Here is a 41,325-nt window from a genome sequence, read left to right as displayed (position 1 = left end):
ATTCGGGGTGGAGTCACGCTCACCCAGGCCGATGAAGACCGGGCAGCGGACCCGTCCGGCATGGTCCGAGGTGATGAACGGGACGATCGACAGCGGCCCGGTCACGCCCGGAAGATGGGTACTCGTGAGGTCGTCGGCGGCGATGACGTCCGCGGGGACGTCCTCCCAGTAGAAATGGCGGCGGATGACCGGATTGGCCCGGTCGGACTTGAACGGCTCGTCGTAGGCGCCGGCCCGAGCCGGGACCATGATGGACTCGAGGCTGGGTATGCGGGTGCGGTCGTCTCCGGCGAGATAGGTGGCGAAGGGCGCGACCGTGCCGTAGCCGAGTGGGGCGATGGCGTCGAAGCTGCCGTGCAGCGACTGCTGGAAGACGGCGAGCATAGCCCCCATCGAGTGACCAACACCGATGACCGGTCCGACGTCGACCGGCCCCAGGCCGGGCAGGAGCGAGCCCTTCTCCGCGCGTTCCACCAGGTCGGAGAGCGCCGCGTTGTTCGCCGCGGCGACGACGTCGGGAGTGAGCTCGGCGGCCCGCGGATGCCGGGAACTCTCGCCGGTGGCGAGGTGGTCGACAGCGATGACGAGCATGCCCTGGGCCGCCAGATGCTCGGCGAAGCTGTAGCCGGTGCGGCCGGGGACGTCCAGATGCCAGTACGCCTTCGTGTAGCTACCACCCGGGAGGCAGAACAGCAGCGGCACCGGGCCCGCCGGCCGCGTCGGGGGCGGGAAGACCCACGTCGCGATGTGGTGCGGGCCGTCGATCGGCACACGGCCGGTCACGTCGACGATGACGGTGGGCGGGGCGGTGGCGACCGGCGTGCTCATCGGGCGCACCCCGCGTTCCCGACTCCCGTGTGTTCGTTTCCTAACATCAGCGAACCTCCTCAAGAACTGCCGCCCTTACTCGATAACGGACCCTGATCCGCGTGTGAGGACATCCGCGCCGATGCCACCCACCGGCTGCTGCGACACGCTGATCTCAGCGACCGAAGAGTTCCGCCACGCGTTCCTGCCCCCCGTCGAACTGATGGAGCTGGATCAGCGTCCCGTCCGGATCGAGAACGAAGAAAAGTCTTGATTTCCCCGTGTCGGTCACCGGCCCGATGACGGGAACGGACAGCTTGACCAGCTCGTCGTAGGCGGCGTCGATGTCGGCCACCGTCAGAGCTATCTTCGGGCGACCATAGGGCGCGGGGTAGAGCATGTCGGCCGGTTCCAGGGCCTGCCCGGTCGGATGGGGGCCGCCGGTCGGATGGGGACTGAACAGCTCGAGCATCATCGCGTCGATCCCGATGCCGACGCGTCCCCAGGCCTTTCCCCGTACTTCGAAAAGGACCTGGAATCCAAGCACACCGGTGTAGAAAGCCACTGAACAGTCGAGGTCTGCCACCGTCATCCCGACGTGCGAGAAACATCGGATCTCCGGCATTCTTTCCTCCCCATCGGCGGTTTCCGGGACGGCGGTGTTCAGCACAGGCGCAGGGCGACCCGGATCGAATCGTGGCCCGGTGTCCTTCGTGACAGGAGGGCGAACGCCTCCTCGAAACGTTCGAGGGGGAAGGTGTCGCCGAGCAGGTCGGCGGTCGGCACCCGGCCGGCGTTGATGAGCTCGACCGCCCCTTCCGTGTCGAGGCCCGCGCCGGGGTGGAGGGTGATCCGTCGGGTGGGGATCCAGTCGCTGTGGAAGCCCTTGAGCGGGCCGTCCTTCATCCCGGCGACGACGACATGCCCACCCTTGTGCACAAGATCCATGGCCAGGTTCACCGTCACCGGGTTTCCCGCCGCGGCGTCGATCACCACGTCCGCCATCCGGCCGTCGGTGATCTCGCGTACCCGTTCGACCGGGTCCTCGTTGTCGACGTCGACGGTGTGGTCGGCACCGACACGCAGCGCCCAGTCGAGGCGGAATCTGTCCCTCGCCGTCCCGGTCACGATCACCGTGGCGGCTCCGGCCGCGCGGGCAGCGACGATGGTGGCCATGCCCATGTGGCCGGGACCTTCGATGATCACGACATCGTCCGGCCGCACCGGCGCCACCCAGGTCACCGCGCAGCTCAGTGGCTCGAAGACCGTGAGCTCCTCGGCCGGGAGATCGTCACGCAGGCGATACACCTGGGAACCGGGCAGCAGTTCGAGGTGCTCCGCGAATCCGCCGTGCAGGCCGGAGCCCTCGTCCACGGAGAAGTCGTGCCCGTAGATGCGGTAACCGGCGGGGGTCACCACGATGTCACGGACGGCGACCCGGTCACCTTCCCCGACGCCCCACGCGGCGGCCGCCGCGGCGTCGATCTTCTCCACCCGGCCCACGATCTCGTGACCGGCGATGGACGGGAACGCACCGCCCCAGGACGTGTGCACATGACCCCGGAAATGATCGATATCGCTGTGGCAGAGGCCGGTCGCCTCCACCCGAAGGACAGCTCCGCCCGGCCGGGGATCGGGCACCGGCAGATCACGTTCCTCCCAGGTCTCGTCGCCGTTGAAAACGATGGCCCGGCTCATGGGAGAACCTCCACGCCCTCTGATGCGTACGCCGTTCGCCTTTCAGTCGATGAAGTATGCGAACAGTGCACGCATTCTGTCAAGGTGGTGTTGGATGGCCTGGTGAAGCGGCGATCATCTGTGGAGACCACCCTGCGGTCCGACTCGCCTGGGTCCAGGGCCGTACTTCCGGCGGATCCGCCGGATCCGCCGGATCCCGCGTCCTCGGGCGAACCGGTCGCGCCCGGATCGGTGCGCTGGTGGGTGGATCGCGCGGCGGTCGAGGCCCGGCGCAAGCCCCGCGCCGGGGGCCTGTCCACCGCGCGCATCATCGACACCGCGCTGGAGATCCTCCGGGAGGGCGGACTGGACGCGCTCTCCGTGCGGGCCGTCGCCGTGCGGCTCGGCACCAGCGCCGGATCCCTCTACCGGCACATCGCCAGCCGCGAGGAACTCGTCGCGCTGATCGCCGACCACGTCATGGGCGACATCCGCCTCGACCGCACCGGCCGGGGATGGCGCGCCGACGTCGAGGCGCTCCTGCGCGAGATGCGACGGGTCTTCCTCGAACAACCCCTCCCCCCGTCCGCGACCAGAGGGGAGGCGTACGGGCCGAACATGCTCCGCGTGGTCGACGCCGCCCTCGGACTCTTCCTGGAGGCCGGACTGACCAACGAGCAGGCCGCCTACGCCACCTCGACCACACTGAAATTCGTCGCCGCCGCCACCAGCATCCAGCGCAGTGCCGCCAGCCAGGCAACGGGCCGAAAAGCCGGAGGCGCCGACTTCGGCCAGCTTCTCGACGCGCTGCCCGCCAGCCAGTTCACCGCCCTACGCGTGGCCGGACCGATCTACGCGGACATCTCCGCCGACGATGTCTTCACCCAAGGCATGGCGATCCTCCTCGACGGCGTGGCCAGCCGACGCCCCGACAGGTGGTGAGCGTCGCGTCGGTCATCGCGAACGGCCGCCGGTCAACGTCCAGGACGGTGCCCGAGACCATCGTCGCGGCCAGCAGCGTCGGGTGCACCGGTCCGACGCCCACGACGCCCACGCGATCATCAACGCCGCGAGGCCCCCGCGTAACATCGGCACCGACAGCTTCCCCGCCCATCAGGCCGGCTGGCTGACCAACCAGTCCGAAACGGAAGCTGTCGCATTGCCGCGCGAGAGGGCGAGCAGCTGCGCCGAATGTGCTCGACAACGCCTGTCGACCTGTTGTAGATGGGATACGGATCGTCACAGCTGGTTTTCCGCAATGCCGTCGCCGTCAGACGGTGTCTGAACCCCTTCAGTACCGCCCCGACCTGCTACGGGGCTTCCTGGCCGGAACCGGCCTACAACTCGAACCACCATAGCCGGTCACCTCACGAGTACAACATCAGTAAAGCCACCCATCGAGTGGCCGACCAGCACGTCACCGGGTTCGCTCACTTCAACGACCGCGTCGCGGTAGCGGGCGAGAGTGGCGTCCTCGTCGACGCGCTTACCGTGGCCGGGAAGATCGATAGCTAGTGCGGTGTGACCGCGCTTCTCGAGAGCTGCACCGGCTGAACCGTGCGATCGCCCTCGACCACACCGCCACCGCCGACCGGCCCGCCATCCTCGAGCAGGCGGCGGGCATCCTCGCCAGCGGCGACGAATTCGCCCACGGCGCCCGGCCCGGCCCGGCGCCGACGCGAGTGGCAATCCGCAGCTGCGGATTGCGGACCCAGCTGAGCGGGACGGGCGAGTGTGGCGTCATCATCGGTCTGCTCGGGTTGTTCACGCCGCCTCCCCTGCCGCCGCCCGGCACCACCGTGGCCGTCTGTGGCGTGGGGAATAGACCGCGACGGTGGGGCCGAAATGGTCACCCAGTCGCCAATGCGACGCACCCAGCTGGCGATGATTTGCCGCATCCCACCGGCGGTCATTGGTCCGGATGAAGGGCGTGAAGCCGGTCACTGGCGGTGGACGTCAAGGCCGTTGGACACCGGCGAGCCCATCGACCGGGCGGCGTGGATCGTTCGACAGGACGGCACTCGGTCGCGCCGATCGGCCGGATCCTCAAGGAAGTCGATCTCGAACGGCGGCGGTCCACGACTGTCGCGACCCTCCCGCTGACCAGGGCTTTGCCGCCAAGGTTCGCGCCCTCTACCTGCTCCCAGCCGCGGGCGCGACGCCGCTCAACCTGATCGCCGCGGCGGATGTCGTGCCCGGCCATGTTTTCTTGCAAAATCATCTTAGGGAGCTACGCGGCACTACTATCCGCCCATGGCGGTCCCCGCGGGTTCTTCCCCGACCTCGCCCATCGCGGCCAGTCTGCGGCACCAGGGTGTCGACGTATCGGTGGTGCGAGCCGGCACGTACGCCCTGGGGGTCGGCCGCGAAGTGGTCAGCGGTTGGCATTCGCACGAGGTTCACCAGCTGGAGTGCGCGTTCGAAGGCATCGTCCACGTCGAGACGGCGACGACGCGCTATCTCCTCCCGCCCCAGCAGGCCGTCTGGATCCCAGCCGGGATGGTTCACTCCAGCACGATGACCAACGTCAAGGCCGTCGGGGTCTTCTTCGACCCTGCGATGGGCCTGCCGGCGGGCGACCGGGTCCGCATCCTCGCCGCCGCACCGGTGATCCGGGAGATGATCTTGCACGCCAAGCGGTGGCCGATCAGCCGGACAGTGCAGGACCCGATGGCCGACACCTTCTTCGAAGCCCTCGCCCACCTCGTCGTCGAATGGCTCGACCGCGAGACCCCGCTGTGCCTGCCAACCAGCCGCGACCCGCTCGTGGCCGCGGCCATGGATTACACCAACGAGCACCTGGCCGAGGTGTCCCTGCCCAAGGTGTGCGCGGCTATCGGGGCGTCGGAGCGCTCGCTGCGCCGGGCGTTCGCCGCCGCGACCGGCATGTCCTGGCGCCGGTACCACCTCGAGAGCCGCCTACTGAAAGCCATGGTCCTGCTCGCGCAGGACGGCCAGAACCAGAACGTCACCGCTATCGCCATTGCCGTCGGCTTCCAGAGCGTGAGCGCCTTCACGCGGGCGTTCGGCCAGTACGCGGGAGAGACGCCAACCGCCTACCGCCAGCGCGTCTGCGCCGAATGAGGCCGTTCGCCGGTGGGTTACGCCGGGCGGTGCACCGCGAACAATGCGGCGCTCGGGACGCTGCCGACTACGTATCCGGCATGGCGACGAGCTTCCTGGTGAGCATCCCGCGGTGTCCGATACGGCACTTCTCCTTCTTCTCGACTGCCCGGTTGGAAAGGTCGTTCACGCCATCCGCCGCCAGCACTGTGCCGCCGGGTCCGGGCGTTGCCGGGCAGGATGGGCTGGCCGGTGTCCAACGGCCTTGACATCCACCGCCAGCGACCGGCTTCATGCCCTTCATCCGGACCAATGACCGCCGGTGGGATACGGCAAATCATCGCCAGCCGAGTGCATCGGATTGGCTACTAGGGAATTAGACCGCGACGGTGGGGCCGGAATAGTCAACGACTTGGCCGAACGCGCAAAGACGGCCAGGGTCGGGCCGTCGATGATGAGCCCACAGGACGCTGCCGACGGTCCCAGACGGGCAAGGATGGCGCTCGCACCGGAGCTGATGACTACCGGTGTGGACCATCGAGCCGTCTGAGCTGAACGTCGGGATCATCATGGCGGCGGCGGTAGCGGAGGCGGCGTGAACAAGGACGACTTAATCCTGATCAGCGTGGACGACCATGTGATCGAGCCACCTGACATGTTCGACGGCTTCATCCCGGCCAAGTACGCCGATCGGGCCCCCCGGCTCGTCTCGGACGAGCTGAGCGACAAGTGGGTGTTCGGCGAAGGCGAGGCCCGCAGCTCGGAGCTGAACGCGGTGGCCGGCCGCCCGCCTGAGGAGTATGGCGTGGAGCCGACGCGGCTCGAGGAACTGCGGCGGGGCTGCTACGATGTGCATGAACGAGTCAAAGATATGAGCGTCAACGGCGTGCTCGCCTCGCTGAACTTCCCGTCGATGGCCCGCTTCTGCGGCCCGTTCTTCGCCAGCCGAGTCGACCAGGACCCCGGCCTTGCCCTCGCCGTCCTGAAGGCCTACAACGACTGGCACCTCGACGCCTGGTGCGGCTCCTACCGCGACCGGTTCATCCCCTACTCGATCCCGCCCATCTGGGCCCCCCAGCTGATGGCCGCCGAGATCCGCCGGACCGCGGCCAAGGGCTCGCACGCGGTCAGATTCTCGATGAACCCCTACGCTCTCGGCCTGCCGTCACTGCACAGCGACCACTGGGACCCGTTCTGGGCGGCGTGTCAGGAGACCGAGACGGTCGTGTGCGTGCACATCGGGTCGGGCGGTATCGGTGTGGTCACCGCACCCGACGCCCCGATGAACGTCGAGATCACCTGCGCGGCCATCAAGACCTTCCCGACGGCGACCGATCTCGTGTGGTCACCGATCTTCCAGAAGTTCAAGAATCTGAAGGTGGCATTGTCGGAGGGCGGCATCGGCTGGATCCCGTACTTCCTCGATCGGGTGGATTACACCTACAAGCAGCACAAGGCATGGACCCGCCCCAACCTCGGCGGCCGGCTACCGAGCGAAGTCTTCCTCGACCACGTCGTCACCTGCTTCATCGTCGACGACTTCGGCCTGGCCAACCTCGACCGGATGAACGAGGACATGATCACCTGGGAATGCGACTACCCCCACTCCGACAGCACCTGGCCGCGCTCCCCCGAGGTGGTGGCGGAGGCTGTGGCCGGGCTGACCGACACGCAGGTCGACAAAGTCACCCACCTGAATGCCATGCGGGTGTTCTCGTTCGACCCGTTCGCCCTCCGGCCGCGCGAGCAGTGCACGACTGGCGCGTTGCGGCGGGAAGTTGCAGGCCACGACATCTCGATCCTCTCCCGCGGCACTCGGAACTGGAAGGCGGTCACAGTGGGGCAGTTCGCCCACTCGCACCAGCCGACCAGCACGGCGTGAGCGCGGCGCCACTCGCCGGGGTGCGGGTGCTCGAGGTGGCCTCGCACGTTTTCGTCCCGTTGTCGGGGGCCGTGCTCGCTGAGTGGGGAACCCTTGATACTCCCGTATCGCACCGCCGACCATGGCGACCGACCCCCGCTTCCTCGACATCGACGCCCGCCGCCGCAACGCCCAGGCATGCAAAGTTCGAGGGTGAGTGGGCACCGAGCCGCAACGGCCACTCCCTCTCGCTGGCGACCGCACCCGTGCAGTTCGACCAGCAGCCCAGCCAGCCAGCCGGCCCGCACCCCCGAGCACGGCGAACACACCGAGACCGTGCTCCTCGAACTCGGCCTCACCTGGGACGAAATCGACGAACTCAAAGCCAGCAAGGCCATCCTGTAAACGGGCGCGGCAGTCACATCTAAAGGCAGTTGGGATTTGCCGGGCGAGGCAAGGAATTGGCCGAATACGCAAAGATCGCGCTAAGCTCAACCGGAAGGATTCGTTGATGCTGGGTGCTGTAAGGATATCGGGCGATGGCGTCGAACCGCCCCGGCGAGTGGGGATTGAGATGAGCGACACCTGGACGGTCACCGTAGATCGGGAGCGGTGTATGGGTAGCGGTATCTGCCTCGTCTATGCGGCCGGCACGTTTGGCCATGACGAGGAAGCCAAGGCGATCGTGATCGACTCGGCCGCCGATCCGATTGACGTGATTCGCGTTGCGGCAGAAGGGTGCCCGACCGCCGCAATCCAGCTCGCGCCAAACGATGGGATGTGACGGTGTTACTCGAAAGGAAGAGCGCGGTGATCACTGGCGCCGGGTCGGGCGTCGGCCGCGCCTCAGCCCTGCGGTTCGCCAAAGAGGGTGCGCTCGTCGTCTGCACTGACATTCGGCTCCAGTGGGCGAAGGAGACCGTGCGCCAGATCGAGGCTGCTGGCGGCGTCGCCATCCCGCAGGAATGCGACGTGGCATCTGAACAGGACGTCGCCGCGACGGTCGCCGCGGCCGTCGAGCGGTTCGGCCGGCTCGACATCATGTTCAACAATGCCGGCATTCCAGCGCCCCGCCGCGGCAAGACGATCGAGGACCACACTATCGAGGAGTTCGAGCGCATCACGTCGGTCAACCTCCGCGGGGTGTTCCTCGGCTGCAAGTACGCGGTGGCGCAGTTCAAGAAGCAAGGCGACGGCGGCGTCATTCTCAACACCGGGTCGGTAGCCGGGTTGGTCGGCCTGGGCGACACGATATACGGAGCGACGAAGGGTGGCGTGCACCAGCTGACCCGCGGCGTCGCCATCGAATGCGCACCCTTCGGCATCCGAGTCAACGCGATCTGCCCCTCCGGCATGCCGTACACCACCAATTTCACGGCGGCAGGCGGAACAGAGGTTCCGCCCGACGCCCTTGAGCAGTACGCCGAGCGGGTCGGGTCAATCCATCCGCTGGGCAAGCCGATCAGGGCGGAGGACTGCGCCGAGGCGGCGGTGTACCTGGTGTCGGACCGGGCGGCGAATATCACAGGTGTGTTGTTACCGGTCGACGGAGGTTACGTAGCGAGATGACCAGACCAGATAGCATTGGGTTGCTTGACCGGGCGCGTTTGCGCGAGGTTTTCGATCTCCGCAATGAGGCGAACCTCGGCACGGTCGCGGGCTATGAGGAAGACCCGTACCCGAGGTGGCACGAGCTTCGGGAGCTGGCAGCGGTACATCCTGGAACGTTGCACGAGTTGACGGGTTTCAGCGGCCCGGTGTTGTTTCAAGGATTGCCGTTCGAGGACCGGCCGCACTTCACCGCGTTCACGTTCGCGGCGTGTGACGAGGCGTTGAAGAACCAGGATGTTTTTGCTTCGTCGTCGGTAGCGGTCGATCTCGAGGGCGGACGGCTCGCTCCACTGAACAGCATATTCTCCATGGCCGGTGCCCAGCACCGCCGTTACCGGAGGCTGGTGCAGTCGTCGTTCGTGCCACCGCGGATGGCCTGGTGGACCGAGAAGTGGATCGAAACGACGGTACACGCATTGATCGACTGGTTCGCCGGCGACGGCTCTGCGGACCTGAACGTCGATTTCTCGGCAGCGGTCCCGGTACTGACGATCACGGGCAGCTTCGGGGTGGCGGTCGAGCAGGCGATCGCGATCCGGGAGGCTTTGAGCAGCCCGGAGCGGCTCGTACCGCTGCTGGCGCCGATCATCGCCGCCCGCCGCGAGACTCGCGAGGACGATCTCATCAGCGTCCTGGTCGACGCCGAGGTGCAGGACGACGACGGGAACCCTCACCGCCTGTCGGATGCCGAGATCTATTCGTTCGCGGTGTTGCTCCTCATGGCGGGATCGGGCACGACATGGCGACAGATGGGGATTGTACTGACCGCGTTGTTACAGCGCCCGGAAATCCTCGACGCGGTACGCCGGGACCGGCAGCTGCTGCATAACGCGATCGACGAGTCGTTGCGGTGGATGCCAACCAATCCCATGTTCTCCCGGTTCCTGACCAAGGATGTTGAATTCCACGGCGCGCATCTCCCGAAGGGCGCGGTGTTGCACCTCGCGCTGGGTGCCGGTAGCCGGGATCCCCGCCGCTGGGAACGGCCCGACGAGTTCGACGTGACCCGCCCACCGAAGCCGTCGCTGGGGTTCGGCGGGGGACCCCACGTGTGCCTGGGGATGCATGTCGCCCGGGCCGAGATGTACACGGGCATCGGCGCCCTGCTCGACCGGCTGCCGAACCTTCGGCTCGATCCCGACGCCGACCCTCCCCGCATCATCGGCATGTACCACCGCGGCCCGACAGCGATCCCCGTGCTGTTCGGTTGAGAGGAGCGACCCGTGACTGAGAGCGACTTCCAACTACCTGACCGGACCCTGCTCGGCGCGGAACACGTCCGCCGTTACCGGGAGACCGACGGCGAGGTCGGCTACCTCTGGAACACCGTCCCGATATTGCTGCTCACCACGACCGGCCGGCGCACCGGCGAGGCACGTACCACGCCGCTCATCTTCGGGCGCGACGGCGACGACTACCTCGTCATCGCCTCCACCGGCGGCTCACCCCGGCGCCCAGCCTGGTACCTGAACCTCACCGCAAATCCTCGAGCCGAGATCCAGGTCCGAGCCGACCACATCGTGGTGACCACCCGCACCGCAACCGAGCAGGAAAAGCCATGGTCATGGAGGATCATGGCCGACATCTGGCCCAACTACAACGTCTACCAGCGACGTACCGAGCGAGTGATCCCCGTCGTCGTACTCACCCCTGCCTAGATGGGCACGGCGGGCAAACCCGCCGGACGGAAGGAGCAGGCAGCAGTGGCTGACAGACCTCAGTTCGAGTCGAGGATGTTCATCGACGGCAAGCTCGTCGAGGCCGCGACCGGCAAGACGTTCGACAACGTCAACCCGGCGACCGAGGAGGTGCTCGGCCAGGTCACCGATGCCTCCGCCACTGACATGCACCGCGCCATCGACGCCGCCCGCCGGGCCTTCGACGAGACCGACTGGCCGACGAACCGCGCGTTGCGCAAGCTCTGCCTCTCCCAGCTACAGAAGGCGCTCGAGTCGGAACGCGAGCAGTTCCGCGAGGAGCTGCTCGCAGAGGTCGGCTGCCCGCGGACGATCACCAACGGCGAACAGCTCGACGCGCCGCTGGCGAACGCGCTGCGCCACCCGACCAAGCTCATCGACACCTACCCCTGGGAGACCGACCTCGGTAACACGGTCGACGAGCGAAGCGGAAGGCTGACATCGCGGAGGATCTGGCGCGAGCCGACCGGCGTCGTCGGGGCCATCGTGCCCTGGAACTTCCCGCTCCAGATCGCACTGCACGCACTCGGCCAGGCGCTGGCCACCGGCAACACGGTCGTGCTCAAGCCTGCGCCGGACACCCCGTTCCACGCCACCCGCCTCGGCCGCCTCATCGCCGAACACACCGACTTCCCGCCTGGAGTCGTCAACGTCGTCACGGCGTCGGACCACCTCGTCGGCGAGGAACTGACCCTCTCCCCCAAAGTCGACCTGATCGCCTTCACCGGGTCGACCGCCGTCGGAAAACGGATCATGGAGAAGGGTGCGGCCACCCTCAAACGACTGTTCCTGGAGCTGGGCGGCAAATCGGCGACGATCGTGCTCGACGACGCCGACCTGCAGACCGCCACGAGGATGGGCATCGCCGCATGCGTCCACGCCGGCCAAGGCTGTGCCATCCCGACCCGGATGCTGCTCCCCCGCTCCCGCTACGACGAGGGCGTAGCCCTGCTCGAGGCCATGTACGCGGGCGTCAAGGTCGGTGATCCCCAGCAGGGGGATACCGTCACCGGCCCGGTCATCTCGACAAAACAGCGTGAGCGGGTGCTCGGCTACATCCGCAAGGGCATCGATGAGGGAGCCAAACTTCTCGTCGGCGGCACCGAGCGGCCCGAAGGGCTCGACAAGGGGTACTTCGTCAAACCGACGCTGTTCGTCGACGTCGACAACTCCATGACCATCGCCCAGGAAGAAATCTTCGGGCCCGTCCTGGCGGTGATCCCGTTCGAGGACGACGAGGACGCGATCAGGATCGCCAACGACAGCTCCTACGGCTTGTCCGGCGCGGTGATGTCGGGATCGCTGGAACGGGCGCTGGCGGTGACCCGACGTATCCGGACGGGCACCGTCCACGTCAATGGCGGCCTGGCGTCCGGCCCGGACATGCCCTTCGGCGGCTACAAGGCCAGCGGCATCGGCAGGCACAAAGGACATGCGGGCTTCGACCAGTACCTCGAGACCAAGTCCACAGCTTGGCCGGCGAGCTGACGCGCTCATCGCTTGGCAGACCTACATCTCAGGCAAGGGCACAACCACCTGACCTTCCCGGGACGCGCCGCACCTGGACCTGGGACTTTCGTCGACGCAGCGCACGACCGCCTTCTCCGGCGGGTCGAGGTAGACCCCGACCACGTCACGAACCTTGTCCACGAACAGCGGGTCCGTCGAGAGCTTCCACGTCTCGACCAGATGCGGTTTCAGGCCGAATGCCCGTCACATCCGCGACACCGTCGACTGCGACAACCCCGACGCCCTGGCCAGCTCACCGCCAGTCCCGCGGGTTGGCGTGGGAGAACGGTGTCGCGCGGAACGCCGAGTCGTCGCCCCTGTGGATGAACAGGTGCCCGGTGAGCACGTCGCCGTCGCCCAGCACGGCCCAGCCGCGCCCACTGATCTCATCGCCTTCGTCGTCGCCGTCCCAGCTGAACTCGACGAGGGGCCGGCCGTCGCGCGTGCCCCAACGACAGTCCATCCAGCCGCGAACGGCGATGAACCCGAACTCGCCGCTCCCGTCCCGGTCGAACTCGATGAACCCGGGGCCGACGAGGTCGATGGCATCCTGGTCCCACAGGTCCATCTCCACGATCCGCCACCGCCCGGTCAGACGCTTCATCCGATCCTCCGCCCTCGCCGTGGTCGCTCCGTCGGACTGGTCCGGCAGCCGCTCGCTGTTCTGCAAGCACTCGGGTGGAAGGCCGGGCACGCATGAGTGCCGTGGCATGAGGAACGAACATGGAACAGCCGCAGGAACATCATCGCGATTACATCGACCCGCGAAGATCTACCAGCAGGCCGCGGGCCACAGCATAGACAATGATCGTCGGCGGAGAGAGTTCGGCGTCCCGAGCACAGCGCTCCCACAGATCCGTCACACAGGGCGACCACCGTGCACCAGGTCCCACCATGGGCGCGACCGCAGGCGCCACTCAGATCGGGGCACCGGTCGATGCCTGGGCGCAAGGACGTTGCCAAGCTCGAACAGGGACGTCAGCCCGGCCACGATTCCCGTGCGGGCCGTTCAAGACCGTCGACCCGTATCGACCGCAGTCGACTCGGCCCACCACCAGAGTCCCGAGCTGCCGTCTGACCGTGTCTCGGACGCCAGTTTGTGTTACCGGTGTAGTCGGCTCGGCGAATCTTCGCGTGCGCCGCGCCCGCAGCGACCGTCGGGCCCGTGACCTGCAAGTTCAGGTTCGCATTAATACTGGTTGGATGCTCCCGGTCAGGATCGAACCTTCGGAATCTGCCAGGCGCCCCTGCGGGAAGAAGGCTCACCTGCCACGACTGTCCGGTTACGCCCGGACTCCTTTGCTCGGTAGAGGGCGGCATCCGCACGAAGCAGCAGGTCATCCAGGCAACGGTCGCCAGCGGTCAGCATCGCGACACCCACGCTCACCGTAATTGCGAGAGAGCCACCGGGGATGCAGACCGGGCTCGTCGATACGTTGTTTCGAAGCCGTTCAGCGAGGACGACCGCGGCATCCTCGTGGCAGTCGAGCACTGCCGCGAACTCCTCTCCGCCGACCCGCCCCGTCACGCCGTGCGGGCGGAGCACATTCTGGATGAATTCGCCGATCCTGGCGAGAACGAGGTCCCCCACGGCGTGACCATGGCGGTCGTTCACGCCTTTGAAGCCATCGATGTCAGTCATCAGAGCAGCGAGCGGTTGGCCGGCAGTAATGTGTTTCTCGACCAGAGTGCCGGCCTGCCCGAAGAAGGCGCGCCGGTTGGCGAGTCCGGTCAGCGGATCGGTGCAGGCGAGACTTCTGGTCTCCCTGAAGATCAGCGCCTGCTCGAATATGGTGGCTGCCTGACCGAGAATCTTCTGGGCAATGGCCGCGCGTTTCGGGCCGTAGCGGCCGGGGGCGCGGGATGTCACCACGACTATCACGCGCGGGTACGTGCCGCGGGCGGCCGGCACGGCGATCCAGCTTCCGGCATAGCTCTGGTGGCCCGGCATCTGTTCCAGCGCGGGGAAGTGCGAACTGGCTCGCATGGTGCCGCAGAAGGCAAGGTGGAGCACCGAATCGGACGGCGCAACGAAGTCCATACCGACTACCCGCTGGTCCACGTCGCCCTGCACCGCGATGACCTTCAGGGCCTGATCCGGTTCTCGGGCGAGCACCCAGGCCGCGTGCCAGGGAAGCAGCGGCGCGGCTGCCGTCATGATTCGTGCGAGGACATCCTGGCCATCAAGTGTGGACATGTCCTGAGCCGCGATTCCGCTCAGCGTCTCCGCCACTTCCCGATTTCTGCGCTCCGTCTCGTACAACCTCTTCAGCCGGGCTGTGTCATAGTCCCTGACCCATATTCGTCGCCGGTCCGAGTCGCTCTTCGTCGAGGACAGGACGTTCTGGATCTTGTCCGCCGCAAGATCAGCTACGGCAGCCATCATGGGTCCTGAGTCCACCGCCGGGCAGCAAAGGTCCAGCAGGCCGAGAACCTGGCCCGTGACGGGGTCACCGAGAGGCACACCGACACAGGAAAGATCCCGGAGCTCGTTGACGTAGTGCTCGCCGCCGGCCACCAGGGTCGGAGCACCACGATGCAGTGCCGTGCCGACGGCGTTGGTACCGGCAGACTGTTCGGACCAGCTGTAGCCCAATACCAGGAACTTAGGGTCTGATCGTGTAGGTTCTGGCTGTGCCGAGGCGTGGTCAGGTCAAGGAGAAGGCCGGGGACCGGTTGGTGGACCGGGTCGGGCTGGGGGTGCTGGCCGCGCAGTTCCCGGACGTGCTGGTCGACCGGGTGGTCGCGGAGGCGGGCCGGCGTGAGCGGCGGACGCGGGATCTGCCGGCGGCGTTGATGGTCCGCTATGTGGTCGCGTTGGCGTTGTTCCCCTCGGACGGCTACGACGAGGTGATGCGGCAGGTCAAGCTCGCCGACGACTGGCTGTCCGGCAGCGCGGGGCCGGTGAAGGTACCGGCGACGACGGCGATCACGAAGGCGCGGGACCGGCTCGGGCCGGAGCCGGTGAAGCTGCTTTTCGAACAGGCCGCGGTGCCGATGGCCCTGCCCCGCAGGACAGTGGGGGCGTTCTACCGCCGGTGGCGGGTGTGCGCGGTCGACGGGACGACGCTGCTGGTCCCGGACACCGACGAGAACGCGGCGGCGTTCGGGAAGCCCGGCAACGACCAGGGAGAAGGCGCGTTGCCGCAGGTCCGGCTGCTGGGACTGGTCGAGTGCGGCACCCGGGCGCTGCTGGCAGCCGGGTTCGGCGGGACCGGCGGGTCCAAGGCCGCCAGCGAGCAGGCCCTCGCCCCCGGGCTGCTCCCGGCGTTGCGACCGGGCATGCTGCTGTTGGCCGACCGGAACTTCCTCGGCTTCGAGTTGTTCGAGAAGGCCGCCGCGACCGGCGCGGACCTGCTGTGGCGGGCCAAGAAGGACCGTCGCCTCCCCACCGACACCGAGCTCGCCGACGGCTCGTACCTGTCCCACCTGGCAGAACCCGGCACCAGGGGTAAAGGCCGAAAGATCACAGTTCGGGTCGTCGAGTACACCCTGGACCGCGACCCAGACACCGCCGAGCCCCTGCCCGCGAGCAGGAAGGAGACCTACCGGCTCGTCACCACCATCCTCGATCCCGCCGCCGCACCCGCCGCCGAACTCGCCGCGTTGTACAGCGACAGGTGGGAGGTCGAGACCCTACTCGACGAGGTCAAGGTCCACCAGCAGGACGGACGGCTGGTGCTACGGTCCCGCACACCCGACCGGGTCGAACAGGAGGTCTGGGGCGTCCTGACGCTGCACCGGGCGTTACGGAAACTCATCCACGACACCGCCCTGGTCGAGGGGATCGACCCCGACCGGCTCTCCTTCACCCACACGGTCACCATCGTCCGGCGCCAGGTAGTACGCCGGGCGCTTTCCCCCCCTCCGGCGGATGGCCCGTGTCCTGGCCGCGGTGACCGCTGAGATCGCCGAACACGTCCTACCGGAACGTCACCGCTCCAACCCCCGCGTCGTCCGCCGGGCCAACCGCACCCCGTTCCCCGCCAAGAAACCGATCGACAGACACCTCACAGGGCCACCACCCTCGGTCGTCACAGTACTGACCCGAACCTAAAGTTCCTGGTATTGAGCTGTAGCCGGGAAGCGAAGCGGCCCGGTCGAGTCGGCGTCTGAACGTGGGATCTTTGGCGAAACGGAGCAACAGCACGGCGTCCGCATCGGTGAGAAGCAGGCCGATCTGCTGGCCGGCCAGCCGGCCGGCCAGCCGTTGCAGGATCGGTCTCGCGATATCCACTATCGGCGGGTCCAGATCCCGGTTCACCGGGTGCGGCACGAGTCGATCCGCCGCAACGGCCCAGCGCCGCGACCGCAGCCATGATTCCCCGATGAGATCTCTGACCCCGACTGGCTTGTTGCTCCTCGTGGCCAGGAACTGGTCGCGCGCCTCCAGGACCGATGCCCGATGCCCGCTGTCATCAGTCCCTGCGCCTGGGAGGTCGTTCTCATGCGCCGCAGGGGTCCGCCGTCCCGGCATCGTATGCACCTCCTCGGCGTACCCCTTGGCCAGCGCCGTGCCCAGGAAAGCCCGGCCTAGCCAGCCTATGCCGTACGACCTCCCGCTTCTTCGCCCGAGCACTTTTTCTACTCACCGCGACTTATAGACGTGCTCGCACTTTCTTGTCAGTTCTGGGGCTTTTTCGGGTCTCGCCGTCAGCCAGGACAGGTGCCCGCCTCTCCGCGGAATGCCGGTGATCACCGGGCCGGCGGGGCGGCGGACGGGTACGGGAAGCCGTCGGGCACCAGGATGTCGTCCGGAGTGAGGTCGTGGATGGATGAGTGGCCGAACGCGAGCAGGGTGGAGTCGATCCCGCCCCGCAGGATGTCCAGGACGTTCTCCACCCCGGCCTGCCCGGCAGCGGCCAGCCCCCACAGGTATGCACGGCCGATCATGACCGCCCGAGCGCCGAGCGCCAGTGCCTTCACCACGTCGCCGCCACGGCGGATGCCGCCGTCCATCAGCACCTCGACGTCCTCGCCGACCGCCTCGACCACTGCACGTAGCGCCCGGATCGGGGCGGGGGTGCTGTCGAGGTTGTTGCCGCCGTGGTTGGACACCGAAATCGCGCTCGCCCCGACATCCACGGCACGCCGGGCGTCGTCGACCCGGCTGATGCCCTTGAGCATGAACGGCCCGTCCCACTGCTGGCGCAGCCAGGCGATGTCGTCCCAGCTGGGTGGGGGTGTCTGCAGCCAGGTGCCGTAGGCGCCGAAGAACGTGGGGGCGGGCTCACCCGGCTCGGCCAGATTCGGCGCGGTGAGGTCGGGGAGCCGGCCGGCGCGCAGGTGGGCCGCCAGCCAGCGGGGCCGTGCGAGCCCCTGCGGTGCCAGCCTTGCCATGGCCCTGAGGCCGAGCCGCTCGGGGATCCAGGGGCTTCCCCAGTCCCGGCTGTGCGAGAACGACCAGTCCAGGGTGACGATCAGGCCGACCGCGCCGGCATCCCGGGCGTGCTCGAGGCGCCGCACCATCCAGTCCCTGGTGCCCATCCAGTACGTCTGGTAAAAGACCTGCGGGTTCGCGGCGATGACCTGCTCGATCGGCTTGCTCGCGAACGAGCTCAGGCCCATGGCGGTGCCGCGGGCCGCCGCCGCCCGGGCGACGGCCACCTCCCCGTCGGGATGGACGGCCTGCACCCCGGTGGGGGAGATGACGACCGGCAGTGCCAGCGGCTGGCCCAGGACGGTTGTGCTCAGGTCACGCTTCTCCTTCAGCCCCGCCACGTGCGGGGCGAAGCCGAGCTCGTCGAAGGCGGCGGTGTTGTCCCGGTATGACACTCCCGCCTCCGAGCCGGCGAGCAGTGCGCTGTAGACCGACGACGGCAGCCGGCGGCGCGCGCGCCGCTGTGCTTCGGCGACCGATTCAAACCATGTCTTGTCCATACGTCACCTCTCGACGGCCTGCCGGACCGCTCGTGGTTGTCGGGTCGCAGAGATCAGCCCCACGGGGAGACCCGGCAGCGGCACTGCCGTCTCAGGAGAAGCGGCGTACCGCCACCGGCCCCCGGTCCGGGACGTCAGGAGGTGACGACTCCGGTAAAGGTCCGCGAAGGTCGGAGTTACGCCCGGGTCGTGATATCGGGGCGTCCCAGATTAATGACGATGTTGTCCGGATGGCGCGCTGTCAGCCAGACCAGCTCGTCGACGTCGGAGGCGTTTCCCTCGATGTGCGGCAGGCTCGGCGGAACGAAGATGAAGTCGCCTTCCTCCAGATCCACCCGCTCCCGGTAGTCCTCACCGAAGAGTATGTAGGCGCGGCCCTTGAGGACGTAGCCAGCCGTCTCGGCCCTGCCGTGGTGGTGGGCCTCCGACGCGTAGCCGGCCGGGGTGTGCACCTTTCCCAGCCAGACTCCGGTCGCGTCGCTGTTCTCCTTGCTCACCCCGGATCGGCGCAGCGCGCCCTCGGTTTGGGCCGTGAGCTCACCGAGGTCCGCCGATCGAATGACCTTCAGCTGTTGTTTCGCGACATGGAGAGCCACACCGACTCACCCACCCTTCTTGATTGTCCGAACGAAGAATCGTAGGCGGACGTTTGTTAGCGTATAATGGCAAACGACTGCCGCGTGGAGCCGAAAGACGCGTCGACAACAGCCGGGGAGAGCAGATGCAGAACCGACCACGAGATGGAGCGCGAACTCGCGCCGAGATCAGGGCCGCAGCGGTCGCACTTTTTTTCCAGCATGGCTATGAATCGACGTCACAGCGGATGCTCGCCGACCGGGCCGGTATCAAGGCCGGGAGTCTGTACAACCACATCGGCAGCAAGGACGAGCTGCTCGCCGACATCATGACGTCGATAATGGATCGACTTATCAGCTCCTCGCGGGAGGCACTTGAGAACGCGGGCCCCGATCCGGTCAGACAACTCGGCGCACTCATCGACAACCACCTGCGTTTTCATGCGAAAAACGCGAAGGAGACCTTAATCGGCAACTCCGAGCTGCGTTCGCTTTCCCCCGACCAGCGGCAGCTCATTCTGGGCCGCCGCAGGGAGTACGAGTTCCTGCTGAGAGGGGCCATCGAGACCGCGGCGCAGTTCGCGCGGCTGCCTCTTCTCGACTCTCGACTGCAGACAGGCCCCGGTCTACCCGCGGGTCCTGGACGACTTGGTGCCCGAGGCCTGTCACGTCGACGCGGCCCGGGAGAACAACCGGATCGAAGCCGATCATGGCCGGCTCAAAGCCCGACTCCAGCCGATGCGCGGCCTGAAACGGCTCCCCTGCGGTTCGCCCTGTCGTACCGGGACGCGGAGGAGCTGCTTGCCGAACGCGGCATCGAGGTCGATCACGTCACCGTCTACCGGTGGGTGCAACAGTCCTGCGAACTACACTTTTTATATGGCAAAGCTGAACGGTCTGCGACTTGGTCTGTACACCTCGACGCATGCCCCGATCATGACAGGCCAGGCATCCAGACAGTCAGACCTCGCCCGTGCAACAGAGCCTGCCGGGGCGGGTGTGCGGTAGACGACCAGGATGCAGTCGCGGTCGTCCATGTGGGCGGGCCAGGTGGCGGTACATCGCCGGGCAAGGGATACCGAAGGCGCCGGTGATCTCATCGATGGTGTTCTCGGCCCGGTAGCCGTTTCATCGGCAGATTAGTAGGGAACGGCAGTACTGGCGGCAATGTGCGGAACCGTGTATATCCGACAGTGCCCGCCGGTCCGGCGGGCCAATGAACGAAGTGCGAAATGGGCAAAGAGGACCCACAGGGCGGCGCCAGAGTCTTCCCGGAGCCTCGCGATACCTGGCGGGCCGAGGCAGACCCCGGGCATGGTGCGCGTGGGATGGCTCAGGTTTTCGCCTCTGGCGGCGAGGTGGGCCAACTGATGTCGGCCATGGACTGGTCCGCCACGCCGCTCGGACCGCTGCGCAGCTGGTGCACCGAGCTGCGGATGGCAGTGAGTATCTGCCTTGAGTCCCGTTTTCCGATGCAGGTCCTATGGGGGTCAGACCTCATTCTTATCCAAAATGATGGGCTTGCTCAACATATAGGGGATAAATACCCAGAATGCATCGGTCGACCCTTTCGCGAGGTCTTTCCTGAAGTCATGCCCAGCGTCGGGCCGCTACTCAATCAGGTGATGTCCGGCGGTGGGGCCACCTGGTCGCAGGATATGTCGGTCCTGCTCGACCGGCACGGGTATCTTGAGGAGTGCTATTTCACCTTCTCCTTCAGCCCCATTCGGAGAATCCCGACCGCCGAAGTATTGGGGGTACTCACGGCATCACACGAAACGACACGGCACGTGGTGGGCCTGCGGCGACTCTCCTGCCTGCGCGAGATCGCGGGTGTCACCGTCCACGCACAAACCTCCGGGGAAGTGTTCACGAACGCGGTCGGCGCGCTGAGCCATACCTCGGCGGACGTCCCGTACTGTGTGATCCTCCTACGGGATCCTGGCACCCCTCGGCCGGTGCTGCGGCCCGTGGCGACGGCCGGACTGGCCACGGTGCCGGACGTGTTCTCCCGCCCGGGCACGCTCGCCCCCGACGGCCTTCTGCCCGAGTTCGGGGACTCGCTGATCTCCGGCCGGATGCTGATCTCCAGACGGCTCCTCGACCGGCTCGAGCTCCAGCCCATCACCGACGTCCCGTCCGCGAACCGCGCGCTCGTCGTCCCCCTCACCGCAGGAGGAGACGATCCGCCCATCGGGCTCCTCGTGGCCGGGATCAGCGATCGGCTCCCTCTGGACGGTGACTACCGCACCTTCCTCACGTTGGCCGCCACCCAGATCTCCAGCGCCGCGTCGACGGCCCACAGCACCGCCGAGGCCCGCCATCAGTCTCTGCACGACACACTGACCGGACTACCGAACAGGGCCGCGCTGTTCGATCACCTCGGACAGGCCATCGTCGAAGCCCAGGAACACGCACAGCGCCTCGGTTTCCTCTTCGTCGACCTCGACGGATTCAAGACCGTGAACGACTCGCTAGGTCATCAGGCCGGCGATGATCTGCTGTGCGCCGTCGCGAATCGGATCCGCCGGGCCGTCCGTCCCGGCGACTTCGTCGCCAGGCTCGCCGGTGACGAGTTCGCCGTCCTCTGCCAAAACATCACCTCCACAGACGAGATCGAGGCGGTCGCCGACCGAGTTCTCGTGGCTGTCTCGACATTCAGCTCCCACGGGACACAGGCGAGGATTGTGACCGCAAGTATCGGTATCGCCCTGTCCGGTCCCACGACCTCCACTCCCGACGAGCTCGTACGCGCCGCGGACGTCGCCATGTACACAGCCAAACGGCAGGGCCGAGACCGCCACCAGCTCTTCGACGGCGCCACGCTCTAGGAAAAAACATGGTGACCTGCGATGGGAACTCGGCACGCACCGTCAGGAGGCCTGGCCGTCTGGTTCGGGTGCTGATGGTGGTGTGGCGGTGACCTGGTAGCCGAGCGAGGTGAGCTGGCCGATCAGCCGGTGGGCGTGGCGGGCGGGGTCCCGGCGGCGGGTGAAGTAGTCGACTCTGACACCAGGATCCGAAGACACACTCTGATCTGTCACGCTCTGATATTGATATTGAAAGATCGTCGCTAATGTTCTTTTCGCCTTCAAGGCCCTCCCCGCCTCGGACTGACGGCGGTCAACCAGCAATGCACCTGCAGCGGCCGCTCGACGAACGACTCACACAAGCGTTGTCGGGGTGCAGTAGACGCCCGACCAGATGAGGGACCCATGACACTGTTCGCGTTGATCCACGGGGGCGCGAAAGATCTATGAGTGTCTTTGATGGTAACTGGTGCAACGTTCCTCATTATGGTTGTAGATCGTCTGTGCCGGCGGGATGCTGGAAGGGAGGCGATCTTTCATGCCGAAGTTGTTGTATGCCCGCCCTCCCGCGAACGCGGAGGAGGAATGGAGGACCCGGAAGCTGGCCGGATCGCGGCACGCTCCCGGTGACTGGACCATGCGGGCGAAGATGATCGTTGCCAGCTGGGACGGCGAACGCACCAGCACCATCGCCGCCCAGCTGGGCTGCCACATGCAGACCGTGCGCGAACACCTGGCCCGGTTCAACGCCGAGGGCCTCGACGGGCTGGGGGACCGGACTGGAGCCGGCCGCAAACGGCGCATCACCGAACGCCAGCGGGGTCGCCTCATCGCCCTGGCCCGCGCCAACCTCCCGGGCGGGTGCACAGACGGTGACCTATTGGCCCTCGTGCCGGACGGGTGGCCGCAGCGGGCAAGGACTTGGCCGAATGCGCGAAGACAGCCACGCGCCGAGCCCAGATCATCGGAATCGACGGGGAACGGTGGCAGGCGCGTGCTGGGACAGGAATGGATCGAATGACGTGCTGCCCTCGGAGCTGTTCCGGGAGAGTGTCTGTGTCACCCACTGTTCTAGTCGGTCGCGCCGAGGAATTTCCTCGGTCTGGTGCCGGTCGGCATGTGTTGTTCGAGACCGACTTCCCGCACACGACCCGCCTGTTCGGGAACATTCAGGAGACCATATCGGCCGGGCTCGGGCATGTCGAGGCGGGGCGGGGCGGAAGATTCTGTGGGAGATCACGGTACGGCTGTACCGGATCAGTGAACCGCCGGCATCGTGGCGGGTAATCGCGGGAGCGGCCAGAGCGGGAGGCGACGACGATCTGCTCGACATCGCGCCGGCCCCGGGGAGGTCACGTTCTAGGATGGCCGTTCCGGCGATGGATCTGCTGGACGAAAGGACGATGATGAGCGAGGACCAGAAGGCAGTATTAGCCGAGCTCCGGGCGCGGACGATGTGGCAGATGCTCGTCGCGTCGGCGGAGCGGGTCCCGAACCGCGCCGCGCTTGTCGCGGCTGACGACGGTGGGAACGTGCAACGGCTGACCTATGCCACGTTGGTCGAGCGGGCGCGGGCGTTGTCCGCCGGCCTGGCGAGTATCGGCGTCCGGCGCGGGGACCGGGTCGTGCTGTGGCTGACGAACACGCCGGAGTGGGTCGTCTCGCACTTCGCCTGCATGCGGATCGGCGCGGTGACGGTACCTGTCAACACTTTCCTGAAGCCGGCCGAGGTCTCCTACGTCATTACCCAGTCCGGTGCCCGTCACGTGATCCTGCTCGACGGCTTCCGGGCTCTGCGGATGCCCGCGATGCTCGCGGAGATCTGCCCGGAGTTCGCGACCGCGGACCTGCCCGGGCACCTGCTCAGCGCCGGGATCCCGGACCTGCGCAACGTGGTGATTTTCCACCGCGGTGGCGGTCGGCACGGCGGGGCCTTTGACCTCGGTGCGCTGGAGGCGCTGGGCCGTGACCCGAGTGCCGCGGATGCCCGGGGGCTTGCCGATCGCCTGGAGCGGCAGGTATTGGGCAGCGACCTGGCGATGGTGAAGTACACGTCCGGCAGCACCGGGTTCCCGAAGGGGGTGATGCTCGAACAAGGCGGCATCGTCGCCAATGCGACGTTGCACTCCCGCCGGATCGGGATCGGCGGCTCGGACGTGTTCTTCAGCATGATGCCGTTCTTCCATGGCGGCGGCAGCATCTGGGGCCTCATGACGATGCTGGTGAACGGCGGCACGCTCGTGTTCACCGAGGCGTTCAACGCCCGCCTCGGCGCGGAGCTGATCGAGTCCGAGCGGGCCACTGTGATGTTCGGGGTGATTCCTGCGGAGGTCGTGCAGGCGGCGATCGAGGACGGGCGCGATCTGTCGTCGCTGCGGATCGCGGCTGTGCCGAACGAGGATGCCCGTCGGGTGATGCCCAATGTCACGTTCACGTTCGTCCCGTTCGGTCTTACGGAGACGTACGGGCCGGCGTCGGTGACGGCTCCGGATGATCCGCCCGACAAGCAGCGCACGACGGGGGGCCGTCCCCTACCGGGTAACGAGGTCCGCGTCGTCGACCCTGTGACCGGCCTCGACGTCCCACCTGGGGCGGTCGGTGAGGCGTGGGTGCGCGGCAACGCCATGCGGGGCTACTGGAACAAGCCCGAGGAGACCGCCCGGGCCCTCGACGCCGACGGCTGGCTGCACAGCGAGGACCTCGTCTCCATGGACGCCGACGGCTACATCACCTATGCGGGTCGGTTGAAGCTGATGCTGAAGGTCGGCGGTGAGAACGTCTCGGTGGAGGAGGTCGAGAAGGTCGTCGCCAGCCACGAGGCCGTCGAGTACTGCGGTGCCGTCGGCGTGCCCGACCGGCGCAAGGGCGAGGTGGTGCGGGCCTACGTCGTCGTGCGCCGCGGCCACCATCTCGACGCCGACGCCCTGCGCTCGTGGCTCGAGACCCGGCTCGCGCGGTTCAAGATGCCCAGGGACATCGTGTTCCTCGACGAGCTTCCGCGGTTGGCGAACGGGAAGCTCGACCGGGTCGGCCTGGCCGAGCGCGCAAAAGAAGAGGTGACGGTGTGACCGGTGCGACCGACCTCGCCGATGTGACCGAGGACGCCGTCTTCGCCGCGTTCCCCGCGGTGCTGATCGACCGGGACAACATCGAGCACTACCGGGGCCTACTGGCGCGAAAGCTACTGATCAATCGTTGCTCGGCCTGCGGCTACTGGGTGTACCCACACCGCCCGCTGTGCCCGAAGTGCTGGTCGTGGGACATCGTGCCCACCGAGGTGAGCGGCGAGGGCTCCGTGTTCCTCTGCACGCTGATCCACCAGGAGCGGGATCCGAACGCCGCACTGTCGGAGCCGGTGCCGGCCGCCGCCGTGGAGCTCGTCGAACAGCCGGGGTTGCGTTATCTGGCGCCGATCGTGAACTGCCCGCTCGAGGCGATCCGGCTCGACATGCCGGTGCGCCTGACGTGGGTGGATCGCGACGGGCTGGCGTGGCCGGCGTTCGAGCCGGCGGGCCCGATCGAGGACAGGAGATAGCAATGGCACGCAACCCGTTGAAGGACAGCCTGGCCGTGGTGGGTGTCGGGTCGACGCCCTACGGCCGTGACCTGAAGCGCACCGAACTGTCCCTCGCCCTCGAGGCGGCCGTCGGCGCCATCGAGGACGCCGGCATCGACCGGCAGGAGATCGACGGTGTCTGCGGCACGGGCATGGACCCGCTGTCCATGGGCGGAGCCGGGTTCCTGACGCTGCAGGGCGCGCTCGGGATCGAGAAGACCACCTGGCAGAAGAACGGGTGGCTCGGGTCGTGCTTCGTCTATGCGGCCGAAGCGGTGTTCTCCGGCCTGTGCGACGCGGTCCTGGTGGTACAGGCCTACACCCGCAGACCCGAGATGTCGCGGTCCGCCGCGAACGACCCGTTCCGCCTCCGGGCGGCGCAACTGCGCGCGGCGAGCCACGCGCCCATAGGCCGGGACGACTTCGCTCGCCGCTGGCTGCACTCCGGTGAGCCGTATGCCGCCTGGATGGCGCGCTACCTGCATGACTACAGAGCGACGAAGGACGTCTTCGCCCGCATTGCCGTGAACAACCGCACCCACGCGACGAAGAACCCCAACGCAGCCATGCGAACCCCGATCACGATGGAGGACTACCACGCCTCTCGCGTGATCTGGGAGCCCATGCAGATGCTCGACATGGACGTGCCCGTCGACTGCGCGGAGGCGCTGATCATCACGACGGCCGAGCGGGCGAGGGATCTGCGCCACAAGCCTGTGTACGTCCACGCCATGTCGCTGGGCGGTTCACGGGTCGGGGAGTACTACGACAACAGCCTGGGTTGGACCGAGAACGCTCTGTGGACCTCCCTGGCCGGCCTGTGGGAGCGCAGCGACCTGACCGTCAACGACCTCGACCTCTTCTTCCCCTACGACGGCTACACCATCGACACCGTGGGGTGCATCGAGGCAGCCGGGTTCTGCAAGCCGGGCGAGGCCGGCGACCTGCTCGCATCGTCGTGGGACGCGGAGGCGCACATCCTTCGCCTCGGCGGGCACACACTCGTCACGACCAACGGGGGTGGGCTGTCGCAGGGACGGGCGGGGGGTTTCAACTTCTACACCGAGGCGGTGCGACAGCTGCGGGGCACCGAGGGTGAACGTCAGGTTCCCGGTGCCAGGACGGCGCTGCTCTGCCCCGGCGCCAGCTTCTTCCACGATCCCGCGTCGGTCATGTTGCGCACAGACTGAGCGGAGTAGTCGAGCGAGCGGAGTGGTCCCGCGAGGAACGAGCGGGGCCGCGAAGCGAGTGAGCGACGGAGCACAGCAGGGAAACGGAGCACAGCGATGGAGACCCGCACGCTCGTCAGCTTCGACATCGACGGCACCCTGAAGACGGGCGACCCGGCCGGGCCGCTCCGACTGGCCTTCGTGCGGTGGGCCCAGGCACAGGGCTACGTGATCGGTAGCTGCTCCGACCGCACCCTCGGCGAGCAGCCGGTGATGTGGGAGCGCGCCGGGATCGTCCCCGACTTCGTCAGCCGCAAGCACGAGCTCGCGGGGGTCCGAGCGGCCTTCGGCTGCCGGCGGTTCGTGCACATCGGCGACACCCACGTCGACAGGCACTTCGCCGAACGGGCCGACTTCGAGTTCATCTTCGTGCTCGACCTCGCTCGTCGGCTCGCCGGCTCCTCGGCCCGCCGGGGGTCTCGCCCTCCGGCAGCCCGAGGGCCGGCCACGCGAACCGCACGACGTGCGCCCTCGCCGCCGCCCGCTGCTGGAAGTGGGCCTCGTGCCGATCCGCGGCGGCGCTGACGAGGGCGTACAGGCTGTTCGCGTCGGCCTCCGGGGTCGGTGAGCGCAGAAGACCTGCCTCGTGGCCCGCGCGCAGTGCGCCGACGAGCGGCTGGCAGAAGATCCGTCGCATGTCCTGTAGCACGTCGGCCAGCGGGTAGGAGCCGCGAACGGCGGGGGACGAGAACAGCGCCACGCGGGCGGCCCGCCGGGGCTCGTAGAAGACGTCGAGGAATCGCTCCAGCCAGGCCTCGATCGCGGCGACCGGATCGGAGGCCGCGGCCACGGCGCGCTCCAGCGAACGCGCCACCGCCGCGGCGTCGCGTTCGAGGAGGGCCAGCAGCAAGGCCTCCTTCGACTCGAAGTGGCGGTAGAACGACCGGGTCGACAGCCCGGCGTCGGCGAGGATCTCGCCGACGGACGTCTGGACGTAGCCGTTGAGCGCCATGAGCCGCATCGCCGCGTCCATGATCATGCCCCGTTCCGTGTCGGCGTCGAAACGGCGGGGCCGCCCAACCCGTGGTGTCGTCGCGGGGGTCGGCTCGGTCACAGCTCCCTCCAGGGTCACCTGTCACTCTAATTTGAAAACGAGTCTTGCATATTGACGAGTTGTCTCCCTAGGCTGGGAACGACCCTGAAGAGGTTCTGATGACATCTCGGATCCAGGACGGCTCGCCATGAACACACTGGGCGCACACCCGGCATCCGCCACGCCGGCCCGCCGACCGGGCTCGGTGCGACGGACCACCACCCACGACTCCCTACGGCCGGACGGGCTGCTTGGACCGGTCACCGTCGTGGCGCGGGGGCGCGATCTGCGCACCGCGCTCGACGGCGCAAGCACCATCCTCGGCACGGCGCGCCTCGATCTCCAGGTGGACCACCCGGAGCGGCTCGTCCGCCGGATCACCGGCGACCCGTCCCATCCGGGTCTGGCGGCGCTCGTCGGTATGGCGGCGTCCGCCGGCTTCCGGAAGGCCGTCGATGACGCCATGCCTGGCGAGCGAGTGTCGCGCTCCGTGCGGTTCCAGCTCCTCGACGACCTGCCGACGGCTCTGCTCGTGGGCGGCTACGCGGTGCAGGTCGGCGGTGCGGTCCGGTCTCGTCCGAAGCTCACGCTGCAGCACCCGGACCTGTGCGCCGGGTGGGTGGCGGGAGGCACGCTCGTGTCGGGGTTCGCCGGGACAGGGATGCCACCCACCCACACCGGTCCCGAGGCGCCCTCCGTCGAGTCCACCGACGACCCGCTCGGCTGGCACGCGTTCGACTCGCTCCCGCCGCACGGGATGCGCCGACGTCGCCGGCTCGACGTGTGGAAGGACGGCGAGGTCGCCCTGGTGGAGTGCTTCTTCCGCGACAGCCACATGGACGGCGACGGCGTCGAGACGATCGTGCACGAGTACACGGTCCACGCCACATTCGACCCCTCGACGCGGCAGTTCCTGTCGGGTGAGGCCGACATCGGCGCCCTCCCGTGGCCGGAGTGCCCCAACGCGGCGGCGAGCGCCGCCCGCCTGGCAGGCGCGCCGGCCGAGGGCCTGCGTGGCTGGGTGCGCGACACCTTCGTCGGCCCGTCCACCTGCACACACCTCAACGACACCCTGCGCTCACTCGAGGACGTGAGTGCCCTGGTGGAACGAGTGGACGAGGGGAGAAGCCGACCGTCCGATGACCACCACGAACCGTACGGCAACCGGTAGGTGTCGACGACGAGGTTGCGACCCGTCGTCGACGAGAAGGAGGTAGGAACCGTGGCAAAGATCTGGGCCAACTCGGGTGACTCACACCTTGTCGAGCCGGACGATCTTTTCGAAAAGAGCTTGCCCGGGTCCCTCGCGGCGCGGATGCCGCGCAGCGTCAAGGACTCCGACGGCGGCTGGGAGACGATCCACGTTGACGGGCAGGAGTTCCGGCGCCGCCTGCCCCGGCCGGGCCGGCAGCTCACCGACGAGAACGGCCACACCGTTCCCGAGCGGGCGCCCGGCGCCAACGACAAGGAGATGCGCCTGCTCGACCTGGACTCCGAAGGCATCTGGGCCGAGCTCATCTATCCCTCGCTGGGGATGTGGACCTCGTCAATCCGTGACCCGGAGCTGCTCGCCGCGGGCGCCCAGGCGATCAACGACTGGGCGATCGAGTACCAGCGGTTCTCGCCCCGCTACATCTGCGCGGCGACGATCCCCTTCCTCACCGTCTCCACCGCCATGGCCGAGGTCGAGCGGGCCGCCGGGCTCGGCTACCACGCCGCGTCCCTGCCGGTCACGCCACTCGTCGACGGGGACGACTGGCATCGTGAGTCGTGGGAGCCGCTGTGGGCCGCCCTCGCGGAGACGGGTCTCGTGATCGCGTTCCACATCGGCAGCGAGCCCCACGACGCGTCCACCCGCAACGGCGTCTACTACCGCGGCCCCGGCGGCGCGCTCCTGAACTACCTGGAGACGACCTACGGCGGCCAGCGGGCGGTGGCCAAACTGATCGCCGGCGGCGTGTTCGACCGGCACCCGTCCCTGCGCGCAATCGTGTCCGAGGGCGGAGCGACCTGGGGGCCGTTCATCGCCGACCGGCTCGACGAGGCGTACCGGCAGCACGCGTCGGCCGTCAGTCCCCGCCTGCGACGGCTCCCCAGCGAGTACCTGTACGAGAACGTCTACGCCTCCTTCCAACACGACCGCTCGGCCGTCGCCGCGGTGACGGCCATGGGCTGGCGCAACGTGTGCTGGGGCAGCGACTACCCGCACATCGAAGGCACCTTCGGCCACACCCAGAAGACACTCCAGGAGCTCGTCGGCGACCTCGACCCCGCCACCCGGCACCGCATCACCCAGGGCGCCTTCCAGGAGCTGTTCCCTCACGTGCCGCCCGCTCCGGACGGCGGGTCATCGCTTGACCCCCTGTTCGATGCAGCGGCGAGGTGACGCCGCCCAGCGGGAAACCCAGGCGATCGGCGGTCGATCGTGGTCACTTATCATTTCCAGCGCACCCGCGCGAAACTCGATTGGCGAGTCCCTGGTCGTGGCCACCCAACAGGTCGCGGGTGGAGCCAAGGGGATGCGCTGCCCGGGTTGATGAGCACGGCCAACCGGAAGGATGAGCCACGCGCATGAACCGAAGGTGCAGGGAAAGTCGCACGTTATCCCAAAGCGGCTGGTGTGGGAGGCGTGACTGAAAGTCAAGGGCAATGGGGGAGCGGCCGGCCCGGTGGGGTGACGGTAGCGCAGTTCGAGGCCAACCTGTGGGGCTCCAGAACCCGGATTTGGGCGGTGACCTGCGTGTTTGCCTGCCGGACGGGGCCCGCCCCGGGCAGGCTGGATGGTCATGGTGTGGTCGCTGCTCTACGCCCTGACACGCAACGTTCTCGGACTGATGTTGCTCCGCGTGCGCGGCGACACCGCGAAAGACGTGGAGCTCCTCGTCCTGCGACATCAGGTGGCGGTGCTTCGACGGCAGGTGAACCGTCCGACGTTGGAACCGGCGGATCGGGTGATCCTCGCAGCCCTGTCCAGGCTCCTGCCCCGGGCTCGGTGGGGTTCGTTCTTCGTCACCCCCGCCACCGTGCTGCGCTGGCACCGCGACCTCCTCGCCCGAAAATGGACCTACGCACGCAAGACCTCTGGGCGGCCGCCGGTCCGCCGGGAGATCCGCGAGCTGGTTCTGCGCCTCGCGTGGGAGAACCCGACCTGGGGCCACCGCAGGATCCACGGCGAACTGATCGGGTTGGGCTACCCGGTCGGGGTCGCCACCGTCTGGCGGATCCTGCACCGCGCCGGCGTCGACCCCGCACCCCGGCGGGCTGACGCCTCCTGACGGACGTTCCTGCGCGCGCAGGCGTCCGGCCTGCTGGCCTGCTGGCCTGCGACTTCTTCACGGTGGATACCGTGTTCCTGCAACGGATCTACGTGTTCTTCGTCGTCGAGCACGCCACCGCCGAGTCCACCTCCTCGGGGTCACCAAGCATCCGACCGCGGCCTGGGTAACCCAGCAGGCACGAAACCTGCTGATGAATCTCGAGGAGCGCAGCCACCGGTTCCAGTTCCTCATCCGTGACCGCGACACGAAATTCACGGCTTCCTTCGATGCCGTCTTCACCGCAGCCGGCATCGACGTGATGCGCACACCACCACAGTCGCCGAAAGCGAACGCGATCGCGGAACGCTGGGTAGGCACCGCCCGCCGCGAATGCACCGACAGACTCCTGATCGTCTCCGAACGGCACCTGACATCGGTCCTTGACAGCTACGCGAAGCATTTCAACACCCACCGACCCCACCGCTCCCTCGGCCAGCACCCACCCGACCCGCCACCCGTGGTCGCCCCGACGTCGAATTCCACCATCCGTCGCACACGCATCCTCGACGGCATGATCAACGAATATCGCAACGCCTGACCACTTGCGCGGAAGATCCTGTCAACCGCAAAAGACCAGATCACAGGCAGAATCGGGGTTCTGGAGCCCCACAGGCGCCGGCGGTGTAGCTGATCCCGGGGTCGGCGGTGGCGAGCTGGGTGCCGGCGCGGGTCACGGAGAGGGTGAGCACGCCGGTGGTCTGGCTCGCGCCGCCACGATGCCTACGGCCAGGCAGGCTGCGATGACAGCGAGAATGAGAGCGATCTTTTTCATGGCATCCCCTTCAGTAGCCGGTTCCAGCACGCTGGACGCCGATGTGTTCCACCCATTCGCCGCTGTCCCGTGCGCCCCAGAAGCCCATGCGGACGTCCGCCCCGGAGACACCCCAGGGCAGGCCGTGCTCGAGTAGTCGGAGGCCGAACCGGCCCTCGGAGTCGGGCCCAGCCGGCCAGCCGGCCGAGCACAGTTCCCGCGGGTACAGGCACGGGTTCGTGGTGAAGAACCGGCGGTGCTCGAGCCAGGCGTTGCCGTCCTCGTCGGTCTGCTCGACGTAGTCGTCGGGGTGCTGCTCGACGATCCCGCCGGCGGCCCGCTCGGCGTCGTTCCATGGCTGTCGGCGGAGTGCGAGTTGGGCGAGGTGGGGCCGGCTGGTGAGCACATCGGCCATGGCGCCTAGGTCGACGGGCTGATGGAAGATGAAGTCGTCTTCGACGTGGAAGACGAAGTCGTCTTCGACGTAGAAGGCGAAGTCGAGGGCCCGGTTAATGCTGAGGACGCTCCAGGCCCAGCTGATGGCGCCACCGAAACCGCGCCGCGGGCCGATACCCAGCTGGACGAACTGCGGGTACCGCTTGGCGAGCTGGGCTCGGTGGTCATCGTCGCCAGAGTCGTCGTGCATGAACCATTCCGTGATGGGTCCACCGAGGTGCCAGCTGGCCGACTGCACAGCGCGGTCAAGGTGCTCGTCTCGACCGTCGGTCATGACGAGCACAGCGATGCTCATGGGGACGGCGCCTCCTCAGTCCTGTCGAGGTTGCACGTCCCCGCATCCGCCCGTAGTACGCGAGAGCCCCCGCCTCATGCTCGGCCGGGAGAACCGTCCGGGAACCAGGCATGGCTGCCCGGTTCGACCACCAGTGGTGGGCAGCGGACCCGACCCCCAAGGGCCGGCAGGACTGAGCAAGCGCCGTCCCCGCTCACGGCACAGGTAGTCCGTTCGCCTGGGCGATGGCGTGTGGGGTGTCAGAACTCGGCACCGGTGGTGGCCTGGGGTTTTAGGTGGCTCGTTCGTATTCGTTGATCAGGCCGCCGAGGACAGGCTGGCGCTTGATCCGTTCCCTGGCCAGGTCGGCGACGGGGTGGTCGGGCCGTGGTGGTTGAAGGTCGCGGCCGCGGTGGAGTCGTCGTCCGTTGTAGTGCCGTGCGTACGCGGTCAGGACCGTGCGCAGGTGCCACTCGCCGAAGATCGGCATCCGGTCGGTGACCTCGGTCCGGACCATGTGGACGAACCGTTCCGCGTAGGCGTTCGCCCGCGGGGTTCGGGGTGGGATCTTGATGGTGGTGATGCCGGCGTCGGCGAGGGCCGCGTCGAACGACGCGGTGAACTGGCTGGCCCGGTCGCGGACCAGGAACTGGAAGTCGGCTGCTCGGTCGCCGAGGTCCATGAGGAGGTTCCGGGCTTGTTGGGTGGTCCACGGGCCGTCCGGGTGGGCGGTGACTCCGAGGATGTGGACGGTGCGGGAGCCGACTTTCAGGGCGAAGAAGCAGTACAACCGCCGCAGCGTCACGGCGCAGTCCATATGGAAGAAGTCGACGGCCAGCATGGTCGAGGCCTGGGTGCGCAGGAACTGCCGCCACGTCGTGTCGATCTGCCGCCTGGGCGCCGGTGGCAACCCGAGGGTCTTCAGGACCCGGCGGATCGTGGAGGCGCTCACCCGGTGGCCGAGCTTGAGGAGCTCGCCCTGGATCCGCTGGTACCCCCACGTCGTGTCCTCGGTCGCGAGCCGCTCGATGAGGGTCGCGATCTCCGTGCTGACCGGTGGTCGTCCCGTCCGCTGCGGATGGGTCCATTTCCGTGTGATCAGACGGCGGTGCCACCGCAGGGCGGTGCCGGGGGTGACCAGCCGGTGCGCTCGCAGCGTCTTGGGGAGAACCCTGATCAGTGCGGCGAGCACCGCGCGATCCGCCCAGTCCCACCGCGGCTTGGGCTGGGTACGGCGCAGCACCGCGACCTCGTGCCGCAACACCAGCAGCTCGATGTCCTTCGACGCCGACGAACGGCCGAGGAGGACCAGCCAGCCGCACACCCGCACGAAGATCAGATAGAGCAGGCGGATGGACATAGTCGACCATCATGCCGACAGCCCGCTCCGCCGCATCATCCCAGGTCACAGACCCAAGCCGACTTCTGGCACCCCACAACCTTCGCGGGGCTGCGACGGGCGGCCGTCGACACCGACGGGCACCTCACCGGCGATGGTGATCCGGTGCCTGAACCGCTCGAAGCCGGGATGGCCCAGGTCACCGGGGGAAGGTGGGCGGTGTGCGGGTCAGGGGCCGGGGGCCGTCATGTCGACGAACCCGGCGCGGTACGCCCACACCACCGCCTGGGTGCGGTCCCGGACACCCAGCTTGCTGAGGATCCGCTTGACGTGGGTGCGGACCGTCTCGACCGACAGGTTCAGGACGGCCGCGATCTCGGTGTTCGACCTGCCCTCGGCCAGTGCCCGCAGCACCTCCGCCTCCCGGTCGGTCAGCTGGTCGGCCCGCGTCAGCAGCTCGCGGTCGGGCACGCGACGGCGGGCGAGCGTGGCCAGCAGCCGGCGGGTCACCGCGGGGGCGACCAGCGCGTCGCCCGCGGCGACCACCCGGATGCCGTCGATCAGCTGCTCAGGGGTGGCCCGCTTGAGCAGGAAGCCGTCGGCGCCGGCGGCGAGGGCGTCCTCGACCACCTTGTCGACGTCGAAGGTGGTCAGCACCAGGACCCGCGGCCGGGGATGCGGCCAGCTGGTGATCTGGGACGTCGCCCAGACGCCGTCCCGACGGGGCATGCGCACGTCCATGAGCACGACGTCGGGCCGGTAGCTGCGTGCCGCCAGCACCGCCTCCTCTCCGGTGGCCGCCTCGGCGGCGACACAGATGTCCGGCTCGGCGTCCAGCAACGCCCGCAGCCCGCTGCGCACCAGGCCGTCGTCGTCGGCCAGCAGCACGGTGATCACGAGCCGGTGGCCGGGTGCGTCGGGAGGGTGGCCAGCACCCGGAAGCCGCCCTCGACGGGTCCGGCCTCGAACGACCCGCCCTCGAGCCGGGCCCGCTCCCGCATGCCGATCAGCCCCCGGCCCGGCACCGGGGAGGCGAACCCGGCGCCCTCGTTGAACACCTCGACCCGGATCTGGTCGGCGACCCGGCTGACCCGAACGCGGATCCGTCCCGTGTCGGTGTGCCGGACGGCGTTGGTCAGCGCCTCCCGCACGATCCGGTACAGCACCCGCTCGCTGCCCGCCGACAGGTCGACGGGTTCGGCGTCGAGGTCCACCTCCCGCCCGGTGGCGCGGATCCGGTCGGCGAGCGCCGCCAGTCCTTGGGCGCCCGCCTGGCCGTGGGCGTCGTCCGGGTCGTCGTCACTCACGTCGAGGCCCTCGTCGCCCTGGCGCGGGTCCTGGACCGGATGCAGCACCCGCAGCATCCGGTCCAGCTCGCCCAGCGCTTCCCGGCCCACGTTCTCGATGTCGGCGAGCGCCTGCTGGGCGAAGGCCGGGTTCTCCGCGAACAGCCGCCGCGCGACGCCCGCCTGCAACACCATCACGTTCACGGTGTGGCCCAGCGCGTCGTGCAGCTCGCCCGCCAGCCGGCCTCTTTCCTCGTGCAGCAGGCGCTCGGCGGCCAGCGCCTGCTCCCGTGCCTCGCCGCGGACCTGGGCGTGCTGCGCCGCGGCGACCGCGCGGCGGCTGCGCGCGGCGTCGCCGCCGACCGTCGCGATGAGGAAGGACATCGTGATCCCGGCCATGTCCTCGACCGTCAGGGCACCGCGGTCGAAAAGGGCGTAGCCGCCGACGGCCATGACGCACAGCGCGGTGCTGGCGATCCGGACACCACGGCCGCCCACCGAGAAGCAGCCGAACAGGGCCAGCCACGCTGGCCACTGGACGGCCACGACGGCGTAGCCGGCCGCGGCGTTGACCGCGACGATCGTCGACGTCACCGCCATCGCGGCGAGCGGCGCGGCCTGCCGCCAGGCCAGCGCCAGCGCGGACACCGTGGCCAGCGCGGCCGTGACCGCGTCTGGCGGGTGGTAGGGCGCCCGACCGGACGAGACCAGTGTCACCGTGATCGTCGCGACCGCCAGGCCGATCGCCAGCCAGACGTCGGCCCGGTACGGGCGCGCGCGCCACAGCGGATGGCCCGGACGGGCTCCGGGCGAGGCGGCGCCCTCACGGGGCAGCGGACCGGGCAGGACGGACAGGACGTCGGAAGCGACCATGGCCGAGGACACAGCCCATCGTGACCGGCTTCGCGGCCGTGACGCCATCCCCAGGCCGGGCAGCCGGCGTCACCCGCGCGGGTGACGCCGAGGGTGACCAGACGCGGGCCGATACGACCCGCCAGGGTGTCGACCCCCGGTCCCCCGCCCGGCGACCCTGACCGAGGCGCTGGTCGCCCAGCGCGGGCAGACCGCCACGGCCAGCCCGGTCCACAGCCTGTCCGCCCCTCCCCCAGAGCTGCCCCGAGCCGCTCCAAGCCTGCTCAGAGCCCGCCCCCTGAACCCGTCCCGGAGGCACCCGATGTCCACCCTGGCCTCTTCCACCGGCCCCGCCCGCGGCCGGGGCCACGCCGCCGCCTGGTGGTTTGCGCTCAGCGCGGTGGCCATCGCGCTGTTCGCCCCGCTTCCCTACCTGACAACGTCCCTGACGGCCCTGGCCGAGCAGGACAGCGACCTGGCACTGAACTACGTCGACCGGCCGACGCCGATCCAGATCGCGTTCTACCTGCACGTCGCGTTCGGGGGACTTGCCCTGCTGCTCTCGCCTGTCCAGCTCTCCGCGCGGGTGAGAGCCCGAGCACCCAGGCTGCATCGGACGGCCGGACGGATCACGCTCAGCGCCATCCTGGTCGCCGGGGTCGCGGGAGCCGTGCTGGCGTCGGTGAACCTCGCGGGTCCGGTCGGCACCGCCGGCTTCGGTCTGCTGGCGCTGTTGTGGGTGAGCTTCGCCGTCGCGGCGTGGCGGGCCATCCGCCACCGCGACGTCCCCGCCCACCGGCGCTGGGCGCTGCGGGCGTTCGCCCTGACCTATGCCGCGGTGACCCTGCGGCTGTGGCTGGGGGTGCTGATCGCCACGCAGACCGGGCTGGCGGGCACCGACGCCGACGTCGCGTTCGACCGGGCCTACCACGTCGTGCCGTTCCTGTGCTGGGTGCCGAACCTGCTCGTCGCCCAGTGGTTCCTCACCCGGCGGGAGGTGTCGGCATGACGGCGGCGGTGGCGCTGCGCGGCGTCAGCAAGGTCTACGGCCGACGGACCGCCGCCGTGACGGCGCTCGACGACGTCACGCTCGCCTTCGTCCGCGGCACCTTCACCGCGGTGATGGGTCCGTCGGGCTCGGGCAAGTCGACGCTGCTGCAGTGCGCGGCGGGTCTGGACCGGCCGACGGCGGGCGAGGTCTTCCTCGACGGCGAGAACCTGGCCCGGCTGAGCGAGAACGCGCTGACCGTGCTGCGCCGGGACCGGGTCGGCTTCGTCTTCCAGGCCTTCAACCTGGTGCCGTCCCTGACCGCCGAGCTGAACGTGGCCTTGCCACTGCGGCTGGCCGGACGGCGGCCGCGCCGGCGCGAGGTCCGGGAGGTGCTCGAGGCGGTGGGCCTGGCCGACCGGGGCCGGCGTCGGCCGGCGGAGCTGTCGGGCGGCCAGCAGCAGCGGGTGGCGATCGCGCGGGCGCTGGTGACCCGTCCGTCGGTGCTGTTCGCCGACGAGCCCACCGGCGCGCTGGACTCGACGACCGGCCGCGAGGTGCTGACGTTGCTGCGCGGACTGGTCGACCGGGACGGTCAGACCATCGTGATGGTGACGCACGACCCGGTCGCCGCCTCCCACGCGGACCGGGTGGTGTTCCTGGCCGACGGTCGGCCCGCGGGCGAGCTGCGCGATCCGACTCCGCGGACGGTCGCCGCCCGGCTGGCCGGCCTCGAGCCCGCGGCCGAGCCGGCCGAGCCGGCCGAGGCCACGGCAGCAGCCACGGCAGCAGCCGTGACGCGCGCCAGAGCGGGTGAGCCGCCGAGCGGGCGTCTGACCGGGCCGGTGGGTGAGCGGCCATGATCCGGCTGGTCTGGCACACCGTCCGCGCCCGCAAGGGCAGTCTGGTGGGCACATTCGTCGCGCTGACGCTCGGCGTGGCGCTGCTGGCCGCGATGGCGCTGACCCTCGTGAGCAGCGTCGGGGGCGGCGGGGGCCGCCCGACCTGGTACGTCGATGCCGACGTGGTCGTGGCAGGTGGCGGCACTGTCAGTGTCACCACCGGTTCAGGCGAGGACCGGGAGACGGCCTCGCTGCGTACCGCCACCGCGCGCGGGCTGCCGAGCGGCCTGCGCGACCGTCTGGCCGGCCTGGACGCTTCCCTGGTGCTGGACTTCGCGGCGTACGCGACGGCGCCCGGAGCGCCCGGTGACACCGTCCGCCCGTGGTCGGCCGCCGCCCTGCACGCCTACGGGTGGGTCGCGGGCGGGCCGCCCCGTGGTGCTCGGGACGTCGTGCTCAGCGCCCCGACCGCCCACCGTCCCGGAGCCGAGATCACCGTCGTCACCGGGCGCGGCGTGGAGCGCTTCGTGGTCAGCGGCGTGCTGCGCACCGACGCCCCGGCGGCGCTGTACACCGCCGACGCCGTTGCCGAGGAGCTCGCCGACGGCCGCGTCGCGGCGGTCGCGCTGAACGCGCCGGGCACCGGCCCAGCCGGCGCCAGCACACCCTCCGTCATGTCGTTGGCCGACGCCGCCCGCGCCGTCGTCGGCGACACCGCGCTCGAGGACGGTTCCGTTCAGGTGCTCACCGGCGACGACCGGCGCCGAGCCGAGCCGGACCCCGACGCCGAGCGGCGGACGGAGGCGGTCGCCCTGCTCGCCGCCACCACGGGGCTCGCCGGCTTCGTGTCGATCTTCGTGGTCTCCGGGACGTTCGCCTACGCCGTGACGGCCCGGCGCCATGAGTTCGGCCTGCTGCGGGCCGCCGGCGCCACGCCCCGCCAGGTCTTTCGGATCGTGCTCGGCGAGGCCCTCACCGTCGGCGTGCTCGCCTCGCTGGCCGGCGGTGCCCTGGGAGCCGCGATCGCCCCGGACTTCGCCGCGCGCCTGGCCCGCACCGGGTTCGTGCCCAGCGACTTCACCGCCCGGTTCGTCTTCTGGCCGGTGGCCGCCGCGTTCGGGACCGGGCTGGGCGTGGCCCTGCTCGGTGCCTGGGTGGCGGCGCGGCGAGCGGGGCGGGTGCGCCCGGTCGAGGCGCTGCGCGACGCGGCGGTGGACCGCCGGCCGATGACGACGGCGCGCGCGCTGGCCGGCCTGCTCGCTCTCGGCTGCTGCGTGCCGCTGGTCGCGGTGCTGGTGGCGAACCCGAGCGCGGACGCCGTCGCGCTCATCATGATCACGGCGCTGTTCCTGATCGTCGCCTGCGCGATGTTCGCTCCGCTCGTGGTGCCACCGCTGGTGTCGCTGCTCAGTGCCCCGCTGTCGGGGTCGTCGGGGGCGGTGGGCCTGCTCGCCGGCCATGGCGCGCGGGCGGCCGTGCTGCGCACCGCCGCGACCGCGGCGCCGATCCTGGTGACCGTCGGGATTGCCGGCTCCACCCTGACCGGGCTCGGCACCCTGCAGGCGGCGACGCAGAACACGGCACGGGAGCGGATCACGGCCGAGGCACTCACCATCCCCGTCACCGGGAAGGGGCTGCCCGACGCGAGCGTCGCCGCCCTGCGCGAGGTCCCCGGGGTGAGTGCCGCCGTTCCCGTCACCGAGAGCCGGGTCTACGTTCGGGACGGCGACGAGCCGGAGGGCTGGACCGGCTACTACGCGTCGGGCGCGGACCTCGCCGCCGTACTCGACGTCCCCCTGGTCGCGGGATCGCTGGCCGACCTCGCCGGCACCGACACGGTCGCCGTTCCGGAGGGTCGCTGGGAGCTCGGCGAGACGGCCGAGCTGTGGCTCGGTGACTCGACGCCGGCACGGCTGCGGGTGGTGGCCGTCTTCGAGAGGCAGCTCGACCTCTCGGAGACCGTCCTGCTGCCGTCGCGGCTGCGCGACCGCCACGCCCTCCCGGTGGCCGACGTCGTCTACCTGCGGCTGGCACCGGACGCGTCGTTGGAACAGGTACACGCGGCGGCCGCCGCCGGTGCCGGAACGGTGGTCGACACCGGGAGCTACCTCTCGGCGGCGGGCGAGGAGGAGGCACGGGTGAACCGGCAGGCGTCGGTCGCCATGCTCGGCCTGTCGCTCGTCTACACCGGCATCGCGATCGCCAACACCCTCGTGATGGCGACCCGGGACCGCGCACGGGAGTTCGCGACCATCCGGCTCGCCGGTGCCACCCGCCGTCAGGTGCTGTGGGTGGTCGGCACCGAGGCGGTGCTGGTGACCTGCATCGGGGTGCTGCTGGCCGCGGTCGTCACGGCGGTCACGGCGCTCGGTGCCCGCCACGGCCTGGCCGACATCGCGCCGTCCGTGCCGCTGGCCGTGCCCTGGGCTCCGCTCGCCGGGATCGTCCTGACCTGCCTGGTCACGGCCGTGCTGGCCAGCGTGATCCCGGCCGCGCTGCTGCTGCGTCGCCGCCCCGCCGAGCTGGCCGGCGTCCGCGAGTAGGCCCGCCGGCGCGGGCATGATCCCTCGCGGGGCCGCCTCCGGTCAGATCCAGCCGCGGACGCGGGCGAGCTGGACGGCCTCGTGCCGGTTGACCGCGCCCAGCTTGCGACCGCCGACGACAGGTAGTTGCGCACGGTGCCCCGCGACAGCGACACCCGTGCCGCGATCTCCTCCACCGGCGCGCCGCCAGCGGCCAGCTCCGGCACCTCCGCCTCGCGCGGCGTCAGCGGGCTGTCCCCGGCCGCGATCGCCTCGGCCGCCAGCTCCGGGTCCACGTACCGGCCGCCGCCGTGCACCACCCGCACCACGTCGGCGAGCACCTGCACGGACACGGTCTTGGGCAGGAAGCCGCGCGCTCCGGCGGCGAGCGCCCGCCTGAGATAGCCGGGCCGCCCGTGGCTGGTCACGATCACGTTGGCGCACGCGGGCAGGTCGGCGTGCAGCGCCTGGGCGACAGCAATGCCGTCCAGGCCGGGCATCTGCAGGTCGAGCAGCGCGACGTCGGGGCGGTGGAGCCGGGCCGTCACCAGCGCCTCCGGCCCGGATGCCGCCTGCGCGACCACCGTGATGTCGTCCTCCATGGACAGAACCGTGCACAATGCGAACCGCTACCCCACCATCCCCGGCCCCACGATCACCATCCCTGACCGCAGGGACAGGCCGTCTACCAGCAGAAACGCGCGGCCTCACCGTCGTGCGTCCGCGCACGGGGCGCGGGCCACGACCCCGGGATGACACCAAGTGTCGGGGCCAGCAGGCCATGGCCCCGACCATCAGCCCGGACGTCCGCGTTGGGCGGTGCGCTCGGGTAGCGGGAACGACGCGGCCACGATGACCGGGATTGCATGGCGGGATGCTGCCCGCTGTTCAATCACTTCGCTGGACCGACATGAGGATAGAGAACCGGACAGGCGACCCCAACTCGGCGTCACCCAGCCAGCCCATTCCAGGCACTCCCAGAAATGAGGACGGGGATCGGCCGGTGTTCGTTCGCCACACCGGCCGATCTCGCGGAGCTCGTAGGTGACGCGCGCCGTGACCCACCGTCATATGGCCACCGCGAATGTCGGGCCGCACCGGAACGTCCGCGCGCACAACGCGCATGCATCTTCCCAGTACAGGGTCGACGGTGGATCCGCGCAGGAGGTATGCCAGGTTGCTCAATTTGCGGAGCAACCGGCTTTTAACCAGCTCGAATGATGGTCATAGACCGCGTCTCCAGTTGATCAAAATTGCTTTGACCTGCATGGTTGGAGAACCTAACCGATCGGCATTCGATTTCAGAATTTCACTAGCGCTCAATGCGTGCTCATTTGACCGGGCCCCGAAAAATGATTTCGAGCAGGCCCGGCAATGTGCGGCTCGACCC

34 protein-coding genes and 6 pseudogenes are annotated in these 41,325 nt (G+C 68.9%); 23 read left to right on the top strand and 17 right to left on the bottom strand.

Features of this window, described 5'->3' with window-relative positions; translation table 11 throughout:
- The 3 genes from AC559T_RS28080 to AC559T_RS28070 all read right to left on the bottom strand — a co-directional run.
- A partial coding sequence (locus AC559T_RS28080) for an alpha/beta fold hydrolase (protein WP_498870622.1) occupies positions 1-828 on the bottom strand: 828 nt, incomplete at its 3' end.
- 154 nt (positions 829-982) lie between these two features.
- Positions 983-1,477, bottom strand: coding sequence for a VOC family protein (locus tag AC559T_RS28075; protein WP_498870621.1), 495 nt, complete (start codon positions 1,475-1,477; stop codon positions 983-985).
- On the bottom strand, positions 1,471-2,505 hold the full coding sequence (locus tag AC559T_RS28070) for a zinc-dependent alcohol dehydrogenase (protein ID WP_498870620.1): 1,035 nt from the start codon (positions 2,503-2,505) through the stop codon (positions 1,471-1,473). The genes AC559T_RS28075 and AC559T_RS28070 overlap by 7 nt, the downstream gene beginning before the upstream one ends.
- A gap of 84 nt (positions 2,506-2,589) precedes the next feature.
- Here AC559T_RS28070 and AC559T_RS28065 point away from each other — a divergent pair, with 84 nt between their 5' ends.
- A complete protein-coding gene (locus AC559T_RS28065) occupies positions 2,590-3,426 on the top strand; it encodes a TetR/AcrR family transcriptional regulator (protein ID WP_131628176.1) in 837 nt (278 codons plus the stop codon).
- Between the two features lie 420 nt (positions 3,427-3,846).
- Here the strand turns inward: AC559T_RS28065 and AC559T_RS28060 are convergent, their stop codons facing one another.
- Positions 3,847-4,173 carry an alpha/beta fold hydrolase gene (locus AC559T_RS28060; RefSeq protein ID WP_200835348.1) on the bottom strand — a complete coding sequence of 109 codons (327 nt, stop codon included), beginning with the start codon at positions 4,171-4,173 and terminating at the stop codon, positions 3,847-3,849.
- Between the two features lie 564 nt (positions 4,174-4,737).
- On the opposite strand from AC559T_RS28060, the gene AC559T_RS28055 reads away from it, so the two are divergent.
- The 7 genes from AC559T_RS28055 (at position 4,738) to AC559T_RS28025 (ending at position 12,204) form a co-directional block, all read left to right on the top strand.
- The gene (locus AC559T_RS28055) at positions 4,738-5,568 is read left to right on the top strand and encodes an AraC family transcriptional regulator (RefSeq protein ID WP_498870619.1); all 831 of its coding nucleotides are present in this window, start codon (positions 4,738-4,740) and stop codon (positions 5,566-5,568) included.
- Positions 5,569-6,142: 574 nt separating this feature from the next.
- Positions 6,143-7,429 (top strand): amidohydrolase family protein, encoded by a 1,287-nt coding sequence (locus AC559T_RS28050; RefSeq protein WP_112107477.1) that lies wholly within the window; start codon positions 6,143-6,145, stop codon positions 7,427-7,429.
- Between the two features lie 553 nt (positions 7,430-7,982).
- Positions 7,983-8,192, top strand: coding sequence for a ferredoxin (locus AC559T_RS28045; protein WP_041256562.1), 210 nt, complete (start codon positions 7,983-7,985; stop codon positions 8,190-8,192).
- A 2-nt stretch (positions 8,193-8,194) separates the two neighbouring features.
- Entirely contained in the window at positions 8,195-8,977 is a 783-nt protein-coding gene (locus tag AC559T_RS28040) for an SDR family oxidoreductase (protein ID WP_049796021.1), read from the top strand.
- On the top strand, positions 8,974-10,230 hold the full coding sequence (locus AC559T_RS28035; RefSeq protein WP_498870618.1) for a cytochrome P450: 1,257 nt from the start codon (positions 8,974-8,976) through the stop codon (positions 10,228-10,230). The genes AC559T_RS28040 and AC559T_RS28035 overlap by 4 nt, the downstream gene beginning before the upstream one ends.
- 12 nt (positions 10,231-10,242) lie before the next feature.
- A complete protein-coding gene (locus AC559T_RS28030) occupies positions 10,243-10,677 on the top strand; it encodes a nitroreductase family deazaflavin-dependent oxidoreductase (RefSeq protein ID WP_498870617.1) in 435 nt (144 codons plus the stop codon).
- 75 nt (positions 10,678-10,752) lie between these two features.
- Positions 10,753-12,204, top strand: coding sequence for an aldehyde dehydrogenase family protein (locus tag AC559T_RS28025; protein WP_498870624.1), 1,452 nt, complete (start codon positions 10,753-10,755; stop codon positions 12,202-12,204).
- An 87-nt stretch (positions 12,205-12,291) separates the two neighbouring features.
- Here AC559T_RS28025 and AC559T_RS28020 read toward each other — a convergent pair.
- The 3 genes and pseudogenes from AC559T_RS28020 to AC559T_RS28010 all read right to left on the bottom strand — a co-directional run.
- Positions 12,292-12,456, bottom strand: a pseudogene (locus tag AC559T_RS28020) (IS630 family transposase); the annotation flags it as partial.
- Positions 12,457-12,478: 22 nt separating this feature from the next.
- A complete protein-coding gene (locus AC559T_RS28015; protein WP_498870616.1) occupies positions 12,479-12,829 on the bottom strand; it encodes a hypothetical protein in 351 nt (116 codons plus the stop codon).
- 609 nt (positions 12,830-13,438) lie between these two features.
- Positions 13,439-14,821 carry a sensor domain-containing diguanylate cyclase gene (locus AC559T_RS28010; RefSeq protein ID WP_498870615.1) on the bottom strand — a complete coding sequence of 461 codons (1,383 nt, stop codon included), beginning with the start codon at positions 14,819-14,821 and terminating at the stop codon, positions 13,439-13,441.
- A gap of 38 nt (positions 14,822-14,859) precedes the next feature.
- On the opposite strand from AC559T_RS28010, the gene AC559T_RS28005 reads away from it, so the two are divergent.
- Positions 14,860-16,131, top strand: coding sequence for an IS4 family transposase (locus tag AC559T_RS28005; RefSeq protein WP_498870614.1), 1,272 nt, complete (start codon positions 14,860-14,862; stop codon positions 16,129-16,131).
- 16 nt (positions 16,132-16,147) lie between these two features.
- Here AC559T_RS28005 and AC559T_RS28000 read toward each other — a convergent pair whose 3' ends face one another.
- The 3 genes from AC559T_RS28000 to AC559T_RS27990 all read right to left on the bottom strand — a co-directional run bounded on the left by AC559T_RS28000 (position 16,148) and on the right by AC559T_RS27990 (position 18,701).
- Positions 16,148-16,702, bottom strand: coding sequence for a hypothetical protein (locus AC559T_RS28000; RefSeq protein WP_498870623.1), 555 nt, complete (start codon positions 16,700-16,702; stop codon positions 16,148-16,150).
- A gap of 218 nt (positions 16,703-16,920) precedes the next feature.
- Complete coding sequence (gene mftD, locus AC559T_RS27995) at positions 16,921-18,105, bottom strand: pre-mycofactocin synthase MftD (RefSeq protein WP_498870613.1); 1,185 nt, start codon at positions 18,103-18,105, stop codon at positions 16,921-16,923.
- 176 nt (positions 18,106-18,281) lie between these two features.
- Positions 18,282-18,701 carry a cupin domain-containing protein gene (locus AC559T_RS27990; RefSeq protein ID WP_498870612.1) on the bottom strand — a complete coding sequence of 140 codons (420 nt, stop codon included), beginning with the start codon at positions 18,699-18,701 and terminating at the stop codon, positions 18,282-18,284.
- A gap of 125 nt (positions 18,702-18,826) precedes the next feature.
- Here AC559T_RS27990 and AC559T_RS27985 point away from each other — a divergent pair.
- The 4 genes and pseudogenes from AC559T_RS27985 to AC559T_RS27970 form a co-directional block, all read left to right on the top strand.
- Positions 18,827-19,207 (top strand): annotated as a pseudogene (locus tag AC559T_RS27985) (TetR/AcrR family transcriptional regulator); the annotation flags it as partial.
- Positions 19,208-19,295: 88 nt separating this feature from the next.
- Positions 19,296-19,439, top strand: a pseudogene (locus AC559T_RS27980) (DDE-type integrase/transposase/recombinase); the annotation flags it as partial.
- Between the two features lie 2 nt (positions 19,440-19,441).
- Positions 19,442-19,538 (top strand): annotated as a pseudogene (locus AC559T_RS27975) (IS6 family transposase); the annotation flags it as partial.
- A 470-nt stretch (positions 19,539-20,008) separates the two neighbouring features.
- Positions 20,009-21,511: a sensor domain-containing diguanylate cyclase gene (locus AC559T_RS27970; protein ID WP_112107513.1), complete on the top strand. Its 1,503-nt coding sequence runs from the start codon at positions 20,009-20,011 to the stop codon at positions 21,509-21,511.
- A gap of 42 nt (positions 21,512-21,553) precedes the next feature.
- Here AC559T_RS27970 and AC559T_RS27965 read toward each other — a convergent pair whose 3' ends face one another.
- Positions 21,554-21,724 (bottom strand): hypothetical protein, encoded by a 171-nt coding sequence (locus AC559T_RS27965; protein ID WP_498870611.1) that lies wholly within the window; start codon positions 21,722-21,724, stop codon positions 21,554-21,556.
- A gap of 403 nt (positions 21,725-22,127) precedes the next feature.
- Between AC559T_RS27965 and AC559T_RS27960 the strand changes: the two genes are divergently transcribed.
- The 4 genes from AC559T_RS27960 (at position 22,128) to AC559T_RS27945 (ending at position 26,236) form a co-directional block, all read left to right on the top strand.
- Positions 22,128-22,511, top strand: a complete 384-nt coding sequence (locus AC559T_RS27960; RefSeq protein ID WP_498870610.1) for a helix-turn-helix domain-containing protein — start codon at positions 22,128-22,130, stop codon at positions 22,509-22,511.
- Positions 22,512-22,869: 358 nt separating this feature from the next.
- Positions 22,870-24,558 carry a class I adenylate-forming enzyme family protein gene (locus AC559T_RS27955; protein ID WP_498870609.1) on the top strand — a complete coding sequence of 563 codons (1,689 nt, stop codon included), beginning with the start codon at positions 22,870-22,872 and terminating at the stop codon, positions 24,556-24,558.
- A complete protein-coding gene (locus AC559T_RS27950; protein WP_112107514.1) occupies positions 24,555-25,025 on the top strand; it encodes a Zn-ribbon domain-containing OB-fold protein in 471 nt (156 codons plus the stop codon). Before AC559T_RS27955 ends, AC559T_RS27950 begins: the two co-directional genes overlap by 4 nt.
- Before the next feature lie 2 nt (positions 25,026-25,027).
- Positions 25,028-26,236 carry a thiolase family protein gene (locus AC559T_RS27945; protein ID WP_498870608.1) on the top strand — a complete coding sequence of 403 codons (1,209 nt, stop codon included), beginning with the start codon at positions 25,028-25,030 and terminating at the stop codon, positions 26,234-26,236.
- Positions 26,237-26,636: 400 nt separating this feature from the next.
- Here AC559T_RS27945 and AC559T_RS27940 read toward each other — a convergent pair whose 3' ends face one another.
- Positions 26,637-27,329, bottom strand: coding sequence for a TetR/AcrR family transcriptional regulator (locus AC559T_RS27940; protein WP_498870607.1), 693 nt, complete (start codon positions 27,327-27,329; stop codon positions 26,637-26,639).
- Positions 27,330-27,456: 127 nt separating this feature from the next.
- Here AC559T_RS27940 and AC559T_RS27935 point away from each other — a divergent pair, with 127 nt between their 5' ends.
- From AC559T_RS27935 to AC559T_RS27925, 3 genes and pseudogenes are all read left to right on the top strand, one after another.
- The gene (locus tag AC559T_RS27935; RefSeq protein ID WP_112107518.1) at positions 27,457-28,479 is read left to right on the top strand and encodes a DUF2889 domain-containing protein; all 1,023 of its coding nucleotides are present in this window, start codon (positions 27,457-27,459) and stop codon (positions 28,477-28,479) included.
- A 51-nt stretch (positions 28,480-28,530) separates the two neighbouring features.
- The gene (locus AC559T_RS27930) at positions 28,531-29,694 is read left to right on the top strand and encodes an amidohydrolase family protein (protein ID WP_498870606.1); all 1,164 of its coding nucleotides are present in this window, start codon (positions 28,531-28,533) and stop codon (positions 29,692-29,694) included.
- A gap of 358 nt (positions 29,695-30,052) precedes the next feature.
- A pseudogene (locus AC559T_RS27925) lies at positions 30,053-31,163 on the top strand (integrase core domain-containing protein).
- Positions 31,164-31,407: 244 nt separating this feature from the next.
- Here AC559T_RS27925 and AC559T_RS27920 read toward each other — a convergent pair.
- From AC559T_RS27920 to AC559T_RS27905, 4 genes are all read right to left on the bottom strand, one after another.
- The gene (locus AC559T_RS27920; RefSeq protein WP_112109305.1) at positions 31,408-32,127 is read right to left on the bottom strand and encodes a glycosyltransferase family 2 protein; all 720 of its coding nucleotides are present in this window, start codon (positions 32,125-32,127) and stop codon (positions 31,408-31,410) included.
- Between the two features lie 271 nt (positions 32,128-32,398).
- Positions 32,399-33,466 carry an integrase core domain-containing protein gene (locus AC559T_RS27915; RefSeq protein WP_498870605.1) on the bottom strand — a complete coding sequence of 356 codons (1,068 nt, stop codon included), beginning with the start codon at positions 33,464-33,466 and terminating at the stop codon, positions 32,399-32,401.
- Between the two features lie 207 nt (positions 33,467-33,673).
- Complete coding sequence (locus AC559T_RS27910) at positions 33,674-34,342, bottom strand: response regulator (protein WP_112109230.1); 669 nt, start codon at positions 34,340-34,342, stop codon at positions 33,674-33,676.
- Positions 34,339-35,604 (bottom strand): sensor histidine kinase, encoded by a 1,266-nt coding sequence (locus AC559T_RS27905; protein ID WP_498870604.1) that lies wholly within the window; start codon positions 35,602-35,604, stop codon positions 34,339-34,341. Before AC559T_RS27905 ends, AC559T_RS27910 begins: the two co-directional genes overlap by 4 nt.
- Positions 35,605-35,905: 301 nt before the next feature.
- Between AC559T_RS27905 and AC559T_RS27900 the strand changes: the two genes are divergently transcribed.
- The 3 genes from AC559T_RS27900 to AC559T_RS27890 are packed head-to-tail and all read left to right on the top strand — an operon-like array spanning position 35,906 to position 39,956.
- Complete coding sequence (locus AC559T_RS27900; protein WP_112104972.1) at positions 35,906-36,592, top strand: DUF2306 domain-containing protein; 687 nt, start codon at positions 35,906-35,908, stop codon at positions 36,590-36,592.
- A complete protein-coding gene (locus AC559T_RS27895; protein WP_498870603.1) occupies positions 36,589-37,434 on the top strand; it encodes an ABC transporter ATP-binding protein in 846 nt (281 codons plus the stop codon). The genes AC559T_RS27900 and AC559T_RS27895 overlap by 4 nt, the downstream gene beginning before the upstream one ends.
- On the top strand, positions 37,431-39,956 hold the full coding sequence (locus tag AC559T_RS27890; RefSeq protein ID WP_498870602.1) for an FtsX-like permease family protein: 2,526 nt from the start codon (positions 37,431-37,433) through the stop codon (positions 39,954-39,956). The genes AC559T_RS27895 and AC559T_RS27890 overlap by 4 nt, the downstream gene beginning before the upstream one ends.
- Before the next feature lie 167 nt (positions 39,957-40,123).
- Here AC559T_RS27890 and AC559T_RS27885 read toward each other — a convergent pair.
- Positions 40,124-40,537: pseudogene (locus AC559T_RS27885) on the bottom strand (response regulator); the annotation flags it as partial.
- Positions 40,538-41,325 lie beyond the last annotated feature (788 nt).

Source organism: Frankia sp. Hr75.2 (genome assembly GCF_949319125.1).
In the GTDB taxonomy this organism is placed as follows: domain Bacteria; phylum Actinomycetota; class Actinomycetes; order Frankiales; family Frankiaceae; genus Parafrankia; species Parafrankia soli.
This window is presented reverse-complemented; position numbering and strand designations above follow the sequence as displayed.

Coding starts and splice junctions, on each gene's coding strand:
- AC559T_RS28070 (WP_498870620.1), bottom strand. CDS start 2,505: ATGAGCCGGGCCATCGTTTTCAACGGCGACGAGACCTGGGAGGAACGT.
- AC559T_RS28055 (WP_498870619.1), top strand. CDS start 4,738: ATGGCGGTCCCCGCGGGTTCTTCCCCGACCTCGCCCATCGCGGCCAGT.
- AC559T_RS28045 (WP_041256562.1), top strand. CDS start 7,983: ATGAGCGACACCTGGACGGTCACCGTAGATCGGGAGCGGTGTATGGGT.
- AC559T_RS28035 (WP_498870618.1), top strand. CDS start 8,974: ATGACCAGACCAGATAGCATTGGGTTGCTTGACCGGGCGCGTTTGCGC.
- AC559T_RS28025 (WP_498870624.1), top strand. CDS start 10,753: ATGTTCATCGACGGCAAGCTCGTCGAGGCCGCGACCGGCAAGACGTTC.
- AC559T_RS28015 (WP_498870616.1), bottom strand. CDS start 12,829: ATGAAGCGTCTGACCGGGCGGTGGCGGATCGTGGAGATGGACCTGTGG.
- AC559T_RS28000 (WP_498870623.1), bottom strand. CDS start 16,702: ATGCCGGGACGGCGGACCCCTGCGGCGCATGAGAACGACCTCCCAGGC.
- mftD (WP_498870613.1), bottom strand. CDS start 18,105: ATGGACAAGACATGGTTTGAATCGGTCGCCGAAGCACAGCGGCGCGCG.
- AC559T_RS27970 (WP_112107513.1), top strand. CDS start 20,009: ATGGCTCAGGTTTTCGCCTCTGGCGGCGAGGTGGGCCAACTGATGTCG.
- AC559T_RS27960 (WP_498870610.1), top strand. CDS start 22,128: ATGCGGGCGAAGATGATCGTTGCCAGCTGGGACGGCGAACGCACCAGC.
- AC559T_RS27955 (WP_498870609.1), top strand. CDS start 22,870: ATGGATCTGCTGGACGAAAGGACGATGATGAGCGAGGACCAGAAGGCA.
- AC559T_RS27945 (WP_498870608.1), top strand. CDS start 25,028: ATGGCACGCAACCCGTTGAAGGACAGCCTGGCCGTGGTGGGTGTCGGG.
- AC559T_RS27935 (WP_112107518.1), top strand. CDS start 27,457: ATGAACACACTGGGCGCACACCCGGCATCCGCCACGCCGGCCCGCCGA.
- AC559T_RS27920 (WP_112109305.1), bottom strand. CDS start 32,127: ATGAGCATCGCTGTGCTCGTCATGACCGACGGTCGAGACGAGCACCTT.
- AC559T_RS27915 (WP_498870605.1), bottom strand. CDS start 33,466: ATGTCCATCCGCCTGCTCTATCTGATCTTCGTGCGGGTGTGCGGCTGG.
- AC559T_RS27905 (WP_498870604.1), bottom strand. CDS start 35,604: ATGGTCGCTTCCGACGTCCTGTCCGTCCTGCCCGGTCCGCTGCCCCGT.
- AC559T_RS27900 (WP_112104972.1), top strand. CDS start 35,906: ATGTCCACCCTGGCCTCTTCCACCGGCCCCGCCCGCGGCCGGGGCCAC.
- AC559T_RS27895 (WP_498870603.1), top strand. CDS start 36,589: ATGACGGCGGCGGTGGCGCTGCGCGGCGTCAGCAAGGTCTACGGCCGA.
- AC559T_RS27890 (WP_498870602.1), top strand. CDS start 37,431: ATGATCCGGCTGGTCTGGCACACCGTCCGCGCCCGCAAGGGCAGTCTG.